57 protein-coding genes (2 of these 57 running past the window's edge) are annotated in these 57671 nt (G+C 44.9%); 35 read left to right on the top strand and 22 right to left on the bottom strand.

Going from position 1 to position 57671, the window contains the following annotated elements:
* The 3 genes from R7Q48_RS13810 to tsaA form a co-directional block, all read right to left on the bottom strand.
* Positions 1-229, bottom strand: partial view of a tellurite resistance TerB family protein gene (locus R7Q48_RS13810; protein WP_017820764.1) — the start only. Its footprint begins 440 nt before the window's first position; 229 of the gene's 669 nt are visible here — the first part of the coding sequence; the start codon lies at positions 227-229; its stop codon lies off the left edge, out of view.
* Between the two features lie 179 nt (positions 230-408).
* On the bottom strand, positions 409-2124 hold the full coding sequence (locus tag R7Q48_RS13815) for a proline--tRNA ligase (RefSeq protein WP_017820763.1): 1716 nt from the start codon (positions 2122-2124) through the stop codon (positions 409-411).
* Between the two features lie 111 nt (positions 2125-2235).
* Positions 2236-2931 (bottom strand): tRNA (N6-threonylcarbamoyladenosine(37)-N6)-methyltransferase TrmO, encoded by a 696-nt coding sequence (gene tsaA / locus R7Q48_RS13820; protein ID WP_005380294.1) that lies wholly within the window; start codon positions 2929-2931, stop codon positions 2236-2238.
* 123 nt (positions 2932-3054) lie between these two features.
* Here tsaA and R7Q48_RS13825 point away from each other — a divergent pair, with 123 nt between their 5' ends.
* The 3 genes from R7Q48_RS13825 (at position 3055) to R7Q48_RS13835 (ending at position 5260) form a co-directional block, all read left to right on the top strand.
* The gene (locus tag R7Q48_RS13825; RefSeq protein WP_005380295.1) at positions 3055-3315 is read left to right on the top strand and encodes a type B 50S ribosomal protein L31; all 261 of its coding nucleotides are present in this window, start codon (positions 3055-3057) and stop codon (positions 3313-3315) included.
* 3 nt (positions 3316-3318) lie between these two features.
* The gene (gene ykgO / locus R7Q48_RS13830; protein WP_005380299.1) at positions 3319-3444 is read left to right on the top strand and encodes a type B 50S ribosomal protein L36; all 126 of its coding nucleotides are present in this window, start codon (positions 3319-3321) and stop codon (positions 3442-3444) included.
* Positions 3445-3673: 229 nt separating this feature from the next.
* The gene (locus tag R7Q48_RS13835) at positions 3674-5260 is read left to right on the top strand and encodes an AbgT family transporter (protein ID WP_005380301.1); all 1587 of its coding nucleotides are present in this window, start codon (positions 3674-3676) and stop codon (positions 5258-5260) included.
* A 106-nt stretch (positions 5261-5366) separates the two neighbouring features.
* Here R7Q48_RS13835 and R7Q48_RS13840 read toward each other — a convergent pair whose 3' ends face one another.
* The 8 genes from R7Q48_RS13840 to R7Q48_RS13875 form a co-directional block, all read right to left on the bottom strand.
* On the bottom strand, positions 5367-6440 hold the full coding sequence (locus R7Q48_RS13840; protein WP_167415394.1) for a hypothetical protein: 1074 nt from the start codon (positions 6438-6440) through the stop codon (positions 5367-5369).
* A complete protein-coding gene (locus R7Q48_RS13845) occupies positions 6437-7549 on the bottom strand; it encodes an ATP-grasp domain-containing protein (RefSeq protein WP_262607094.1) in 1113 nt (370 codons plus the stop codon). Before R7Q48_RS13845 ends, R7Q48_RS13840 begins: the two co-directional genes overlap by 4 nt.
* The gene (locus R7Q48_RS13850) at positions 7537-8805 is read right to left on the bottom strand and encodes a F390 synthetase-related protein (protein WP_395230381.1); all 1269 of its coding nucleotides are present in this window, start codon (positions 8803-8805) and stop codon (positions 7537-7539) included. The genes R7Q48_RS13845 and R7Q48_RS13850 overlap by 13 nt, the downstream gene beginning before the upstream one ends.
* Positions 8793-9656, bottom strand: a complete 864-nt coding sequence (locus R7Q48_RS13855) for an MBL fold metallo-hydrolase (protein WP_053349822.1) — start codon at positions 9654-9656, stop codon at positions 8793-8795. The genes R7Q48_RS13850 and R7Q48_RS13855 overlap by 13 nt, the downstream gene beginning before the upstream one ends.
* Positions 9625-10611 (bottom strand): NAD(P)-dependent oxidoreductase, encoded by a 987-nt coding sequence (locus R7Q48_RS13860; RefSeq protein WP_318132334.1) that lies wholly within the window; start codon positions 10609-10611, stop codon positions 9625-9627. The genes R7Q48_RS13855 and R7Q48_RS13860 overlap by 32 nt, the downstream gene beginning before the upstream one ends.
* Entirely contained in the window at positions 10608-11597 is a 990-nt protein-coding gene (locus R7Q48_RS13865) for a ketoacyl-ACP synthase III (RefSeq protein WP_318132335.1), read from the bottom strand. The genes R7Q48_RS13860 and R7Q48_RS13865 overlap by 4 nt, the downstream gene beginning before the upstream one ends.
* Before the next feature lie 194 nt (positions 11598-11791).
* Positions 11792-12241 (bottom strand): YaiI/YqxD family protein, encoded by a 450-nt coding sequence (locus R7Q48_RS13870; RefSeq protein WP_005380310.1) that lies wholly within the window; start codon positions 12239-12241, stop codon positions 11792-11794.
* Complete coding sequence (locus tag R7Q48_RS13875) at positions 12238-12531, bottom strand: hypothetical protein (RefSeq protein WP_005391777.1); 294 nt, start codon at positions 12529-12531, stop codon at positions 12238-12240. Before R7Q48_RS13875 ends, R7Q48_RS13870 begins: the two co-directional genes overlap by 4 nt.
* A gap of 932 nt (positions 12532-13463) precedes the next feature.
* Between R7Q48_RS13875 and R7Q48_RS13880 the strand changes: the two genes are divergently transcribed.
* The gene (locus tag R7Q48_RS13880) at positions 13464-13949 is read left to right on the top strand and encodes a GNAT family N-acetyltransferase (protein WP_025768243.1); all 486 of its coding nucleotides are present in this window, start codon (positions 13464-13466) and stop codon (positions 13947-13949) included.
* Here R7Q48_RS13880 and R7Q48_RS13885 read toward each other — a convergent pair.
* Complete coding sequence (locus R7Q48_RS13885; RefSeq protein WP_005380315.1) at positions 13909-14208, bottom strand: DUF3301 domain-containing protein; 300 nt, start codon at positions 14206-14208, stop codon at positions 13909-13911. The two genes, R7Q48_RS13880 and R7Q48_RS13885, sit on opposite strands and share 41 nt — an antisense overlap.
* Before the next feature lie 13 nt (positions 14209-14221).
* Positions 14222-15259 (bottom strand): DUF3549 family protein, encoded by a 1038-nt coding sequence (locus R7Q48_RS13890; protein WP_033905517.1) that lies wholly within the window; start codon positions 15257-15259, stop codon positions 14222-14224.
* Positions 15260-15335: 76 nt separating this feature from the next.
* Between R7Q48_RS13890 and R7Q48_RS13895 the strand changes: the two genes are divergently transcribed.
* Together R7Q48_RS13895 and truC are read left to right on the top strand one after the other, a co-directional pair.
* The gene (locus tag R7Q48_RS13895) at positions 15336-15650 is read left to right on the top strand and encodes a YqcC family protein (RefSeq protein ID WP_213871633.1); all 315 of its coding nucleotides are present in this window, start codon (positions 15336-15338) and stop codon (positions 15648-15650) included.
* A gap of 4 nt (positions 15651-15654) precedes the next feature.
* Positions 15655-16437 (top strand): tRNA pseudouridine(65) synthase TruC, encoded by a 783-nt coding sequence (truC, locus tag R7Q48_RS13900; RefSeq protein ID WP_017820755.1) that lies wholly within the window; start codon positions 15655-15657, stop codon positions 16435-16437.
* Positions 16438-16504: 67 nt separating this feature from the next.
* Here truC and R7Q48_RS13905 read toward each other — a convergent pair whose 3' ends face one another.
* From R7Q48_RS13905 to map, 3 genes are all read right to left on the bottom strand, one after another.
* Positions 16505-16888 carry a DUF3461 family protein gene (locus tag R7Q48_RS13905; protein ID WP_005380322.1) on the bottom strand — a complete coding sequence of 128 codons (384 nt, stop codon included), beginning with the start codon at positions 16886-16888 and terminating at the stop codon, positions 16505-16507.
* A gap of 142 nt (positions 16889-17030) precedes the next feature.
* Positions 17031-19655 (bottom strand): bifunctional uridylyltransferase/uridylyl-removing protein GlnD, encoded by a 2625-nt coding sequence (gene glnD, locus R7Q48_RS13910; RefSeq protein WP_017636037.1) that lies wholly within the window; start codon positions 19653-19655, stop codon positions 17031-17033.
* A gap of 108 nt (positions 19656-19763) precedes the next feature.
* The gene (gene map, locus R7Q48_RS13915; protein WP_005380326.1) at positions 19764-20642 is read right to left on the bottom strand and encodes a type I methionyl aminopeptidase; all 879 of its coding nucleotides are present in this window, start codon (positions 20640-20642) and stop codon (positions 19764-19766) included.
* Positions 20643-21026: 384 nt separating this feature from the next.
* Here map and rpsB point away from each other — a divergent pair, with 384 nt between their 5' ends.
* The 21 genes from rpsB to R7Q48_RS14020 all read left to right on the top strand — a co-directional run bounded on the left by rpsB (position 21027) and on the right by R7Q48_RS14020 (position 43853).
* Positions 21027-21755, top strand: coding sequence for a 30S ribosomal protein S2 (gene rpsB / locus R7Q48_RS13920; RefSeq protein ID WP_005380327.1), 729 nt, complete (start codon positions 21027-21029; stop codon positions 21753-21755).
* Between the two features lie 132 nt (positions 21756-21887).
* Entirely contained in the window at positions 21888-22733 is an 846-nt protein-coding gene (tsf, locus tag R7Q48_RS13925) for a translation elongation factor Ts (RefSeq protein WP_005380328.1), read from the top strand.
* A 147-nt stretch (positions 22734-22880) separates the two neighbouring features.
* Positions 22881-23606: a UMP kinase gene (pyrH, locus tag R7Q48_RS13930; protein WP_005380329.1), complete on the top strand. Its 726-nt coding sequence runs from the start codon at positions 22881-22883 to the stop codon at positions 23604-23606.
* Positions 23607-23706: 100 nt separating this feature from the next.
* Positions 23707-24264: a ribosome recycling factor gene (gene frr / locus R7Q48_RS13935; protein ID WP_005380330.1), complete on the top strand. Its 558-nt coding sequence runs from the start codon at positions 23707-23709 to the stop codon at positions 24262-24264.
* Between the two features lie 96 nt (positions 24265-24360).
* Positions 24361-25116, top strand: a complete 756-nt coding sequence (locus R7Q48_RS13940) for an isoprenyl transferase (protein WP_005380331.1) — start codon at positions 24361-24363, stop codon at positions 25114-25116.
* Between the two features lie 12 nt (positions 25117-25128).
* Positions 25129-25971: a phosphatidate cytidylyltransferase gene (locus tag R7Q48_RS13945; RefSeq protein ID WP_053306719.1), complete on the top strand. Its 843-nt coding sequence runs from the start codon at positions 25129-25131 to the stop codon at positions 25969-25971.
* Between the two features lie 50 nt (positions 25972-26021).
* A complete protein-coding gene (ispC, locus tag R7Q48_RS13950) occupies positions 26022-27227 on the top strand; it encodes a 1-deoxy-D-xylulose-5-phosphate reductoisomerase (RefSeq protein WP_054574847.1) in 1206 nt (401 codons plus the stop codon).
* Positions 27227-28585: a sigma E protease regulator RseP gene (gene rseP / locus R7Q48_RS13955; RefSeq protein WP_005380334.1), complete on the top strand. Its 1359-nt coding sequence runs from the start codon at positions 27227-27229 to the stop codon at positions 28583-28585. The genes ispC and rseP overlap by 1 nt, the downstream gene beginning before the upstream one ends.
* A 44-nt stretch (positions 28586-28629) precedes the next feature.
* Positions 28630-31044: an outer membrane protein assembly factor BamA gene (bamA, locus tag R7Q48_RS13960; RefSeq protein WP_005391802.1), complete on the top strand. Its 2415-nt coding sequence runs from the start codon at positions 28630-28632 to the stop codon at positions 31042-31044.
* A gap of 13 nt (positions 31045-31057) precedes the next feature.
* Entirely contained in the window at positions 31058-31567 is a 510-nt protein-coding gene (locus R7Q48_RS13965; protein ID WP_005391804.1) for an OmpH family outer membrane protein, read from the top strand.
* 6 nt (positions 31568-31573) lie between these two features.
* On the top strand, positions 31574-32605 hold the full coding sequence (gene lpxD, locus R7Q48_RS13970; protein ID WP_005380347.1) for a UDP-3-O-(3-hydroxymyristoyl)glucosamine N-acyltransferase: 1032 nt from the start codon (positions 31574-31576) through the stop codon (positions 32603-32605).
* Between the two features lie 232 nt (positions 32606-32837).
* A complete protein-coding gene (gene fabZ / locus R7Q48_RS13975; protein WP_005380349.1) occupies positions 32838-33290 on the top strand; it encodes a 3-hydroxyacyl-ACP dehydratase FabZ in 453 nt (150 codons plus the stop codon).
* A 1-nt stretch (position 33291) separates the two neighbouring features.
* Positions 33292-34080 carry an acyl-ACP--UDP-N-acetylglucosamine O-acyltransferase gene (lpxA, locus tag R7Q48_RS13980; RefSeq protein ID WP_005380357.1) on the top strand — a complete coding sequence of 263 codons (789 nt, stop codon included), beginning with the start codon at positions 33292-33294 and terminating at the stop codon, positions 34078-34080.
* A 119-nt stretch (positions 34081-34199) separates the two neighbouring features.
* Positions 34200-35339 (top strand): lipid-A-disaccharide synthase, encoded by a 1140-nt coding sequence (gene lpxB / locus R7Q48_RS13985; RefSeq protein ID WP_017636041.1) that lies wholly within the window; start codon positions 34200-34202, stop codon positions 35337-35339.
* Positions 35340-35348: 9 nt separating this feature from the next.
* Positions 35349-35984, top strand: coding sequence for a ribonuclease HII (rnhB, locus tag R7Q48_RS13990; protein WP_167415389.1), 636 nt, complete (start codon positions 35349-35351; stop codon positions 35982-35984).
* 81 nt (positions 35985-36065) lie between these two features.
* On the top strand, positions 36066-39545 hold the full coding sequence (gene dnaE, locus R7Q48_RS13995) for a DNA polymerase III subunit alpha (protein WP_005385364.1): 3480 nt from the start codon (positions 36066-36068) through the stop codon (positions 39543-39545).
* Between the two features lie 46 nt (positions 39546-39591).
* Positions 39592-40551: an acetyl-CoA carboxylase carboxyl transferase subunit alpha gene (gene accA / locus R7Q48_RS14000; protein ID WP_005380365.1), complete on the top strand. Its 960-nt coding sequence runs from the start codon at positions 39592-39594 to the stop codon at positions 40549-40551.
* Between the two features lie 106 nt (positions 40552-40657).
* Positions 40658-41968, top strand: coding sequence for a tRNA lysidine(34) synthetase TilS (tilS, locus tag R7Q48_RS14005; protein WP_213874844.1), 1311 nt, complete (start codon positions 40658-40660; stop codon positions 41966-41968).
* Positions 41969-42038: 70 nt separating this feature from the next.
* On the top strand, positions 42039-42353 hold the full coding sequence (locus R7Q48_RS14010; protein ID WP_017636043.1) for a c-type cytochrome: 315 nt from the start codon (positions 42039-42041) through the stop codon (positions 42351-42353).
* A 175-nt stretch (positions 42354-42528) separates the two neighbouring features.
* Positions 42529-42867, top strand: a complete 339-nt coding sequence (glnB, locus tag R7Q48_RS14015; protein ID WP_005380372.1) for a nitrogen regulatory protein P-II — start codon at positions 42529-42531, stop codon at positions 42865-42867.
* Between the two features lie 140 nt (positions 42868-43007).
* The gene (locus R7Q48_RS14020; RefSeq protein ID WP_256903038.1) at positions 43008-43853 is read left to right on the top strand and encodes an endonuclease/exonuclease/phosphatase family protein; all 846 of its coding nucleotides are present in this window, start codon (positions 43008-43010) and stop codon (positions 43851-43853) included.
* 1 nt (position 43854) lies between these two features.
* On the opposite strand, the gene R7Q48_RS14025 is transcribed toward R7Q48_RS14020, so the two are convergent.
* The 3 genes from R7Q48_RS14025 to gloB form a co-directional block, all read right to left on the bottom strand.
* Positions 43855-44541, bottom strand: a complete 687-nt coding sequence (locus R7Q48_RS14025; RefSeq protein WP_054576284.1) for a YIP1 family protein — start codon at positions 44539-44541, stop codon at positions 43855-43857.
* Complete coding sequence (locus R7Q48_RS14030) at positions 44538-46121, bottom strand: LysM peptidoglycan-binding domain-containing protein (protein ID WP_213874843.1); 1584 nt, start codon at positions 46119-46121, stop codon at positions 44538-44540. The genes R7Q48_RS14025 and R7Q48_RS14030 overlap by 4 nt, the downstream gene beginning before the upstream one ends.
* Before the next feature lie 254 nt (positions 46122-46375).
* The gene (gene gloB / locus R7Q48_RS14035; RefSeq protein WP_213960699.1) at positions 46376-47134 is read right to left on the bottom strand and encodes a hydroxyacylglutathione hydrolase; all 759 of its coding nucleotides are present in this window, start codon (positions 47132-47134) and stop codon (positions 46376-46378) included.
* 37 nt (positions 47135-47171) lie between these two features.
* Here gloB and R7Q48_RS14040 point away from each other — a divergent pair, with 37 nt between their 5' ends.
* Complete coding sequence (locus R7Q48_RS14040) at positions 47172-47918, top strand: class I SAM-dependent methyltransferase (RefSeq protein ID WP_017636046.1); 747 nt, start codon at positions 47172-47174, stop codon at positions 47916-47918.
* Here the strand turns inward: R7Q48_RS14040 and rnhA are convergent.
* Complete coding sequence (gene rnhA / locus R7Q48_RS14045) at positions 47915-48379, bottom strand: ribonuclease HI (protein WP_005380384.1); 465 nt, start codon at positions 48377-48379, stop codon at positions 47915-47917. The genes R7Q48_RS14040 and rnhA overlap by 4 nt on opposite strands.
* A gap of 59 nt (positions 48380-48438) precedes the next feature.
* Between rnhA and dnaQ the strand changes: the two genes are divergently transcribed.
* The 5 genes from dnaQ (at position 48439) to R7Q48_RS14070 (ending at position 52119) form a co-directional block, all read left to right on the top strand.
* Positions 48439-49161 (top strand): DNA polymerase III subunit epsilon, encoded by a 723-nt coding sequence (dnaQ, locus tag R7Q48_RS14050; protein ID WP_005380385.1) that lies wholly within the window; start codon positions 48439-48441, stop codon positions 49159-49161.
* Positions 49162-49169: 8 nt separating this feature from the next.
* Complete coding sequence (locus R7Q48_RS14055; RefSeq protein WP_031779044.1) at positions 49170-50420, top strand: TIGR03503 family protein; 1251 nt, start codon at positions 49170-49172, stop codon at positions 50418-50420.
* Between the two features lie 202 nt (positions 50421-50622).
* A complete protein-coding gene (locus R7Q48_RS14060; RefSeq protein WP_053304069.1) occupies positions 50623-51180 on the top strand; it encodes a nucleotidyltransferase domain-containing protein in 558 nt (185 codons plus the stop codon).
* Between the two features lie 51 nt (positions 51181-51231).
* On the top strand, positions 51232-51624 hold the full coding sequence (locus tag R7Q48_RS14065) for a DUF1353 domain-containing protein (protein WP_033905503.1): 393 nt from the start codon (positions 51232-51234) through the stop codon (positions 51622-51624).
* Between the two features lie 84 nt (positions 51625-51708).
* Positions 51709-52119 (top strand): GNAT family N-acetyltransferase, encoded by a 411-nt coding sequence (locus R7Q48_RS14070; protein WP_033905502.1) that lies wholly within the window; start codon positions 51709-51711, stop codon positions 52117-52119.
* A gap of 73 nt (positions 52120-52192) precedes the next feature.
* Here R7Q48_RS14070 and R7Q48_RS14075 read toward each other — a convergent pair whose 3' ends face one another.
* Both R7Q48_RS14075 and fadE read right to left on the bottom strand, forming a co-directional pair.
* Complete coding sequence (locus tag R7Q48_RS14075; protein WP_005380390.1) at positions 52193-53968, bottom strand: SulP family inorganic anion transporter; 1776 nt, start codon at positions 53966-53968, stop codon at positions 52193-52195.
* A 206-nt stretch (positions 53969-54174) separates the two neighbouring features.
* Positions 54175-56619, bottom strand: coding sequence for an acyl-CoA dehydrogenase FadE (gene fadE, locus R7Q48_RS14080; protein WP_005385392.1), 2445 nt, complete (start codon positions 56617-56619; stop codon positions 54175-54177).
* Between the two features lie 376 nt (positions 56620-56995).
* On the opposite strand from fadE, the gene lpcA reads away from it, so the two are divergent.
* Together lpcA and R7Q48_RS14090 are read left to right on the top strand one after the other, a co-directional pair.
* Entirely contained in the window at positions 56996-57571 is a 576-nt protein-coding gene (gene lpcA, locus R7Q48_RS14085) for a D-sedoheptulose 7-phosphate isomerase (protein WP_005380392.1), read from the top strand.
* 50 nt (positions 57572-57621) lie between these two features.
* Positions 57622-57671, top strand: partial view of a class II glutamine amidotransferase gene (locus R7Q48_RS14090; protein WP_005380394.1) — the 5' end (the start) only. It continues 796 nt past the right edge of the window; only the first 50 of its 846 coding nucleotides appear in the window; it begins with the start codon at positions 57622-57624; its stop codon lies off the right edge, out of view.

Genomic DNA, 57671 nt, shown 5'->3' on the forward strand with positions numbered 1-57671 from the left:
CACCGACTTTTAATGCGCTTGACCCTACTTTTTTAGTCATTTTTTTACTTTTCTTTGAGCCCATCAGCATACCTATGAGGCCTCCGCCTACAGCACCTGCTCCTAGCGTTTTTAGGCTACTTGAATTTGATGAGGATTTGATGTTGTTGGTTTGTTTGCCCAATGCATCTGCACCTTGCTTAAGTAAGTCTGATTTGAGTGCTTGGTTTAGAAGACTTTTTAAATCCATAACTGACCTCCTTTAGATGATGAAATCAGTTTAATAGCAAGAAGCTGAACCAAAGATTAACAAAGTGAATAGTTCGAAAAAGGTGGAGGGAGGATGTTGAGCTGTAATAAAAAAGGGCTGACCGAAGCCAACCCTTTTTAACTATTTGAAACTACTTCAAATGCGAACTCGTCGAGTGCTTACTTTAGTTGAGCTTTTACGTGCTCAACAATGTCAGTCATTGCGACTGCTGTTTTCTCACCAGTAGCACGGTTCTTGTATTCGAAGTTGCCTTCTTTCATTGAGCGGTCACCGATAATAATTGTATGCGGTACACCAATAAGCTCCATGTCAGAGAACATTACGCCTGGGCGTTCTTTACGGTCGTCAAATAGCACTTCGATGCCCATTGCCGTTAGCTCAGCGTACAATTTCTCAGCGGCTTCTTTCACTTCTTCTGACTTGTGCATGTTCATTGGAACGATCGCTACCTGGAATGGTGCGATTGCATCTGGCCAGATGATGCCGTATTTGTCGTGGTTTTGTTCAATAGCAGCCGCTACTACGCGAGTGATACCGATACCGTAACAACCCATTTCTAGGATGACGTTCTTACCATCAGGACCCAGTACACCACAGTTCATCGCTGCGGAGTAAGCGTTACCTAGTTGGAAGATATGGCCAACTTCGATACCACGCTTAAGCTGGATAATGCCCTTGCCACATGGGCTTGGGTCACCTTCCACAACGTTACGTAGGTCTTCAACTTGACCAAGCTCTACATCACGACCCCAGTTAATACCGAAGTAGTGTTTGCCATCGATGTTCGCGCCCGCACCGAAGTCGCTCATTACCGCAACGCTGCGGTCAACAATGAACGGCAGTTTAAGGCCAACAGGGCCTAGTGAACCAGGGCCTGCACCGATAAGCTCACGAATTTCTTCTTCAGATGCCATTTCCAATGGAGCTGCAACCTGAGGAAGGTTTTCTGCTTTCACTTCGTTCAGTTCATGATCACCACGAATAATAAGCGCGATGATTGGCGTATCAACTTCGTCAGATGCTTTCACAAACAGTGTTTTCACTGTTTTTTCAATTGGTAGTTCGAACTGCTCAACCAATTCAGCGATTGTTTTCGCGTTTGGCGTATCAACCAACGTCATTTCTTGTGTTGGTGCCGCAGCCTCAGAGGCTGGAGCTAGTGCTTCTGCTTTTTCAATGTTTGCCGCGTAATCTGACTCGCTAGAAAATGCGATGATATCTTCGCCGCTTTCAGCCAGTACGTGGAACTCTTGAGAGCCGCTACCACCGATAGCACCGCTATCTGCAAGTACAGGACGGTAATCCAGACCCATGCGATCGAATGCTTTACAGTAAGCATCGTGCATTGCGTCGTATGACTTTTGTAGTCCGTCTTTATCAATGTCAAAGCTGTACGCATCCATCATTGAGAATTCACGTGAACGCATTACGCCAAAACGTGGGCGTCGTTCGTCACGAAATTTAGTTTGGATTTGGTACAGGTTTAGCGGAAGCTGTTTGTAAGAGCTCACTTCATTGCGAACAAGGCTAGTGATCACTTCTTCAGCGGTTGGGCTAAGTACAAACGGACGAACATGACGGTCAGTAAAGCGAAGTAGCTCAGGGCCCATCTTTTCGCTGCGGCCTGTCTCTTCCCATAGTTCAAACGGCTGAACAACGGGCATCAAAGTTTCGACTGCGCCTGCATTGTCGATTTCTTGACGAACGATGTTTTCGACTTTACGCAGTACACGTAGACCAGTAGGTAGCCAGGTGTATAAACCTGAAGCCAGCTTACGGATCATACCTGCACGTAGCATGAGCTGGTGGCTCACTACTTCTGCGTCGTTTGGAGTCTCCTTCAGAGTAGAAAGAAGATAATTACTGGTACGCATTAAATTTATCCGTTTATTTAAGTTAGATACTCAAGCTTGAATAAGCAGGAGTATGGGAGTTCCCGAAAGGGAAATTTGTTAGCCGTCTATAATATCAGCCAATTGCGTTTGTCAAAAGCTTTCAATAGCGGTAACCGTTATTAAGTTGCTTGTTGCTGTGAACTTTACGTTCAAGTCGAACAAATTTACCGCATATTCTTTGTCGTCCGGCTTGTTTTTCTTATATGCAGGGCGAGGATCTTGTGCCAGAACTTGTTCAATGACTGATCTTACATAGTCAGTATCGGATCGATTTTCTATCGTTGCTAATGCTTGAGCAGAAAAGGTGACTTGTGACTTTTCTGGCTCTTGGTCTGCGTATCCGCCTTGTGCTTCCGAAATAGAATCCGAATAGGGGATATAAGGCTTAATATCCACAATCGGTGTCCCATCCACGAGATCTACACTGCCTAAATCAAGATAGATTTGATCGCCTTGCTTAGTGACTCCTTTCACTTCAACGGCTGACATTCCGATTCCGTTTGGACGGAAAGTCGAGCGCGAGGCAAAGACACCAATTCGTTCATTGCCGCCTAATCGTGGCGGACGTACAGTTGGTTTCCAACCAGCTTCCAGGTTCTGATCAAATAGAAACAACAACCAAACGTGAGAGAACTGTTCTAGCCCACGCACTGCTTCAGGGCTATTTGCTGCACCTAACAGTTTTACGCGTGCTTTAGCCTCTGGTACTAAGCGTGGTTGGCGCGGAACTGCAAACTTTTCTTTGTACGGTGTCTCAATGACGCCGATGGGTTCGATGGAATACATGGTGGACATCTTTAAGAATTCATTGAGATGAAAAGTATCACAAATTTCTCTTGCTTTTATTGTTGATAATGATTATTAATTAAAATGTTATAACATAACAATTTAATTGAAAGGAAAAGTATTATGAAACCAGGAATCCACCCTGAATATCGTCCTGTGGTGTTCCACGACACCAGTGTAGATAAGTACTTTGTCGTTGGTTCTACATTGAAAACGGAGAGAACCATCGAATGGAAAGATGGCAAAACTTACCCTTACTTTACGTTAGATGTGTCGTCAGCTTCTCACCCGTATTACACCGGTAAACAGCGCGTTGTACAAACCGAAGGTCGAATTGCGAACTTCAACCGTCGTTTTGGTCAATTTAAGAGCGAAAAGGAATAAATCATGAAGGTAGTAAAATCATTAAAAAGTGCAAAAAGTCGTCATCCGGATTGTCAGATTGTAAAACGGAGAGGGCGTCTTTATGTCATTTGTAAAACGAACCCGAGATTCAAAGCTGTGCAAAAGTAATCAGCCAGCATATATCTAACTTATGGTTTTGTTTAATTGATAATGTTGAGTTAATTATCTTACATGGATGAAATATCTACATTTTTATTCAATGTTGGTTATAAATGCCTCTGTTCGTCACAGTTTGTAACATTTAGGGCTTTTATTTGACCTTCTACTCAAGTACCCTTCGCACGCTTTTTGACATTTTTGTCACATTTGCATAGGAATAAAAACAAGGAGGGAACAGATGAGTTCATCTGATTCAATTAAACAAAACTCGCCTAAGAAGCCGCTGTTTACGCGCTTTTTGGATACTGTCGAATATTTGGGGAACTTATTACCCCACCCGATCACACTATTTGCCATTTTCTGTTTAGCCATTCTGGTGATGTCGGGTATTGCAGGATACTTCGAAGTTTCCGTAGTTGATCCTCGTCCTGAGGGTGCAAAAGGTCGTGCCGCGGATGGCATGATTCATGTCGTTAGCTTGCTTAACGCTGATGGCCTTGAACTAATCGTTACCAATCTAGTGAAAAACTTTGTCGGCTTTGCACCTTTGGGTACGGTATTGGTTGCGATGTTGGGTGTTGCTATTGCTGAATACTCAGGCTTGCTATCTGCAGCAATGCGTGGCTTAGTCATGGGTGCATCTCAACGCATGGTAACAGTGACGGTCGTTTTCGCGGGTATCATTTCAAATACGGCATCAGAGCTTGGCTATGTGGTACTTATTCCACTGGCTGCAATGCTGTTCCATTCTTTAGGTCGTCATCCACTTGCCGGTCTTGCTGCGGCGTTCGCTGGTGTATCTGGTGGTTACTCAGCAAACCTACTTATTGGTACGGTTGACCCGCTGTTGTCAGGCATTACTGAAACGGCGGCGCAAATGATTGACCCAACTTACACTGTTGGTCCAGAAGTTAACTGGTACTTCATGTTTGTGTCGACATTCTTCATTGCAATCACAGGTGCGTTTGTTACTGAAAAAATTGTTGAGCCAAAGCTTGGCAAATACAGTGAAGAAGAAGCATCAGAAGATTTGTCGAACGACAAAATGGGTGGCTTAACAGACATTGAGAAGAAAGGCCTAAAACTAGCAGGTGTTGCTGTACTGGTTGTTTCAGCGCTGCTTGCTTGGACGGTTGTTCCAGAAGACGGCATTCTACGTTCTGATGCAGGTACAATTGCAGGTTCACCATTCCTGAAAAGTATCGTGGCATTCATCTTTGTGTTCTTTGCTATTCCAGGCTTTGTGTTTGGTAAAGTTGTTGGCACGATGAAGACGGATCGCGATGTAATTGATGCAATGGCGAAATCTATGTCTTCTATGGGCATGTACATTGTATTAGTTTTCTTTGCGGCTCAGTTCGTTGCTTTCTTTAAATGGACTAACTTCGGTCAGGTATTCGCGGTTGCTGGCGCTAGCTTCCTGCAAGAAATTGGCTTAACTGGTCCAATGTTGTTCTTTGCCTTCATCCTGATGTGTGGCTTTATCAACCTAATGATTGGTTCGGCATCGGCACAGTGGGCAGTAACGGCTCCGATTTTTGTTCCTATGTTGATGCTTGTTGGTTATGCACCGGAAACGATTCAGGCTGCTTACCGAATTGGTGACTCGACGACAAACATCATTACTCCAATGATGAGCTACTTTGGTTTGATTCTTGCCGTAGCGACTCGTTACATGAAGAACTTAGGTATCGGTACGCTGATCGCGACCATGCTACCTTACTCAATCTGCTTCATTGTAGGTTGGAGTGTGCTGTTCTACCTATGGGTATTCGTATTTGGTTTACCAGTAGGCCCTGGCGCAGCAACATACTACACACCGTAGAAAACGGTTACCTCACACAGCTCCATTATAAAAAGCCTGCGAACGTCGCAGGCTTTTTTATCGATTGAGACTGTGTACGCAGGCTTACCTGATTATAGATGTCGGTTTATAGCTGAAAACGTATCAACAAAGGGCGATAAAAGTGCTGAGTGAGCCAGCACAAGCTTTTCCAAATTATGCGTTTGTACCAAGGTAAGTGCGCAATATAAACATAGCTAAATTCAATTTCTGGCCGGGCTTTTCTGTTGCGTTTAAAAGCCGGAGCGCCTGAGCTCATATTAAAGCGACGCTGGTATATCATTGCATGGCGGATGGTATAGGCCGATATTCGACGATACAATGCGAGGCGTTGTGGCTTATTGGTATCGTAGCCAAAAACTGGGCAAGTCATATCATAATCAATTTCTACAATGCCTAACGTAGCCAGCATCTCTTCTTGATAAAACAGTCCCACTAACTGTACTAATTTGTTCTGGCTCGCCTGTTTTAAATATTGGGTTGAAAACTGGATGTTATTGAGGCTGTATTTATCAAGGTAAAGCATGTCATATAACTCTTTGGCACGCTGAAACTCTTCATCAGTGGTCAGTGGCCTAAACTGCCAATCTTTATCATTAAGCAGTTTGAAGTCTTTCGTTAAATCTCGGTTGAAGCTGAACGCTTGCCAATCATCAAGTAAATACACTTGTCGTGTTACCAAGCTTTGCCATTTTGGCTGCTTCAATCGCTGAATTAAGTGTGAATGCTGACGCTGGTTGAGGGAGCGAAGCACCAAGGGAAAGGTGGGGTATTGATCGAGTGCGACGCGACGCAGTTCATCGAGATTTAAGGCTGCCCATTGTTCGCTATACATATTGGTGGACAAGCACTGATTGTTGAGCGTTTGGACTTGATCCAATCCAGCCAATGATAAGATTGGTTTAGTCATATTAATAAGTAACTTACATACCCATCGAACAGCCACATTTTTTACTTTGTGAAGCTCTTCTTCGGCGTAGCCACTAAGCAGTGTCATAGGGGAGACTGCATAACAGTTGTTTGGTATTTTTGGTGTTACGGAGTAAGGAATGGCAACATCATCGATATAGTAGCAACCAAAGCTTGCTGTGCATTCATCAATAGGATTTGACTGCATAAGAGTGATAAAGGTTTGATGCCATTCTTGAGAGGAAAGTGTCATGAGTTCAATGCCTCTCCATTCCACTCAATATCAACGGTAGAAGCGTCGCTCCACTTCGTCTTGTTCTGCCTAGCTAACCGGAGTAATTCAAACATACTCCGGATTTGGCTCCCGACCGGTAAGTTATGCTGTTGCATCACATTCACTCCAGACCACCAATCTTGCCAAGTTCGAGCCTTGAACAGGGATAACCCACCTTCAGCGATGAGTGTTATTGGCCCTAAATGATGCAGTCGCTGTTTGGAAGGGGCAGTAAATGCCATATTAGGGAGCAGTTGACTGCATCTAGACGAGAGTAGGTGCAAACCACTGGTGGCTCTTGGGTTACATTCAATCACGTAGAGTTCATCTTGTGATTTGATGAAGTCAAACGACACTTGCCCATGATAAGTATGACGTTTACCAAAAGCTGCGATAAATGTATCTAGTCGTTTGCATGAGATCGGCTGAAAAGCACTGGCGGCCGAGCCGTTTACACAGTATTTCGGCACATAAGCTTGGTGTGCTTTAAGGTCACCATGTTCAAAAATGGCATAGTTACACACCGGAGTCCCATGGATTTTTTGTTGCTGAACCCAAGGGTAAAGGGGCGATATCGTGGCGGCAGAAATAGACTGAGTCGTCACATCTCTTATGACTTGCCCGCCAAACCGAGAGTAAACGGGCTTTAGAACGGTTCTCTTATTAATTTCAATCTCACTTTTATCAGCGACCAAACGAGTTTTTGGAAGTGTGATTTCTGGCAAACCTTGAAGCTGTTCAAAGACGGTCAACTTGTTGTGCAGGGCATTGAGTAGTCCTACATTGGGCAGAAAAAAATCTACTTCTGGGCATTGTTTGGCAACATGAGCCAAGTAATACACTTCTTCACAAGTGGGTATCACTATATCAATACGCATCTGAGTAATGATTTTTAGGATCTGCTGTTGATAGGTGGGAAACGCAAATCGAGGTGAAGCGGTGGGTATATAAGACTCGATACCTCGCAAAAACGATCCCAGAGGCTTTTTTAGCGAATCGGTGAGAATTACTTCATGCCCATGATGCATACACATGGTTGCCCACTCTAGTGCAACTGGTGCTCGGGCTCCGGTGATTAAGACCCGCATATGTTCACCACACGTCGTTGTTTATTCATTGGCGTCCAAATAGGCGCAGGGCGGTAACTAAATCTGACAGGATCAAGCCGCAATTGGTCAAACAACTTTATCAAGGCTTGGTGTATAACCCGATGGTGGTGAACATCCGCTTCAATTTGAATGGCTTGTGACCCTGTTTGGGTGATTCGGTAATCCACGCGACCTTTGGCAGATAGTGTTATAGCGCGGTAGATGAGATCTGGTAACACCGTAACTGGGACGTGGTTTGCGTTTAGCGTGAGGCGATCACCACATCGTCCGGCAATCGTGCCAAGAGGTTCAAATACGCCATTATCCTGTTTATTCTCAATAATATCGTCGAGCTGATAACGAATAATGGGCTGAGTTTTACGACGAAAATCGGTGATAATTGGGCTGTAATGAGTACGTTCGGTATTCAGCCAATGTTTTTCGATGTAAATAACATCCTGATTCCAGCGCATTTGTCCATGCTGATCAGTACATGCAAGAAAACCTTCGGTACATTGATAGACTTCATGGAGTTCGCTGTCGAACCGTTGAGAAATAAAGTGACGGTCACTCTCAGTTAGGACTTCTGCACCAGAAATGATCCGCTGTGGTTGAATTTCGGGTTGACCAAATTGACCGCTGAACTGGGCGCAGAGCTGAAGAGCTTGCGCACTACCAACCAAAAGCGTGGGTTGGAACTCATCCAACTCTTTTATCCATTCTTGGTAAGGTTTAGTTAAATCCGCATAAAAGAATGTGACAGGGCCTTTCGCGACGGATTTATACAGTGGGCTGTTGGCGCGCAAGGCTAGCGCAATTCGGTGCTTTTGCCATAGGTTGGGCAACAGGCGAGCCAATATATTGCCAGCCCACAGTTGCGTTTCCTGTTTGTCAGCAAGAAACAACCCGCGCATGCCTGATGTGCCCGAAGAAAGCCCAACAGTAACATCGCCAACTTTCGAAGCGGCGAAGTTGCGTGACTGTTCTGCTTCGAGTGCTTGTTGCATTAGCTGTTCAGCATCTAAGCCTTTCGTATTCAACTCCGAGAGGTTCTCCATCATGGTTTGCTTATTCATGATAGGGAAATCACTAAGTACTGCACCTTGAAGTGAGCGGTAATACGGTGAATGACAGCATACCCAATCTAGGTGTTGCGTTAAATGTCGTTGCTGCCAAGCTTCGACTTGTTCCCTTGAACCGAAAGGGCGGTAGCGGGTTCGCCAGAATTCTGAGATAAGCGTTATCACTTCATCCACCCTTCTTTGATTAGCTGCTGGATAGTTTCCTGACAATGTGAAGGCACGAAGCGAACAAAGTGGTGGGTTTGTTGGTAGCAACTTCTCAACTCGGAGAGGGTGTTTTTATAGGCCTTTGTGTCATCGCAAAGCATGTTAGCCAGCCAATGCTGATCGATATTTTCACTCAAGCTCTCAATTAACCAACATGCATCGGCGAGTAAGAACATCCAATCTCGTTCTCTCTTAACTAATAGGCCCACTTGACCCGCAGCATGGCCTGGCAAGCTAACCATATAAATGAATCCGTCGTCGAACATGTCTTTACAGAGCAAATTAACACCTTGGCACTGAGGAAGAATTTGGCTGATTGGTACAGAAAAGTCACTATGAATGAATAAGTTAGATTCAAGTTGTGGAGGAAGTAGAGCTTTTAGGTATCCTTTTCTTACGCCTCCAATTCGACCACTTTTAGTAATTGCATCCACCCCTTTTTGTTGGCAATGCAATTGAGAGTGGGAAAACTCAGACACGGCAGCAATGTGATCAGCATGGAAGTGGGAGAGTACTAAGTGTTCAATATCATGAGGTTTGAGACTTTCTTTTGCTAACTGCGCAACAATTCCGTGTTCTTTTTTATAGCGACAAGGTGTTGTCCAAGCATAAAAACGTTCAGGGAAGGGGCGAGTCGCGCTAAAAAAATGCTCGTGATATCCCGTGTCAAACAGGATGTTGCCTTGTGTTGGGTGCTGAATTAACGCAACGGCTGCCGGAAATGCTCTAGGCTTGATACCAGAACCTGGTTTGACAACAAAGCCTGGGTGTACGCAGTGTCCAGCCTCAAAGATTTTTATTTTTAGACCAGTTTGCATACTGCTGTATTCCTTCTTGAATTGAAAAAAGCGGTTGGTAATTCAGTGTTTGTTTCGCCTTGCTGATATCCAGAGTTTGATGATAGTTAAATAATCCTGCGCTGTATGAGGTGAGCCTTGGTTCTGGCTGATGTGGTAAGTGCCTTCGTATTTGCTCACTGAGCTTTAATAATGGTGATACCACACCGTATGGTAATGATTGTAACGTTACTTTTAGGTTTAACCCCTCACATAAAGCTTGCAGAACAGTCTCAATTGGCATTGGTTCGTTGTTGGAAATGTTGAACACATCACCATGCTGAAGTTGGCCTGCCTGAGTGCAAGCGAGCATCGCTGCATGGGCAACGTTGTCGACATAGGTCAGATCAACCACAGGATTTCTACCCGATGGCAGAAGCAGAGTGTTGTTTTTTATCGCCTTAAGCACTCTTGGGATAATCGCGCGATCATTGGGTCCAAAAATGCCACGCGGTCTTAAAATGATCGCTTTGCTTTGGCCTTTTACGGCTTCAATTTCCGATAGGTATTTTGTGTGTGCATAATCATTACACCAGTATGAAGCTATGGCGTCGGTTTCTCGAATATTCCAACGGTCTTGATGGTCAAAGTAGACGCTGGTGGAGGAAATATGGATAAAACGCGAGATTTGATAGGTATTAGCCGCATTGACGAGGTTTTTGGTGGCATCTACATTGGCTTGATAAAACGCCTGCCACTTTCCCCATGGGCTTGAGAGAGCGGCACAATGGATGATTGCATCCATACCTTGGCATACCGCATGAACTGCTGAGTGGTCTCTTAAATCGACTATATGTGGGATAACATCGAATTGCTCGGCGAGTTGTTTAGAGATGACTGTATTTCGTGCTGTAAAATGCAGTTCATGCTGCTGGTGAAACATTCTCAGAATTGCGCTACCCAACATCCCGCTGCCACCAGTGACCAATATCTTCATAGTTTTAGCACTCCCATCCCTAGTGACAACCCTGCGGCGGTGCCAGCTAATAACACATGTTTTCCTGCGGTTTCTGGCTGATTACGCAGCCAGTGTAAGTTAATTGGGAGTGAGGCGGCGACTTGGTTTCCCAAAGTCGAAAAGTGATTAACGGTTTTCTCTGTTGGTAGCCCGGTGAGTGAAGGCAGTTTTTTTAATCCATGCGCGCTGGCTTGATGAGGAAGAAAATAATCAATATCGCCGAGTGTTACCGGAGAGGCGTCAAACCCTTTTTTTAGAAACGCTGGTAAGGCTTTACGCACATGTTTAAAGAGTGCTTTGCCCTCCATCTCAAACTGGCAACTTTTTAAATAGGCTTGATGCTCGGAGGTATGCGGATTGATATGACTACCTCCGCCCTTAATTTGACAAAATGAATACCCGGTATGATGCGTTTCAAAGTGACTGGTGAGCAATCCATCATCGTTGCGTTCTTCGAGCAAAAATGCGGCGGCACCGTCTGCGAATAGCGTTGCAACTTCTGGTTTGAGCGTAAAATTTCGATTCAGTGTGATGCCAGTGGCGAGTTCGCTGGTGACAATAAGAATCCGACGGTATCGTTTTGCTAAGAATAGACTCTGAGCAAGATCAAGCGCAGAGAGAAAGGATAAACAGGTGCTGTTCAAATCAAAGCTTTCTAGCCATGTTGGAGCGTCTAACGCGGCGAGAACCGCTGAGGCGTCGTAGGGTAGAGACTGGTGGTGTGTGCCGCTAGCGTAGATAAGAAGATCAACGGAGCTTAAGGTATGTGTGTTTCCTAAACACTGCTCTATTGCCTGCACTGCCATGTAAATAGCGGTCTCTTTTGTATTGGCTACATGACGATATTCAACGTCGAATTTATTTCGGCAGGTCCCTGGCGCTAATTTTAGGAAGCGATCCATCTCTCGAGCAGACCATTGATTCGTTGGCAGGTAGCTTCCACTGGAAACGATGTTAAAGCCCATTATTCTCTATACACTTATTAAAAACGTCGTTCAAAATAAACCACGTTGCATATTGAAGCTATGGCGAGCAAGATGAAAAATAAACAGAACAAAACAAATGGGAGTAAGAGCACGCTTTGGGTGCAATGCTGAGAATGAATTTTCAGGAATGAGCCAGGCTTTTATTTGCTGGCTCAATTTGAATAGAGTGAAGGTTACTTCTTAAATTTCGCCAAAATACGATCCAAATGGTTTGCAAATTCGCGTCGATCGGTTTGAGAAAGCGCGGCGGGCCCACCTGTCTGAATTCCGCTTGAACGCATGGTTTCCATAAAGTCGCGGATATTTAGGCGAGCTTTGATGGTGTCTTTTGTATAGAGCTCGCCACGAGAACTGAGGGCTTGAGCGCCTTTAGAGATAACCTCATCTGCAAGCGGAATATCTGACGTGATCACCAAATCGTTGGCTTCCACACGCTTGACGATTTCGTTGTCTGCGATGTCAAATCCCGCAGGGACTTGCAGCGAGTGGATGTTGTCTCTTTTCGGCACAGGGACAACGTGGTTAGCGACAAACGTACATTCAATCCCCGTACGCTCGGCGGCACGCACAATGGTTTCGCGAATAACTTTCGGACACGCGTCTGCATCTACCCATAACTTCATGATGATTTCTCACTGAGTTTCGCTTCTAACTCTTCAATACGAATGGCTAGCATTTTTACGGTGCGCTCTAGGGCTTCAAGACGATCATTATCGGTGTGGTGCTGCGCTGCGATTTCAACCTTGGGTACGCGTTGAGCACTCTTCCAACTTTTTATTGCGGTGATTAACGCTGGCATTGGAACTGGCGTTTTCAATCGTGCTTTCACTAACGCTACGGTTGGCTCTTTTCCTTGTTGTTGCAACTGTTCCATTGCCGCTTCTAATTCTTTAGTAACGTCTTGAGTTAACATTTTTAATCCTTAACAACGATATATCTATCATCATACGTTGAGTGCGCTGATTTGGCGAATGGCATTTTGGAGAGTGTAGTGTGAGAGATCTCTTACATAGGTTGTGAGAGAAAACGATTTCGTAAGCGGAAAAAGAGAAGATAAGGAGCTTAAGTTTATGATAAATAATGATTTAACAACTTGTTAACCAATGTGAGGGCCAAATATTTATCTTGGATAGATTGTCTATTTTTGGAAAAGGCGTAAATTGAGAGTTGTCAGCAGGAAGCAGACATGGAACAGGAAAGCACCAAGGATTTGGTTATCGTCAGGAAGACGATTTGGTTGGTCAGGATGATTAATCAAGCATGGAGCGTAGGACATTGTAAGGATACGATCATCAATAGGATGTTGATGACTAAGGATAGACAATGGACCCCTCTAGGATTGAGGTTATGGACAGCATCAGGAAGATGCAAGGGACACCGCTCAAGGAACAAGTGACGTGTGCTAACGAGGAATGTTAGCAGTCAGGATGATAAGGACACCGCTAGGACGGCGACGTAAGGAATAAGCTGACGGAATCAGCCACTATTATGGATGATGCATGGAGCACTTTTAGTAGCCGGACTGCTGCGAGTAAGACCATGACCCCGATACTTATGTGTCGGGGTCTTTCTTATATAAAAACGATATCCAGTGCTCTCATTGAATTAAGCATCTCGATGTTACTTGGGGATATCAATATCACAAAATATATAAATTCCTAATAACACTTAATAAAAAACAACTCAGATCAATATCCTTTCCAACCAGTTGGTTTAACTTTCGGCTTCTCTACAAGGTGTTATGCCCGCAATCATTGAGCATGTTCAGCTCATCGAGTTTGTGATCTGCGGATAGATTAAGTTTGTTGTAATCAAGGAACAGATGTGGCCATAGTAACCAGAAGAATGCTTCTTCTACCCTACAATGAGTCGTTGCAACTAGAATTCGTCATGCTGAATTGCTGTGCGAAAAACCGTGCTGAATTGAATGGTCCGTATACAGTTGCGTCTGCCAAACAGATGTTTGAGAAAATACTGGATGATGAGAACATTTATAGTATGGCAGTGCTAGAGAGCACCAGTCGTGACTATATGGGGCACGTGTTCATTGCTAATCTCGATTCCGAACCTGAATTAGGGTTTATTTTTGATAAATCATATTGGGGTAAAGGGTTAGCAACAGAAGCACTAAAAGCATTTTTCCCCAAAGCGTGCCGTGAGTTGGGCTTGAATAAGGTGAAAGCTAACGTGAATAGTAATCATCAGGCTTCTATGGCGGTACTGAAAAAGCTGGGATTTGTTAAAACAAAAGAAAGTAAGGATGTATATGGTCCTTACTTTGAAATGGAATTTACAAGCGATGCGGTGGTAGGTGAAAGTTCTGCGGCCTGAAACCGACCATGGTTAACTCTCCTTGGTAGCAATCGTCACCAAGAGATGAAAACTCAAATTGATACACCGTATGCCAACGCCAGACTCCGTCTGGCGTTTTTAGTTTATGGGCACCAAAGGCGATGCTGATTAATTGGAGATCCAATTGCTCACATTTACGCGTGATGGCCGCTTTTGCGAGTTCGGCTTGGCGACGCTGTTGCCAAAACAGGTAACAGAAAAAGCAGAGCCCTAAAATTGCTAAAAGATCACCAATCATTCCTGAACCTTTCTTAGCTTTTTGTTGCTTGTTGTAAGCTTACTAGCGCATTTGCTAGTTCCTCTGATGGGTTTGAATGCAGCAAAGGCAATAACACCATTCTTAACTCTGGCAGCATCACTAAATCGGCAAATAACTGATTAAATAGGGCTTGATTACCGGTTTGAGCTAAACGCAGCAAAAACTGTTCTGCTACCTTTTCATTGGCGAGTAAGTGCCAAGCGCGACCCGCAACACCAATCAAAACCTCCTGATGGCTTAAACGAGGGCTATGCAATATCGCATCTAATACTGGAGAGGCGACTTCTGTTGGTGCACCAGCAAGGGCTCGGATAAGTGCTGAAAGTAGGAAGAGATCAGGTTCGCTACTTGCGATTTCTTGCTGTGCCTTTTCCGCGATACGTTCTGCTAAACGCTCTTGAAGCTCTACATGCTCAAGCGCACCTAATAGGGCATAAAGTGGCTCATTTGGTAGGTGGTTCAACGCTTTGCGTATCATTACCCCGTTTTGCTCTTTGTCCAGGCGAGCGGCTATGTCTGTGATACCTTGCAGACCTACAGTTTGCCAATTATCCCAGCCTAAACCTCCAGAAAAGTAATGCTGGGTATGCTCGTAATATTGGCTGGTAGGAAGATTGAGGTTTGCGCGGACCTGGCTATGAAACACGGCCATTTTATCTTCGGAAGGTTTGAAAGTGTATGGGTTGTTAGACAGCTTTTGCTGTTGCTCTTCAGTGATATCATCATTGAGGCGTGTTCCCATAGCCTCCACTACGTATTTAATGAAATTGCCGATATCCGCTTGCTTTAACAAACCGCGCTCGTCCAATTCAAACTTTAGAAACCAAATCCAAGGTTGCTTTTGTTCATTCCAGTACGCGATGGCAAGGTGTGCTTTACGTTGCATTGGAAATGGGTAAGGTGCTTGACCTTTTTCTACATCGGTAAACTCTTTCTTAGCGATGGTTTTGATACGGCGACCAAGATCGAAGATTTGATAATCACAGTGGCTGTTGTTCAACAGTTGAGTGAGGGTTTGAATGTTTTCCATTAAATACGACGTCCTAACGTTCTTTTCACAAGAAATGGTATCATTCTCGGCTAATTCAAGGTTCGAGATAGAATTAATGGTAACAAATACTCAATTGGTCGACTTACTTCACCAACTTGAAGCGCAGCTTAGAGAGCATAACTTATGGCAATATACTATGCCTTCAGAGCAAGCCTTACAAAGTACGGAGCCATTTGCGATTGATACATTGCACCCTCATGAGTGGTTGCAGTGGATCTTTATAGCCAGAATGCACGCACTAGTGAAAAATAACCAACCATTGCCAAGAGGGTTTTCTCTCGAGCCCTATTTTTCAGAAGCGTGGAAGCAGGAACCGCAGTTCGCCGAGCTGCTTGTTACAATCCGAACCATTGACGAACTGTGTAAGTAAACGAATGCTAGAACAAGAAATAGCGCGATCTTCAGAACCAGTTGAGCTGGAGATCGTTTATCAGGATGAATATTTTGTAGCGGTCAACAAGCCTGCCGGCATGTTAGTGCATCGCAGTTGGTTAGATAAACACGAAACTCAATTTGTCATGCAAACTTTGCGCGACCAAATTGGTCAGCATGTGTTCCCATTGCATCGTCTGGATCGTCCAACATCTGGTGTGCTCGTGTTTGCTTTGTCGAGTGAAGTCGCATCACAAGTCATGCCGATGTTTGCTGAACATAAAATGGAAAAGACATACCACGCGATAGTACGCGGTTGGATTGAGGAAGAGGGCGTCTTGGATTACGCACTCAAAGTGGAGTTAGACAAGATTGCTGATAAGTTCGCTTCACAAGAAAAAGAAGCGCAAGAAGCGGTGACGGAATATAAGCCGTTGGCTAAAGTGGAGGTTCCCTATTCGACGGGTAAATTTCCTACAACGCGTTATTGCTTAGTTGAGATGAAACCTAAAACGGGGCGTAAGCACCAACTTCGTCGTCATATGGCACATCTACGCCATCCGATCGTGGGTGATACAACGCACGGGGATGGAAAGCACAACAAGCTGTATCGCACAGAGTTTGATTCTCATCGTTTGCTACTGCATGCTTCAGAGTTACGGTTTGTCCATCCATTTACCGATCAAGAGATTGTCATGACGGCCAATCTTGATGAAACTTGGCAGCAATTGTTTACTCGATTTGAGTGGGATGAACCGATAATCGGCGCAGTTAGATCTAGATAATGATTGGGTACAAATAAAAAGGGTTAGCATCAATGCTAACCCTTTTTAATATTTAAGACTTAACGTTTTACTTTAGTTTTTCAAGATCCGCTTCGATCTCTGCGATCTTGCTCGAAACGACTTTTTCTAAATGACGAAGGTCTGAAAGAATTTTCTCTTTTACATCAACCTCAGGTTGTTTCGTTGGCTTAGTGATTTTATTCAGTTCATCAATGACTAATGTGAGGTTACGGTTGATTTCCGTTACTTCTTTATATTTGTGACTGCCACTGTCCACAAGAACATTTTTGATTTGGCGCGGGTATTTGAATTTAACGCTTTTAGCGAACAGTTCGCCTTTTTGCTTGTGGAAATAGATCTTGAGTACGTCTTTGTGTGCTTCTTGGCGTAGGGAATAACGTTCAATCTGCTTAGGGTCGTGAATACCCAAACCAGTGAGGTGGGGATACATAGGCTACCTCTATTACATCGAATTGATATTGATATAACTGTAGCAGCCTATGTATGAGCTAGATAGCTGATATTTAGCCAAAATGCTTAACTTGTGGGCAAGATCGCTCTCGCCCTGAACCGAAAAGATTGGCAAATTTGATCTAAGCTGCGACCTCATCAGATAACTTTTCGATCAATCTCTCTCTTAGCTCATCCTGTTGTTCTTCACTTAATCTTCCCCCTGCATCACTGGTTAAAATAAACAAGTCTTCTGCTCGCTCACCAATGGTGGTGATTTTTGCACCATGAAGGTTGATATTTAAATCAGCAAACGTACGGCCTACTTTGGCCAACAGCCCTGGTGTGTCTAGCGCGACAAACTCCATTAAAGTGTGTTTTTTACCTTTGGTTGGTAAGAAGTCGACTTTGGTTTTCACGTTAAAGTGCTGAAGTTTGTTCGGAGTACGGCGCGTTTTAATCTTGGTTGGTCGGCCTGCCTCCAGTACATGAGTGAGGTGTTTAATCACCGCGGCGTGACGAGACTCATCGATCGCTTCGCCATGTTGATCGAGTACCATAAAGGTATCAATCACGTGCCCATCTTTGCTGGTCATGATTTGCGCGTCGTGTACATTAAAATTACGCCTATCTAACTCCGCCACGACTGTCGCAAATAAAGCAGGCTGGTCTTTCGTATATACAAACACCTCAGTGCCGCCACGAGTGGCTTTTTTACTGATTAATACCAAAGGCTTAGTCGGATCTTCCATGCGAAGTAAGTGTTCGCAGTGCCACGCGATTTGCGTATGGGTATGACGAAGGAAGTAGTCAGCTTTGAAGCGTTGCCACAATACTTCAATTTCGCGCGCGGCAAACCCCTCTTTGCGCAGCATTGCGGAGGCCATTTGTTGATTGTGGCGAATTCTCTCACGCACATCGACAGGATTCTCTAGGCCTCTGCGTAAAGCACGTTGCGTGGAGTAATACAGCTCCGCAAGTAAAGTTCGTTTCCACGCATTCCAAAGTTCTGGGTTGGTTGCACAAATATCTGCAACTGTCAGGCATACAAGATAATCGAGAGATTCTTCGTCTCTGACTTTTTTGGCAAATTCGGTAATGACATCGGGATCATAAATGTCTCGGCGCTGTGCGGTGACAGACATTAATAGATGATGTCTTACCAACCAAGCGACAAGTTTCGCTTCGGGCTTCGATAAACCATGCTCAATGCAGAAGTCGTACGCTTCTCCTTCACCGATAATTGAGTGATCGCCGCCACGACCTTTCCCGATATCGTGGAAAATAGCGGCAATAATCAGCAGCTCTTTCTTTTGCATCCGTGGGTAGACGTCACAGCAAATAGGGTGCTTCGCATGATTTTCTGGGTCACTAAAAGTGTTGATGTGTTTAAGTAAGCGAATACTGTGTTCATCAACTGTGTAGGCATGGAATAAGTCAAACTGCATTTGACCAACAATCTGACTCCATTGCGGTAAATAGGCCGCCATAACCCCTAATCGGTGCATTAGGCTGAATGCTTTGTGCAGAGCATTAGGGTGACGACATAACGCCATGAACTTTTCACGCGCAGCAGGAATGGTGTGCAAAAACTTGTTGAGCCGACGGCGAGCGGTGCGAAGTTGACGCAGCGTTGGTGGGCTCACCCCTTCAATAGTTGAGTCGTTAGCAATATGTAAGAACATATCCAGAATAGTTTCTGGGCGAGCTTGGAACAATGCGGGTTTCCGCGCTTCAATTAAAGAACCGCGACGTTGAAAGTCCGTATCGAGAATCTCGGCACTTTCTGTCGCCCCACCATTAATGATCGCTTGGTCAAAGAGTTTGAGTAGCATTTTATTGAGCTCTGCCACACGACGAAGCGTGCGGTAGAACTCTTTCATCATCATTTCTACGCCTCGGTTGCCTTCTCCGACGTAGCCTAGGTTTTCCGCAACTTGTGCTTGATGAGCAAAGGTCAAGCGGTTGTCATAGCGGCGAAGCTCCATGTGCAGAGCGAAACGTACTCGCCAAAGGAAGTCCTGACATTCAACCAATTCTCGGTATTCTGCGTCAGTTAAAAATCCGTATCGGCTCATTTCCAACAATGAAGTCGCACCAAAGTGACGTCGAGCGACCCAGCTTAATGTATGAATATCGCGTAGCCCGCCAGGGGTTGATTTAATGTCCGGTTCTAAGTTGTAGGTCGTGTCGTGGTAACGCGCATGGCGTTCGCGCTGCTCTTGAATTTTAGCGCGGTAAAACGTCTCACTTGGCCAGAAGGAGTCTGATAACACGACTTTCTTCAGTGCCTGAAAGGTGTCCTCGCTTCCACACAGCAGTCGCGCTTCTTGCAGGTTTGTCGCGACCGTTAGATCGGCTTTACCAATTTCAGCACATTCAGTAACGGTGCGAACAGCGTGTCCGACCTCGAGTTTTAAATCCCACAACAGCGTAATGAATTCGCTGATTTTTGCTTCTAACGCGGTTGGCAGTTTATTGTTCGACAGAATCAAAATATCGATATCGGAGAGCGGATGCAGCTCGCCTCGTCCGTAGCCACCAACGGCAACTAGGGAAATGTTGTAAATATCCTTGAAACCAAAATGTTGCCACAAACGATTGAGAAGCAGATCCATATATTCAGCTCTGGCTAAAACCAAGCTTGTTACCGGATGATGATTGAGAAACTCTTGGTTTTGATTAGAGCTAAACTTCTCTAATTCTTGTTTGAGTTCACCGATATTGATTTGTTCATCGGAAAAGGTAAGAGGGGACTGAAGTGTCATATTTGCCATCCGTGCAAGCTAATCTAATAACAATCTAACAAATTTGCGGCAGATAAAAAATATCCCCGCCGAAGCAGGGATATAGTAAACAACGAGTGGTCGTCAGCTTTACGCGTTTTTCATTAGGCGAGGAATCGTATCGTCGCTACGAAGCGTTAGTACTTCACAACCTTCTTTTGTTACTACAATGGTATGTTCCCATTGCGCAGAGTTCTTGCCGTCGCCCGTGTAAACAGTCCAGTCATCTTGTGCATCAACAGAGCAACCAAATTTACCAGCGTTAATCATCGGCTCAATAGTAAAGCACATGCCTTCTTTTAATACGCGGCGGTCTTTGTTCTTGTAATGAACCACTTGTGGTTCTTCATGGAACTCATCGCCGATACCGTGACCACAGAAGTCTTTCACAATAGAAAACTTGTTGCGAGGATTGTTCTTGTTGTTCTCTTTGATGTACTTCTCGATAGCTGTACCGATGTCACCAACCGTTGAACCTGGCTTAACGGTACGCATACCAACATACAGTGCTTCTTGAGCTACCATGCACAGACGTTTGTTTGCAGGCGAAACATCACCGACTAGGAACATCTTAGAAGTGTCACCATGGTACCCCTGAGGACGCACGCTCAGATCGGCATTCTCATCATTTGGAACGATTACGGTAATATCAACGTTTAAGATGTCGCCATCTTTTAGTACCGCCGGCTTCATTTGGCCGTTGCTACCGATTTCGTCTTTTTCCGCTGGAATACCGTGGCATACGATATGGTTGATTGAAGTACAGATCGACTTAGGGAAACCATGGTAATCAAGCGGAGCAGAGTATGCGCCTTTTTCTAGAGCGTACTCATGACAGATTTTGTTTAACTCTTCTGTCGTCACACCAACTTTGATGTGTGGTTCGATCATTTCTAGAATCTCTGCGGCTAGCTTGCCCGCAATGCGCATGCGTTCTATTTCTTCAGCAGTTTTAATCTTGATTGACATTGGCTTTCTCTACTTATTCCTAAGCACGTAAACGTGCGAATGGCCGCATTCTATCAGACATCGGGGCGTTAACCCAAGTTAGATAGGAATATGCATCATTCTTAATTCGATCATATGTTTAAAGTTTTGCTTATAAATAGGAGAAAGTGGCTCGGTGAAGAAATAATTTTTACTAGCCACAGTGAGCTAAAATATGGTATAAAGCGCGCCGGAATAGAGGACTGTTCTCTTCGTTTAGCAAAGTTAAGCGGCGAAGCAAGCTTCATCCGAATAACCTTTTATCTTTAAATCACACACATTCCGTCACATATTCCGGGGTGCTGAGCAGAAGCTTGGTCGGAGTTATGGGGAATGTGGAGGCCTAACCCCATAGAGGATTTTAAAATGGCAACTGTATCAATGCGCGATATGCTAAAAGCTGGTGTTCACTTCGGTCACCAGACTCGTTACTGGAACCCAAAAATGAAGCCATTCATCTTTGGCGCTCGTAACAAAGTTCATATCATCAACCTAGAAAAAACTGTACCAATGTTCAACGACGCTCTAGCTGAACTAGCTAAAGTTGGCGAGAAGAAAGGTAAGGTTCTATTCGTAGGTACTAAGCGCGCTGCATCTGAAGCTGTTAAAGAAGCTGCAATCGCAAGCAACCAGTTTTACGTAAACAACCGCTGGTTAGGCGGTATGCTTACAAACTACAAAACAGTTCGTCAGTCTATCAAGCGTCTAAAAGAACTAGAGACTCAATCTCAAGACGGTACTTTTGACAAACTAACTAAGAAAGAAGCTCTAATGCGTACTCGCGAAATGGAGAAGCTAGAGAAATCTCTTGGTGGTATCAAAGACATGGGCGGCCTACCAGACGCTCTATTCGTAATCGACGCTGATCACGAACACATTGCAATTAAAGAAGCTAACAACCTAGGTATTCCAGTATACGCTGTGGTAGATACTAACTCTAACCCAGACGGCGTTGACTACGTAATCCCAGGTAACGACGACGCGATCCGCGCTGTACAGCTATACCTGAACGCTGCTGCTTCAGCAGTATCTGAAGGTCGTAACAAAGACGTAGCTGCAGTTGCTGAAAAAGACGGTTTCGTAGAAGCTGAATAATAGCGGCTCTGTGTCACACTTGGTCTATGTGAAACCTTTGTGTAGCATAAACTAAGTTATAGTTAGCAATGGGGGCCGACAATGTTAGGCCCCTGTTTTTTACCTTATTTCGAATCAAACGAGGAAGACAGAATGGCAACTGTAACTGCTGCTCTAGTTAAAGAACTTCGCGAGCGTACTGGCGCTGGCATGATGGAATGTAAGAAAGCGCTTGTAGAAGCAAACGCTGACATCGAACTAGCAATTGAAAACATGCGTAAATCTGGCGCAGCGAAAGCAGCTAAGAAAGCTGGTAACGTTGCAGCTGAAGGCGCAATCATCATCAAAGAAGAAAACGGCGTTGCTGTTCTTCTTGAAGTTAACTGCCAAACTGACTTCGTTGCTAAAGACGGTAACTTCACTGCATTCGCAGAAGAAGTTGCAGCTGCAGCTCTAGCTTCAAAAGCTTCTGTTGAAGAACTACAAGCACAATTCGAAGACGCACGTGTAGCTCTAGTAGCTAAAATCGGTGAAAACATCACTATCCGTCGCGTAGAATACGTTCAAGGCACTGCAATCGCTTCTTACCGTCACGGTGAGAAAATCGGTGTTGTTGTTGCTGGTGAAGGCGACGCAGAAACTCTTAAGCACGTTGCAATGCACGTTGCTGCTTCTAAGCCAGAGTTCGTTAACCCAGAAGACGTACCAGCTGACGTAGTAGAAAAAGAGAAAGCGGTTCAAGTTGAAATCGCAATGAACGAAGGCAAGCCTGCTGAAATCGCTGAGAAGATGGTTGTTGGCCGCATGAAGAAATTCACTGGCGAGATCTCTCTAACAGGTCAAGCTTTCATCATGGAGCCTAAGAAAACTGTAGGCGAAATGCTGAAAGAAAAAGGCGCTTCAGTTTCTACGTTCGTTCGCCTAGAAGTAGGTGAAGGTATCGAGAAGAAAGAAGAAATGAGCTTCGCTGAAGAAGTTGCAGCAGCTCAAAAAGGTTAATCCTTAGAGACTGTATAAAGATTAGACCGTAGCCAAGGCTGCGGTCTTTTTATGAGCAGTGAACGATTAGCCGTGATGAATAGCCATAACTGAAGTTGTGTCTATTCATGACTGTTAATCAACAACTCTCTTTGGAAGGTAAACTCCATGACTACGAACCCTAAACCAGCGTATCAACGTATTCTATTAAAACTGAGTGGTGAAGCTCTTCAAGGTGAAGACGGTTTTGGTATTGATCCTGCGGTCCTTGATCGTATGGCACAAGAAGTTAAAGAACTGGTTGAACTGGGTGTTCAGGTTGGTGTAGTTATCGGTGGCGGTAACTTGTTCCGTGGTGCAGGCCTAGCTGAAGCTGGTATGAACCGCGTAGTTGGTGACCACATGGGTATGCTTGCTACAGTAATGAATGGCCTAGCGATGCGTGATGCTCTTCACCGTGCATACGTAAATGCGCGCGTTATGTCTGCAATCCCTCTAAAAGGCGTATGTGACGACTATAATTGGGCTGATGCGATCCGTGAGCTTCGCCAAGGCCGAGTTGTCATCTTCTCTGCTGGTACTGGTAACCCGTTCTTTACAACGGATTCTGCTGCTTGTTTACGTGGTATCGAAATTGAAGCGGATGTCGTACTAAAAGCGACGAAAGTTGATGGTGTATTTACTGCTGACCCTGTAGCAAACCCAGACGCAGAGCTGTATGATAAGCTATCTTATGCAGAAGTTCTGGATAAAGAGCTGAAAGTTATGGACTTGGCGGCGTTTACGCTAGCTCGTGACCACAAAATGCCAATCCGCGTATTTAATATGAACAAGCCAGGCGCACTACGTCGCGTGGTTATGGGCGAAGCAGAAGGCACGCTCATCAACGAATAAGCTTGGCTTAAGGTGCCACTCCAAAGCGTTAGGGTGGTGCTTGCTTTGCTCAACCGTTTTAGGCTTTCTTCAGGAAAGATGACATTTTTAAGGTGAAACTGTGATTAACGAAATCAAAAAAGACGCGCAAGAGCGCATGGATAAAAGCGTTGAAGCGCTTAAGAACAACCTTTCTAAAATTCGTACAGGTCGTGCACACCCAAGCCTACTATCTGGTATTTCTGTAGAATACTACGGTGCAGCAACACCTCTAAACCAAGTAGCAAACGTTATTGCTGAAGATGCACGTACACTTGCAATCACGGTTTTTGATAAAGAGCTGACGCCGAAAGTAGAAAAAGCGATCATGACGTCTGACCTTGGTCTAAACCCTATGTCAGCTGGCACTATCATCCGCGTTCCACTTCCACCGCTAACGGAAGAACGTCGTAAAGACCTAGTTAAGATCGTCCGTGGTGAAGCTGAAGGTGGTCGTGTTGCTGTTCGTAACATCCGTCGTGACGCAAACAACGATCTTAAAGCGCTTCTAAAAGATAAAGAAATCTCTGAAGATGAAGACCGTAAAGCACAAGACGAAATTCAAAAGCTAACTGACGTTGCAGTTAAGAAGATCGATGAAGTTCTTGCTGCAAAAGAAAAAGAGTTGATGGAAGTTTAATACTCCCACACACATCACTGTTGGAAAACGCTGTGCTCACAGCTCAGCGTTTTTTTATGTTAGTCTATCCAACTGATGGAACTCAATTAACTCCCTATGCAAAATTCTCAAGCCTTCTCTGATTCCCTTCCTAAGCATATTGCCATCATTATGGACGGTAATGGCCGTTGGGCTAAGTCCAAAGGAAAACCTCGCGTATTTGGTCATAAAAAAGGCGTTAGTGCCGTTCGTAAGACCGTGGCTGCTGCTTCAAAACTAGGCATTAGAGCCATGACGCTGTTTGCTTTTAGTAGTGAAAACTGGCGTCGTCCGGAGGAAGAAGTGGGTCTTTTGATGGAACTGTTTATCACGGTCCTGTCTAGTGAAGTAAAAAAACTACACAAAAATAACTTACGGTTGCGCGTGATCGGTGATACCAGTCGATTTAGTGAGCGTCTACAAAAGAAAATTGTAGAAGCAGAAAACCTAACGGCAGATAACACGGGTATGGTGATCAACATTGCAGCCAACTATGGCGGTAAATGGGACATCACAGAAGCTGCTAAAACGTTAGCGCTAAAAGCACGTAACGGTGAAATTCGTGTAGAGGATATCAATGAGCAGCTAATCACTGAGCATTTGACCATGGCAGACCTACCGGAAGTGGATCTTTTAATTCGCACCAGTGGAGAGTGCCGCATCAGCAACTTTATGTTGTGGCAAATGGCTTATGCAGAAATGTACTTTACACCAGAGTACTGGCCAGAATTCGATGAAGACAGTTTGGTAGAAGCTGTAACTTGGTTTATCAACCGAGAACGTCGTTTTGGCTGTACAGGTGAACAAATAAAGGCATTGATGGCAGCTCAATAAGGACTAGTTAGTTTGAAACAGAGAATAATAACAGCGCTAATTTTAGCTCCCCTGGTTATTTTAGGCATTTTTAAATTACCGCTAATGGGCTTTATTGCCGCTTTAACTGCAATAACGCTATTAGGTTTTTGGGAGTGGACTCAGTTTACAGGAAGCAACTCTCGCATTGTTGCCCTTGTGCCGGCAATCATTATTACCGGACTTAGTTTTCTATACATCTCGCCTGATGCATATAGCCTCAATCACTTAACGACACCTCATTATGTCGTCTTGGGTATTGGTTTTGTTTGGTGGATTATTGCTAGCTTAATGGCGATTACTTACCCCAAAACGACGAAATCTTGGCAAAGTAATTTTGTTTTACGTCATGTATTTGGTTTTCTGACATTAATCCCATTCCTTTGGAGTGTGATTATTCTCAGAGCGTATGACATCACTGTAGATCCATACCACGGCGCAAAGCTTGTGTTGTACGTTTGTTTCTTGGTATGGGCTGCAGATAGCGGCGCCTACTTTGCAGGCAAAAGCTTAGGCAAACGTAAGATGGCTCCTCATGTAAGCCCCAATAAAACTATTGAAGGGCTAATTGGTGGCATTATCACGGCATTAATCGTAGCGTGGGCATTTGCTGATTGGTTCGACATCCAGTTCACTAGCCCTGTCCATATGGTGCTGATTACGCTAGTGACTGTCGTTATTTCAGTGCTTGGTGATCTGGTTGAAAGTATGTTCAAACGTGTCTCAGGCATTAAAGACAGCAGTAACATTATCCCAGGGCACGGTGGTGTGCTAGATCGTATCGACAGCCTAACCGCAGCATTCCCAGTTTTTGCTCTTCTTTACTACGTATTCTAATTTATCAGGAGCGGCGTCGTCGCTCCTGAGCTTTCTAACGGTCTTACAACATGCAAAAGTTAACGATTCTTGGTGCTACTGGATCAATTGGTGCAAGCACGCTTAAAGTGGTCGAACAAAACCCAGATCTGTTTTCTGTCGTTGCCTTAGCGGCAAGCACTAACGTTGAAAAGATGATCGGTCTATGTCGTCAGTGGCAACCTAAATATGCGGTCATGGCAGATAAAGCTGCGGCATCTCAACTTCAAGCTGAGCTACACTCGGTTTCACCAAGTACCGAAGTGCTAGGTGGTGTTGATGCGCTATGCCATATTGCTTCGCTGGACGAGGTCGACAGTGTAATGGCTGCTATTGTAGGAGCAGCCGGCTTATTGCCTACTATGGCTGCCGTGAAAGCAGGTAAGCGAGTCTTGTTGGCAAATAAAGAAGCACTTGTAATGTCAGGCCAGCTTTTTATTGATGCTGTAGAAGAATTTGGCGCAGAGCTACTTCCCGTCGACAGTGAACACAACGCCATTTTCCAATGTTTACCACAGCAAGTACAAACCAATCTAGGTCGTTGCAATTTACAAGAACATGGCATTTCTCATATTTTGTTGACTGGATCTGGTGGTCCTTTCCGTTACACTGACATCGCAGAACTGGAGCAGGTGACACCCGCGCAGGCGATTGCTCATCCAAACTGGTCGATGGGGCCAAAAATTTCTGTTGATTCTGCCACGATGATGAATAAAGGCCTTGAGTATATCGAAGCTAAGTGGCTATTTAATGCTGCTCGCGAACAACTGAAGGTGGTTATTCATCCTCAATCGGTAATTCATTCTATGGTTCAGTATCGTGATGGTTCGGTCTTGGCACAAATGGGAGAAGCGGATATGGCGACGCCAATTGCGCTCACCATGTCATACCCGTCAAGAGTGGAAGCTGGGGTTAAGCCGCTAGACTTCACGAAAGTTGGTGAGCTGACGTTTTTGCAGCCTGATTTTGCTCGTTACCCATGTTTAAAACTCGCAATTGATGCCTGTTATGAAGGTCAACACGCAACAACAGCATTGAATGCAGCTAATGAAGTCGCTGTTGATGCATTTTTAAATAACAGACTAGGTTTTACCGATATTGCTCGCATCAATGAGTCTGTGTTGAATAAAATCAACGCAAGCTGCAAAGCTGAGAATGCGAATAGCTTGGAAAGCTTGCTCGAGCTAGATAGAATGGCACGAACTATTGCCCTAGAAACCATACGCGAGCGTAGCTGATGACTGGTATATTGTGGAATCTCATTTCTTTTATCGTCGCACTGGGCATTCTTGTTGCCGTGCACGAATTTGGGCATTTTTGGGTTGCTCGCCGTTGCGGCGTTAAAGTTGAAAAGTTTTCAATCGGTTTCGGCAAGTCTATTTGGAGTAAAGTAGGCAAAGACGGAACGGAGTACAGCATCTCAATGATCCCTCTCGGCGGCTATGTGAAAATGGTTGATAGCCGTGTCGATGAGGTGCCAGAACATGAGAAGCACCTAGCGTTTGATAAGAAGCCGTTATGGAAGCGAACCTCTATTGTTGCGGCTGGCCCCATCTTTAATTTTCTTTTCGCAATTTTTGCCTATTGGCTGGTATTTCTAATTGGTATCCCTGCTGTTAAGCCTGTAATTGGTGAAGTTACGCCCAATTCGATTGTTGCGGAAGCTGGAATTGAATCTGGAATGGAACTTAAATCGATATCTGGTATCAAAACTCCGGATTGGGAATCAGTAAATATGGGATTGATTTCTCATATTGGCGATGATTTGATGACGGTAACACTAACGTCAGCGAATGAAGTTGGTTCAGAAGTAACGAAAACGCTCGATTTACGTGAGTGGAAGTTCGACCCAGAAACTCAGTCAGCGATGCAGTCGTTAGGTTTTGCTCCGTATACACCGGAGGTGTATCGAGTTATCGAGCAGGTCTCGCAAGGTGGAGCGGCGGAAAAAGCCGGTGTGCTTCCAGGTGATGAGGTTGTCGCAATTGGTCAACAACGCGTAACCGAATGGAAGCAAGTGGTTGAAGCGGTTCGTTCTAATCCTGATACACCGCTTGAATTGACGGTGTTACGTCAGGGTTATGAGCAAACATTGACGCTGACGCCCGGTAGCCGTGAGCTAGCTAACAAAGAAGTCGTTGGTTTTGCAGGTATTGCACCTAAAGTCGCAGAATGGCCAGAAAGTTATCGCTTCGATCTTCAGTTTGGTGTATTCGAGTCAATAGGTAAAGCAGTAGACAAAACTGGCCAAGTCATTGGTTTGACAATCAGCATGCTTAAGAAGCTGATTGTTGGAGACGTTGGTCTGAATAATCTGAGTGGACCAATATCAATAGCCAAAGGCGCAGGCGCGACAGCAGATTATGGTTTGGTCTACTTTTTAGGTTTTCTGGCTCTAATTAGTGTTAACCTAGGTATTATTAATCTCGTTCCTTTACCAATGTTGGATGGCGGTCATTTGTTGTTTTTTGCAATTGAAGCAGTCATTCGACGTCCTGTTCCTGAGAAAGTGCAGGAAATGGGCTTTAGAATTGGTGGTGCGATCATCTTCTCGCTCATGGCGTTAGCGCTATTTAATGATTTTACTCGTCTGTGATAGTTCAGAGACAAAAGCAGTAGCAAGGAATAATTAGAACAAGTATGGCGATTAAGCGAATTCTATTTGCAAGTTTACTGGCGACCAGTGTATCTGCAAATGGAGCAGAGAACTTCGTAGTTCAAGATATTGAAATCGATGGATTGCAGCGTGTAGCACTGGGTGCTGCATTGTTGAAAATGCCTGTACGTGTCGGTGATACCATTGGCCAAGGCGATGTTGCAGAAATTATCCGCGCCCTGTATGCATCTGGTAACTTTGAAGATGTGAAAGTGTTGCGTGACGGTGGTGTTCTGATGGTTCAAGTCAAAGAGCGTCCTACCATTGCAAGCATCTCTTTTTCAGGTAACAAAGCAATCAAGGACGAGCAGCTACAAGAAAACCTGAACGCGTCTGGCGTTCGTGAAGGTGAAGCGCTTGACCGCACCACGCTAAGCAACATTGAAAAAGGCTTAGAAGACTTTTACTACAGCGTAGGTAAATACAACGCAACAGTAAAAGCGGTGGTGACTCCACTACCACGTAATCGTTCTGATCTTAAGTTTGTCTTTACTGAAGGTGTGTCGGCAAAAATTCAGCAAATCAACTTTATCGGTAATGAAGTGTTCAGTGATGAAGAACTGCTTTCGCGCTTTAACTTAAATGTTGATGTGCCGTGGTGGAATTTCCTTTCTGATGAAAAGTATCAAAAGCAAGTTCTTGCAGGTGATATTGAAGCACTCAAATCATTCTACCTGGATCGTGGTTACTTAAAATTTAACGTTGATTCGACACAAGTTGCAATCTCTCCTGACAAGAAAGGGGTATACATTACTCTTGGTCTAGAAGAGGGCGAGGTTTACACCGTTAAGGACGTGAAGTTCCGTGGTGATTTGATTGGTGAGGAAGCGACGTTCGAAAGACTTGTGCCATTTGAAGACAATGAGACATACAACGGCTCGTTGGTGACTTCAATGGAAGAAGGAATTAAGCGTGTGCTTGGTGAGTCCGGTTATGCTTATCCTCAAGTGAATACCATTCCAGAGTTTGACGACGAGAATCAAGAAGTTTCTTTGGTCGTTAACGTAGACCCGGGTAACCGAATTTATGTTCGTGATATTCGCTTCACGGGTAATAACTCAACCAAAGATGAAGTCCTTCGTCGTGAAATGCGTCAGATGGAAGGCAGTTGGTTGAACTCGAAATCGATTGAAACGGGTAAAACTCGTCTAAACCGTTTGGGCTACTTTGAAAATGTTGAAGTACAGACGGTTCGAGTTCCTGGTAGTGATGATCAAGTTGACCTAGTTTACTCTGTCAAAGAAGCGAACTCTGGTAGCGTTAACTTCGGTGTTGGCTACGGTACAGAATCGGGTGTGAGCTTCCAGGTTGGCCTGCAACAAGATAACTTTATTGGTAGCGGTAACCGTGTTGGTATCAATGCGATGATGAATGACTACCAGAAAAACATCAGTCTAGATTACCGTGATCCGTACTGGAACTTAGACGGTGTAAGCTTAGGTGGTAAGGTTTTCTATAACGAATTTGAAGCGAAAGAAGCCAATATCGTTGACTATACCAACGAAAGCTATGGCGCGAGCTTAACGTGGGGCTTCCCATTCGATGAGTTGAACCGTTTTGAATTCGGTGTCGGTTATACGCACAACAAGATCGGTAACTTATCGCCTTACTTGCAGGTAGAGCAGTTCTTACGAGCACAAGCAGACAACATTGATTCTAGTGGAGCGTTGAACACAAACGACTTCGACTTCAATATCTCTTGGACACGTAATAACTTAAACCGTGGCTATTTCCCTACGGCAGGTAACCATCAGCGTGCATTCTATAAAATGACCGTACCTGGCTCTGACGTTCAATACTTCAAAATGCAGTACGATGTTCGCCAGTATGTGCCATTGACTAAAAAGCACGAGTTTACCCTCTTGTTCCGTGGCCGCTTAGGTTACGGTAATGGTTACGGTCAAACGGATGGTAACGATAACTTGTTCCCATTCTACGAAAACTACTACGCAGGTGGCTTTACATCGCTTCGTGGCTTTGGCTCAAACTCTGTTGGTCCTAAAGCAGTTTACCGTGATACATCTGGTTCAAACAATGGCGCAGATACAGCAACAGATGACTCTGTTGGTGGTAACGCCGTAGCGCTAGCAAGTGTTGAGTTGATTGTCCCAACACCATTTGCATCAGAAGAAGTACAAAACCAAATTCGTACCAGTATCTTCTTTGATATGGCAAGTGTTTGGGATACGGAGTTTGACTACCGCGATTCAGGTGCGGAATATGGTGACCGTTACTACTACGATTACTCAGATCCAACCAACTACCGTTCTTCTTACGGTGCGGCGTTGCAGTGGATGTCTCCAATGGGGCCACTAGTATTCTCACTAGCGAAACCAATTAAGAAATTTGATGGCGATGATGAAGAGTTCTTCACATTCACTATCGGTAGAACTTTCTAAAGAGGAAAATATTTTGAATAAAATGATCAAAGCGGCTGGGATTGGCCTTCTTGTACTGAGCTCTTCAATGTTTGCAAATGCGGCAGAAGCTGCACAGAAAATTGCTTACGTAAATACAGCTCAAGTTTTTCAAGCTCTTCCTCAACGTGAAGTTGTACTACAAAAAATGCAGAAAGACTTCAAAAGCAAAGCTGATGAACTGAAGTCAATCCAAGCACAAGCTAAAACAAAGATTGAGAAGCTACAACGTGACGGCGAGCTTTTGGGTCAAGACGAAGTTGAAAAGCTACGTATCGATATCGCGAAGCTAGACAGCGAGTACAAAGTGAAAGCACAAGCACTTGAAAAAGCAAGTGCGCGTCGTGAAGCTGAAGAAAAAGCGAAGCTTTTCAAAACGATTCAAGATGCAGTTAAGAAAGTCGCAGACAAAAATGGTTACGATCTTGTGATTGATATCTCTGCTTTGCAGTACGGCAAGCCAGAATACAATATCTCTGAAGACGTAATTAAAGCTCTAAAATAAGAAGTTATGAAGACATTAACATTAGCCGAATTGGCGACAATTACCGGGGGTGAGCTGTTTGGTGACGAGTCTCTCGTTGTAAGCCGTGTTGCTCCAATGGATAAAGCACAAGAAGGTGACGTAACCTTCTTGTCTAACCCAAAATACGCAAAACACCTTTCTGAGTGCCAAGCTACCGTTGTTATGGTAAAGGCTGAGCATAAAGATCAATGCGTTGGAAATGCGCTAGTGGTTTCAGACCCTTATGTCGCATTTGCTCGTGTGGTCCAAGCGATGGATACCACACCAAAACCGGCAGACGATATTGCACCAAGTGCTGTGATTGCCGCTGACGTTAAGATGGGTGAGAACGTTACAATCGGCGCTAACGCTGTGATTGAAACGGGCGTGGAACTCGGCGACAACGTAAGTGTTGGTGCTGGTTGTTTTATCGGTAAGAACGCCAAGCTAGGGAATAACACCAAGCTTTGGGCTAATGTCACTATCTACCATGAAGTGTCATTGGGTGATGACTGTCTCGTTCAATCGGGTACCGTCATTGGCTCTGATGGCTTCGGTTACGCGAATGACAAAGGCGAGTGGATTAAAATTCCTCAGCTTGGTTCAGTGCGTATCGGTAACCGCGTTGAGATTGGTGCTTGTACTACGATTGACCGCGGTGCACTCGAAGATACTATCATTGAAGACAATGTCATTCTGGATAACCAACTTCAAATCGCGCACAACGTGCAGATCGGATATGGTACCGTGATGCCTGGTGGTACTATTGTCGCGGGCAGTACAAAAATTGGTAAGTACTGCCAGATTGGCGGCGCGTCTGTTCTGAATGGCCATATCACTATCGCAGATGGTGTGGCGATTACAGGTATGGGCATGGTAATGCGCAGTATCGAAGAAAAAGGCCTTTACTCATCAGGTATTCCACTACAAACGAACAGAGAGTGGCGTAAAACTGCAACTCGAGTTCACCGTATTGATGAGATGAATAAGCGCCTGAAAGCGGTTGAAAAACAGCTGGAACAGAAAGAAGAAATTTAGAACAAGTTATCTTTCGCTCTGTATTTAACGTGAAAGCTAACAGGCTCTAGTTCCATATTCTGTACGAAGACTCGCGAAATGCGGGTCTTTTTCTTCTATAATGACGCGCTCTAAGTAGATTTAACTCCAAGATGGTGCGTATTTTGCTAGTATATTGCAAAGCGATTCGGCTTTACGACCTGTTGCCACGTTTGCCATCTTGGCGGCAAAAAATTGATATAGGAAGACGACTTTGACTACTGAAAAGAAAACGATGAACATCTCTGAAATTCAAGAGCTACTACCTCATCGCTACCCATTCTTATTGATCGACCGAGTGATAGACTTCCAAGAAGAGAAGTACCTTCACGCGATTAAAAACGTGTCGGTTAACGAACCTCAGTTCACAGGTCACTTTCCTCAACTACCAGTATTCCCAGGTGTTTTGATTTTAGAAGCAATGGCTCAGGCAACAGGCTTACTTGCATTTAAATCATTTGGTGCACCAACAGAAAATGAACTGTACTACTTTGCAAGCGTAGACGGCGCGAAATTCCGTAAACCAGTGGTTCCGGGCGACCAATTGGTTATTGAGGTAGAATTTCTGAAAGAACGTCGCGGCATTGCTGCATTTAGCGGTGTAGCAAAAGTTGACGGCGAAGTGGTATGTTCTGCAGAACTGAAGTGTGCTCGTCGAGAGTTTTAATATGATTCATGAAACCGCTAAAATCCACCCGGCAGCGGTGGTAGAAGAGGGCGCCAAAATTGGTGCTAACGTAACAGTAGGTCCTTTTACGTACATCACCTCTACGGTTGAAATTGGTGAAGGCACAGAAGTGATGTCTCACGTTGTGATCAAAGGTCACACAACTATTGGCAAAGATAACCGTATTTTCCCACATGCTGTCATTGGTGAAGAAAACCAAGACAAAAAATACGGTGGTGAAGACACAACTGTGGTTATCGGTGATCGTAACGTCATTCGTGAAGCGGTCCAAGTTCACCGCGGCACAGTGCAAGACAAAGCAACCACGATCATTGGTGATGACAACTTATTGTGTGTGAATGCACACGTTGCGCATGATGTTGTTATTGGTAACCACACTCATATCGGTAATAACTCGATTCTTGGTGGTCACGTTACTGTTGATGATTATGCCGGTGTGATGGCACTGTCTGCGATTCATCCGTTTTGTACAGTGGGCGCTTACGCGTACATTGGCGGCTGTTCAGCAGTAGTGCAAGATGTCCCAGCTTACGTACTCGCGCAAGGTAACCACGCCACACCTTTCGGCTTGAACCTTGTTGGCTTGAAGCGTAATGGCTTTGAGAAACCAGAGATTCGTGCGCTACAAAAAGCGTATAAAGAAATCTACCGTTCAGGTAAGACGCTAGAAGAAGTGAAGCCTATTCTAGCTGAAATGGCTCAAGAGTGGCCAGCAGTGAAGCGTTTCTCAGATATTCTGGAAACGACGGAACGTGGCATTATTCGTTAATTGGCGAATGAACCAATAAATAAAAAGATCGTGACCGAATTTGAGGTTACGATCTTTTTGTGTTTTATGGATAAGGCAAACCGTTATCCATAGCGCACAGGAAAAATAGCGAAGTAGATATGGAAAGACCATTACGTATTGGCATCATTGCCGGAGAATTGTCTGGCGATACGCTAGGTGAAGGCTTTATCAAAGCAGTAAAGCAGCAATATCCAGACGCAGAGTTCGTAGGCATTGGCGGTCCGAAAATGATAGCCCAAGGTTGCGAGTCTCTGTTTGATATGGAAGAGCTTGCGGTGATGGGATTAGTCGAGGTTTTAGGCCGCTTACCGAGACTTCTTAAAGTGAAAGCTGAGCTCGTTCAGTATTTTACTCAGAATCCGCCTGATGTTTTCATCGGGATCGATGCTCCTGACTTCAACTTACGCTTGGAGCTTGACCTCAAGCAAGCGGGCATTAAAACCGTTCATTACGTGAGTCCGTCTGTTTGGGCTTGGCGTCAGAAGCGCATCTTTAAAATAGAAGCGGCAACGAACTTGGTACTAGCATTTCTTCCGTTTGAGAAAGCGTTCTACGACAAATTTAATGTACCTTGCGAGTTCATTGGTCATACCTTGGCTGATGCCATCCCACTAGAATCAGAACAAGCGCCTGCACGTGAGTTGCTTGGTTTAGAACAAGATAAAAAGTGGCTTGCTGTCCTGCCAGGCAGTCGTGGTAGCGAGTTAAAAATGCTCTCAGAGCCATTTATTGAAACCTGCAAGTTACTCCATAAAAAATTTCCAGAACTGGGGTTTGTTGTCGCGCTTGTTAATCAAAAACGCCGTGAGCAGTTTGAACAAGCATGGAAAGAGCTAGCGCCAGAGTTGGACTTCAAGTTAGTTGATGACACCGCACGCAACGTCATCACCGCATCCGATGCCGTGATGTTGGCCTCCGGTACCGTAGCGTTGGAGTGTATGCTTCTCAAGCGTCCAATGGTGGTGGGTTATCGTGTGAATGCATTTACTGCTTTTTTAGCTAAACGTCTATTGAAAACGAAGTATGTGTCATTGCCGAATATCTTGGCGGATGATGAGCTCGTCAAAGAATATCTACAAGATGAGTGCACACCAGACAATTTGTTTACTGAGGTTTCTCGCTTATTGGAAAGCGACAATAAACCGATGTTAGATAAGTTTACGGAAATGCATCATTGGATTCGTAAAGATGCGGACCAACAAGCCGCAAACGCGGTTCTAAAACTGATTGAGAAATAGAGATTTATCATGGCTGTTAAACCAAAAGTGACCAAAACCAAAGTTGAACTCCCTCCGTTTGAATATCCGCAAGGTTATCAGCTTGTGGCCGGAGTCGACGAGGTAGGACGTGGCCCTTTGGTAGGAGACGTCGTCACCGCTGCGGTTATCCTTGATCCTAACAATCCTATTGAAGGGTTGAACGATTCGAAAAAATTGACCGAAAAGAAACGCATGGCGCTGCTTCCTGAAATCAAAGAAAAAGCATTGGCGTGGGCGGTCGGGCGTTGTTCTCCTGAAGAAATCGATCAACTGAATATTTTGCAGGCGACTATGGTTGCGATGCAGCGTGCAGTGGCGGGGTTACAGGTTCAACCTGATTTGGTGTTGATTGATGGTAACCGTTGTCCGGAGCTGCCAATGGATGCTCAAGCTGTAGTAAAAGGCGATCTACGTGTTGCCGAAATCAGTGCGGCTTCCATTATTGCCAAAGTCGTGCGTGACCAAGAGATGGAAGAGTTGGATAAACTTCATCCACAATTTGGCTTCGCGAAGCACAAAGGTTACCCAACTAAAGTGCACTTTGAAGCGATTGAGCAACACGGAGTGATCAGTGAACACCGCAAGAGTTTCAAGCCAGTAAAAAAAGCGTTAGGCATAGAATAATCAAACGATCTAATTGGTGTTATAAACCCAACCTCTTTAGGTTAGAATCCCCAACAAAATAGAGTTACACGGTACCTGTTAATGTCAGATCCCAAATTCATCCACCTGCGTGTTCATAGTGACTTCTCGATGGTGGATGGCCTCAACAAAGTTCCGCCAATTGTAAAGAAAGTTGCTGAGCTCGGTATGCCCGCAATGGCGTTGACCGACTTTACCAACCTATGTGGTTTGGTGAAGTTTTACGGTACGGCGCATGGCAGTGGTGTTAAACCGATCATTGGTGCTGACTTTAAAATGCAGTCGGACGAGTTTGGTGAAGAGCTGACACAAGTGACTTTGCTTGCGGCGGATAATGTAGGTTATAAGAACCTGACGTTATTGATATCAAAAGCGTACTTACGTGGACATGTTCAACACCACCCAGTGATTGACAAAGCCTGGTTGGCTGAAATGTCTGAAGGCCTGATTGTATTATCCGGCGGTAAAAGCGGAGAAATTGGTCGCGGCCTTTTGAAAGGCAACCGTCAAATAGTGCAAGGGTGTGTTGATTTCTATAAACAGCATTTTCCAGATCGCTTTTATCTTGAGCTACTTCGTACCGGTCGTCCAGATGAAGAAACTTATCTTCACTTTGCGGTTGAATTGGCAGAGCAGCAAGACTTGCCAGTAGTGGCGACCAATGAAGTTGTATTCCTGAGTCCAGACCTATTTGATGCTCATGAAATACGCGTAGCGATTCACGATGGTTACACATTAGAAGATCCGCGTAGGCCAAAAAACTACAGTCCGCAGCAATATCTTCGTACAGAAGAAGAAATGTGCGAGCTGTTTGCTGATATTCCTGAAGCGTTAGAAAACAGTGTCGAGATAGCGAAGCGTTGTAACGTGACTGTGCGCTTAGGGGAGTACTTCCTACCAGCTTTCCCAACCGAAGGGATGAAAGAGACTGAGTTCCTAGTCATGAAATCCCGAGAGGGGTTGGAAGAGCGTTTAGAGTTCCTATTTCCAGATGAGGAAGAGAGAAAACGTCGCCGCCCTGAATATGATGAACGTCTTCAGATAGAGCTAGATGTTATCAACCAAATGGGATTTCCTGGTTACTTCTTGATCGTAATGGAGTTCATCCAGTGGTCAAAAGATAATGGAATTCCTGTCGGTCCTGGACGCGGTTCCGGTGCTGGTTCTTTGGTGGCTTACGCACTAAAAATCACCGATCTGGATCCACTAGAATATGACTTGCTGTTCGAACGTTTCTTGAACCCAGAACGTGTTTCGATGCCCGATTTCGACGTCGATTTCTGTATGGATAAACGTGACCAGGTTATTGACCACGTTGCGGAAATGTACGGTCGCGACGCGGTATCTCAGATCATCACGTTTGGTACCATGGCGGCAAAAGCGGTAATCCGTGACGTTGGCCGCGTATTGGGCCACCCATTTGGTTTTGTTGATCGTATTTCAAAGCTGATCCCGCCCGATCCAGGCATGACGCTAGATAAAGCGTTTAAAGCTGAACCTGCACTACCTGAATTGTATGAGGCCGATGAGGAAGTTAAAGAACTCATCGACATGTGTCATATTTTGGAAGGCTGTACGCGAAACGCCGGTAAACACGCTGGTGGTGTTGTAATTTCACCTACAACAATTACCGATTTTGCGCCAATTTATGCAGACGCTGAAGGTCACTTTCCGGTTACTCAATTTGATAAAAACGATGTTGAGACCGCTGGCCTAGTTAAGTTTGACTTCTTGGGTTTACGTACCTTAACCATTATTGACTGGGCGTTAGGACTGATTAACCCACGCCTAGAGCGAGAAGGGAAAGAACCGGTTCAAATTGAATCCATACCGTTAGAAGACCCTGCCTCTTTCCGTTTGTTGCAAAACTCTGAAACGACAGCAGTATTCCAGCTTGAATCTCGAGGCATGAAAGAGCTGATCAAACGACTTCAGCCAGACTGTTTCGAAGACATTATCGCATTGGTAGCACTCTTCCGTCCGGGTCCTTTGCAATCGGGCATGGTAGATAACTTTATCGACCGTAAACATGGTCGAGAAGCGATCTCTTATCCAGATGAAAAGTGGCAACACGAGTCGCTAAAAGAGACGCTTGATCCAACCTACGGCATCATCCTGTATCAAGAGCAGGTAATGCAGATTGCGCAGATCTTAGCAGGTTACACGCTAGGTGGTGCGGACATGCTTCGTCGTGCAATGGGTAAGAAAAAGCCAGAAGAGATGGCAAAACAACGTGCTATCTTTGAAGAAGGTGCGATAAAGAACGGTATCGATGGCGAGTTGGCGATGAAAATCTTCGACTTGGTAGAGAAGTTCGCCGGTTATGGTTTTAACAAATCGCACTCTGCTGCTTATGCATTGGTTTCTTATCAAACTCTTTGGCTGAAAACACATTATCCTGCCGAATTTATGGCTGCGGTAATGACAGCCGATATGGATAACACGGAAAAAGTCGTTGGCTTGGTCGATGAGTGTTTCCGTATGAAGCTTACCGTGCTGCCACCAGACATCAACTCTGGCCTATATCGCTTTAATGTTGATGAAAATGGCGCAATTGTTTACGGTATTGGTGCGATAAAAGGGGTTGGTGAGGGGCCTATCGATGCGATTCTTGAGGCGAGAAATAAAGGTGGTCACTTTAAAGACCTATTTGATTTCTGTGCTCGAGTTGATCTAAAACGTGTCAATAAACGAGTGATAGAGAAGCTGATTTACGCGGGCGCGTTGGATCGACTAGGCCCACACCGCGCGGCGATGATGGCGTCACTCAATGATGCGGTAAAAGCAGCAAGTCAACATCACCAAGCTGAGGCGTTTGGTCAAACGGATATGTTTGGTGTGCTAACGGATGCACCTGAAGAAGTAGAGCATAAGTATACGCAGGTTCCGCCTTGGCCAGAAAAAGTGTGGTTAGAGGGCGAGCGTGATACCCTAGGCCTATATTTGACAGGGCACCCAATTAACGCCTACGTAAAGGAACTAAACAAATACACCAGTTGTCGACTAAAAGACGCAACGCCCACTCGCCGCGATCAATCTGTCACGGTAGCCGGCCTGGTTATTGCCGCTCGTGTAATGACGACCAAGCGTGGTACACGAATTGGTATTATGACACTGGATGACCGAAGTGGTCGTATGGAAGTGATGTTGTTCTCAGATGCGCTGGATCGATACGCTGAACTTCTCGAAAAAGACAGAATTTTGGTCGTTTCTGGACAGGTCAGCTTTGATGACTTCAACGGTGGCCTTAAAATGTCGGCGCGTGAAGTTATGGATCTTGGCAGTGCGCGCGAGAAATACGCTCGTGGTTTGTCGGTATCGATAGATGCAAATCAGATCAATGATCAGTTTTTTGAGCAGTTCAGCCGTATTTTAGAACCGCACAAAGCCGGAACCGTACCCGTCAATGTATACTACCAGCGTGCCGACGCCAGAGCGCGGTTAACATTGGGCACCGAGTGGCGAGTAACGCCAAGTGATACATTACTCGACGATTTAAAACAGTTACTTGGCAAAAGCCAGGTAGAACTCGAATTTAACTAAAAATTCAGCGCAATATGTTAGACGCTGAGTAAACAAGGATTCATAGATGAGCCTAAACTTTCTTGAATTTGAAAAGCCAATTGCAGAACTAGAAGCGAAAATTGAAGCATTACGTGATGTCTCTCGTCACGGTGGTGATTCTGCGATTGACCTGGATAAAGAAATCGAACAGCTTGAGAAGAAAAGCTTAGAGCTGAAGAAAAAAACCTTCAGCGACCTAGGCGCATGGGAAACAGCTCAACTGGCTCGTCACCCACTACGTCCTTACACGCTGGATTACATCCAACACGCTTTTGAGGAGTTTGATGAATTAGCGGGTGACCGCGCGTTTGCAGACGACAAAGCGATTGTGGGTGGCATGGCTCGCCTTGAAGGCCGCCCTGTGATGATCATTGGTCACCAAAAAGGTCGTGAAACCAAAGAGAAAGTGAAACGTAACTTTGGTATGCCAAAACCAGAAGGTTACCGTAAAGCGCTACGTTTGATGGAAATGGCAGAGCGTTTCAACATGCCGATCATCACATTTATCGACACGGCTGGCGCGTATCCAGGTGTGGGCGCAGAAGAGCGTGGTCAATCTGAAGCTATCGCGAAAAACCTAAAAGTGATGTCTGGTCTTAAAGTGCCAGTAATCTGTAACGTTGTTGGTGAAGGCGGTTCTGGTGGTGCACTAGCAATCGGTGTAGGCGACTATGTGAACATGCTTCAGTACTCTACGTACTCAGTAATTTCTCCTGAGGGTTGTGCTTCAATCTTATGGCGTGATTCAGACAAAGCGCCACAAGCGGCAGAGGCAATGGGTCTAACTGCTCCGCGTCTTAAAGAGCTTGAACTGATCGACGAAATCATTGAAGAGCCACTAGGCGGCGCTCATCGCGATCATGTTCAAATGGCAGCGAATATGAAAGCGACACTACTTCGTCAGCTAGAAGATCTAGAACAATTGGATGAAGAGACGCTACGTGAGCGTCGTTACCAGCGTCTAATGAGCTACGGTTACTGTTAATTTCGGTGATTGCTATTAAGCGTTAGCTGATATCTCAAGTGATAACAGTTAAAATAGAAAGGGTTGGATGAGAGTCCAGCCCTTTTTTGTACCTATCGGATCGTTTATGGAATCGCTTTACCTGCATTTTGCTCAAGTTCTCGGCCGCTACTATCAATCAGGCACTAAGGTTGTCTTGGCGTTTAGCGGAGGAGTGGATTCACGTCTTTTACTCGAATTACTCAGTCGCTACCAACAAGCGCACTCTGTAGAGTGTCACGCTGTGTATGTGCACCATGGTTTAAGCTCGAATGCCGATAATTGGGCCGATAAATGCTTACTTTGGGCACAACAAGTGGGGATATCGTGCTCGATCGAGCGAGTGAGCTTAGACATCAGCAATGGTGAAAGTATTGAACTTCTTGCTCGTGAAGCTCGCTACCAAGCCTTAACTAAGTACATTCAAGAAGGCGATATACTGTTGACTGGTCAACATGCCGACGATCAAATAGAGACTTTTCTCCTTGCGCTTAAGCGCGGTAGCGGGCCAAAAGGGTTATCTTCGATGGCGGAGAGTATGCCGTTTTCTTGCGGATCTCTAGTTCGACCATTGCTTACTATCAAGCGGAAGACCATCGAAGACGCCGCTACTAAATTAGGCTTGGAGTGGGTGGAAGACGAAAGCAATCAAGATACCCGTTATGATCGTAACTTTCTTCGTCATTGTGTTGTTCCTGAATTGTCTGGTCGTTGGCCGAGTATCCATCAAGCGGTTCAGCGCAGTGCAAGCTTATGTGCTCAACAAGAAGCGCTATTGGATGAACTATTGAGCGCGGTGTTTGAACGCGCTTTACAAACGGATCTAAGTTTGAGTATTGAAGAACTGGCTAAGCACAGTGAATTAGCACGTGCGCGCTTAATTCGTATGTGGCTAGCTAAGCTTAATACTAGTATGCCGACTCAGGTACAACTCAATCTTATCTGGAATGAAGTGGCATTAGCTCAGCAAGATGCCAACCCCAAACTACAACTTAAACAAGGTGAAGTGCGCCGTTTTCGAAATCGTCTCTATTGGGTAAAGGAAACGGCTGATGTCACTAAGTGGCAAAGTACGATTCAAGTTGATGCGACTTTGTCGCTGCCTGAGGGACTCGGGGAGCTGACCTTAACGACGAGTTCTAGTAACGCAACGATTGCGCTACCGAGTCAGCCAGAATTGCTTCGCGTGACCTTCAATCCGGAAGGCTTATCAGCGCATCCAACCACGCGTAATCATAGTCGAAAACTGAAGAAGTTATTCCAAGAATACAATGTGCCAAGCTGGCTGCGTCGTCAAATTCCGATTTTAATGTACCAAGACCGAGTCGTTGCTGTGGCAGATCTGTTCGTTGATCAGGCGTTTAATGGTCAAGATTGTGAACTTATTTGGCGCAGGTAATGAAAATTCATGCCACAATGTCGATTATAAAATATAAAAATCCTTAAATAATAATTGATTAGGTGAAGCAATGAAGAAAACAATCATGGGTGCAATGGTGGCGTTAACCATGTTCAGTGGGCAGGCTCTAGCTGCGGGAGATGCTGCAGCAGGTCAAGCAAAGTCGGGAGTATGCGCGGCGTGTCATGGCGCTGATGGTATTGCTGTCATTCCGGGTTACCCAAATCTGAAAGGGCAAAATGAGCAATATATTATCAGTTCAATTAAAGCTTATAAAAACAAAGAGCGAACAGGTGGGCTTGCTGCTGTGATGCAAGCTCAAGCTTCATTGTTGTCTGATGAAGATATCGCTAACCTAGCGGCTTACTACGCAAGTTTGAAGTAAAAAAAGCTTGGACGATTGGGCATTGAGCAGTCCTCATTGGGTTTTATCAACTCACGATATTCGCTATGTTAATTTGCTCAGCCTGGATTTTCGCTGGTGGATCAGAGACAAACATTGAATGTTGCGAAACGCTAAACGATAATAAGCGCAATCGATTGAAGCTTAAGGGATGAACATGAAAAAAATTGAAGCGATTATCAAGCCATTTAAACTGGATGATGTTCGAGAAGCGCTAGCTGAAGTTGGCATTACAGGGATGACTGTCTCTGAAGTGAAAGGTTTTGGTCGCCAAAAAGGTCACACCGAGCTTTACCGTGGTGCAGAGTACATGGTGGACTTTCTACCTAAAGTGAAGCTCGAAATCGTTGTAACAGAAGATGTGGCTGATAAATGCGTAGAGACAATCATTGAAACCGCGCAAACTGGTAAGATTGGTGATGGTAAAATATTCGTCACTGATATTGAGCGTGTGGTTCGTATTCGTACTGGTGAAGAAGACGAAGACGCGATCTAAGGTTTCTTGTCACCTGTTTCGTATTTATTATGCTAAAAGGGAGCCAAGTGGCTCCTTTTTTGTTGTTTGCTTATTAGTGAAATCATTTAACCCGAGATTGGTTGTTCTAGATTTCGGGTGCCTACATTCAGGTTTGTCGTATGTTTAAGCGTTTTTTTCTGGCGTTAGCTTTTCTCGTAATGGCGGTATTGGTTGGCTTCCAGGTTATTTTCACCGTACCAGATCAGCCGCAAATTATTACTCAAACAGGTACCGAGCTGACAAAAGATATTAGGTGCATCGAATTTAGCGATTCAAAAGCTCTCGATCATGACGGCAAAATCAATGTGCTTGTCTGGAATATCTACAAACAGAACCGGGCTAACTGGCAACGTGCACTCGATGAGTTTTCTGCTGATAAGCAGTTACTGTTATTGCAAGAAGCCAGCATGACACCATCATTTAAACAGTGGTTGGTGGATGGTCGCTGGGTTAGTAATCAAGTGAGTGCTTTTAAGGCGCTGGGTAGCGGTGCCGGTGTAATTAGTATTGCTCAAGGGCAACCAGAAAAAGCCTGCGCTTACACCTCTAAAGAGCCGTGGCTTCGCTTACCTAAGTCTGCATTATATAGCCAGTATCACTTGAGTAATGGCGAGAAACTCGCAGTGGTGAATGTACATGCGATTAACTTCACCGTAGGTACAAAAGAGTATGTATCGCAGTTAACGGCGCTTGAAATGCTTTTAAAGCATCATGTGGGGCCAATTCTATTTGCTGGAGACTTCAATAGCTGGAGTGAATCTCGCGTTAATGCGATGAGGCAGGCCTTAAAGGCTGCGGACTTACAAGAGGTGACGTTCTTGCCGGATCATCGAGTCCAATTTATAACAGGGTTACCACTGGACCATGTGTTTTACCGAGGTCTGACGCTTAAGTACGCAAAAGCGCCGCAGAGCGACGCTTCCGATCATAACCCATTGTTATTGTCATTTACGTTAAATGACTAGCTTAGGTTACCACAATATAAAGTGCCCAAATAACGTAGAAGAATACCCATGGCAGGCTTGCAATCACCAAAGCTTGGCCACGTTCAAACTCCGTCCACGTCAGTACAACGCCGTAGCCGAGCACAATGTACCAAGGCAGAAGCAAAGGTAACGAGCTAGCGAAATGAGACCATTCGTTAGTAAGAGGCAGCTTTAATAGACCATTGAGGCTATTTAAATCGGCAGCGTAAGTCATTACCTGACCATGTTTGAGTAGCAAGCTCGCGTAGCTTGCTACATCGCCCAATACTGCTGGGAATAAGATAGCACACGATGCGGCAAACCATTTCCAGTAACCGTATTGTTGTTTGCTTGCCTTTGTTGCAAGAAAGAACCAAAGCGCGAGCAATAGTAAGGTGGCAAAGCGGTTGAATACATCATTGATGATCGCGCTTGCCATTAGCGTGTTTGGTTCTAATAGCTCAATCTGCTTCGGGTCGATTTGCTGAAATTGCGCAGAAAGTTGGTCACTGAGCCACGTGAAATCGACATTCGAAAAGTAAGCACCCCAGAATAAAAACGGACTAAGCATCAGGAAGATGAACGGTTGCCATCCCCATCCACCGCGTTGATAAAGCGCAAGAAAACAAGATGTTGGAGAACGAAAAATGTCCAACAGCATCACAAGTGGATTGCTTGATGGGTTCATACACTTACCTTCGTTACGTCAACGTACAACTTAAGCTTTTGACCTGGTTGTAAGTATTTTTTCTTGTGTAGCGAGTTCCATTTCACGATGTCGTTCGTTTTTACTTTGAACTTGCTTGCAATGCCGCTAATGGTGTCGCCAGAGCGAACGTTGTAGAAAACGGTACGGATCACAGAACCTTTGTCTGAGTCCTTCCAAATCACTAGCTTTTGACCTACACGCAATGGATCTTTAGGGCCCATACCATTCCATTTAGCTAACGATTTGTACGACACTTTATTGTTACGTGCGATTGACCACAAACTTTCTCCAGACTGAACGACATGGGTGAGCTTGAGTTGACCACGAGCACGAGATTGAGTCTTGTTTAATCGGTTTTGGGCCGTTAATGCATATTTTGCATCGTCTTTTGTTGATGTCGGAATCAATAGGTATTGACCAATACGAATGTTGTTGTTCGATAGGCCGTTGGCACGTCGAATGACTTTCGCGGTTGTGCCGTATTTATTAGCTAGCACGCTTAAAGAGTCACCAGATTTCACCTTGTAGCGAGCGACCTTCATCCCTTTACCGCGATTTTTCTCCACCTTGGTGAGAAAAGTCTCTTTTTTCTCTACGGGAATCAAAAGTTGGTGCGGCCCCTCAGGTGCTGTCGACCACTGGTTGTATGCAGGGTTGTAACTCTGCAACTCTTTTACGCTAATGCCGGCATAATCTGCGGCAATAGCCAGATCTAACTGCTCTTCTGGATCAACAAGCGTTAGAACAGGCTTGTTTGGAATTGCAGGAATATTAAGTCCGTACTTGTCTTGGTTTGCGATAACGTCAGCCAAGGCCAATAGCTTAGGAACGTAACTACTGGTCTCTTTTGGTAAGTCTAATGAGAAGAAATCGATAGGTTTACCGAGCTTTTTATTCTTACGAATTGCGCTAGAAACACGGCCACCACCGCTGTTATAAGCGGCGATTGCATGTTCCCAGTTACCATCAAAACGCTCGTTTAGTTGTACTAGGTAGTCCAGCGCTGCATCCGTTGCTGCTGCCACATCTCTGCGACCGTCATACCAGTAGTTTTGCTCTAATCCCATCATTTTTCCGGTGCCTGGGACAAATTGCCACAACCCAGCCGCGCTACCATGTGAGTAGGCAAAGGCATCGAATGAACTTTCCACTACAGGAAGTAAAGCAAGCTCCATTGGGAGTCCGCGCTCTTCGATACGTTTTGTGATCATGTATAGAAAAGGGGTAGCACGCTTAGATACCGTGTAAAGGTGATTTGGGTGCTTTAAATACCACGTACGGTAGTAGTCCACTTTCTTGTGGTTTGGGATATCCATGTCCAGCTGCATGGCGATACGTTGCCACACATCTTCTTGTTCTTGGGGGGAGAGAACTTTAGGCGCGTCGTTAGCGGATTTTTTTGCTAGTGACGATTTATTGCCCGGTTGAGCTTTTACTGCATTTTGCTTTGCAGTCTGCTCAGATTTATTGGTTTCTGGTGTAGAAGACGTTGAATCTGACTGAGTCAATTGACAGCCAGATAATAACAACGCCAACGCCCAAGTATACTTCAAACGCATGGATTCAGCCTATTTAGGGCCTGTTTATCTTCACCTGCCTGTCGCGCAACGTAATGTGCGTGGCAGTCGCAAGATAATAGACATCTTTTAAACACTAACTAATTTATAGAGGCAAAGAGCTTCTAATTATGCAATGGGGAGAAATTCAAATAGATTTATATCAACCCCAAACGTAAGAGAAGCGCCAGTGGCGCTTCTCGAAAAATCAGTCCCTGATAATACTGGGGTCTTGCAAACTTACAAGCAGAAAATGGTTAAAATTCGTTCTTCCACTCGCGTAAAGCAGTAAAAACCGAGCATGGATCGCTATTTTTAATGCGACTAGCAACAGATTGAACCACGTCAGGGTTCGAGGTTCGCAAGAACGGATTAATCCACTTTTCTTTGCGTATTGTTGTTGGAAGTGTCGGAATGTTGAGTGCTCGCAGTCGGTTTACATCGTCGCGATATTGGCGAAGTTGCTCATTGTCAGGTTCAACCGCTAGAGCAAACGCCACGTTACTCGCGGTGTATTCATGCGCGCAGAAGACTTGAGTTTCTTCTGGTAGAGACGTTAGTTTGCTCAGTGATTCAAACATTTGCTCAGGCGTACCTTCAAAAACACGACCGCAGCCAGCAGAAAAGAGCACATCACCGCAAAACAGTTTTCCGTCCCCAACGTAACCGATATGGCCCAAAGTATGACCGGGTAACCCAAGTACTAAGAAAATCTCACCAAACAACTCTAGCTTGTCGCCTTCTTCCATTGGTGTCGTTAGGGTTGGAATTGGTTCTGATTTTGGGCCCACAACGGCGACGTTAGGAAATGCACGCACTAAGTCTGGAACGCCACCAATGTGATCGTTGTGGTGGTGCGTAATTAAAATCGCTTCTAAAGTTAATTCGTTAGCCTGCAGAAATTCTAATACTGGCTTCGCATCGCCCGGATCAACGACTGCGCAGCGCTTATCGCTATTTTGTATCAGCCAGATGTAATTATCATTAAATGCGGGTATGCTTTTGATCTCTAACACGATTCGTTCTCCGTCACCCATTTTAGTCAGGTGGTTAATGAAACCAGCACTCAGCAACAAAACTATACCACACCCGTCGACTTGGTCAGCAATGAACAACGGTCCGTGGGTGCTTGAGTCAATCCAGACCCGACTTGATGAATGGTGCCCGAAACTCTTCGGCTACCATATGCTCAAACTGGGCGGGTTGAGCTGTGAGCTAACCAGCTGTAATTGTAACATTCAACACCAAGTCAACGTAGATATCCAGAACCCGTTGCATAATGTGATTGCGGATGGTTACGAATTACCCTTTTTGGAAAAAAGCTTTGATGTTGTGATACTCGCTCATCAGCTCGACTATGCAAGCGATCCACACCGTTTGTTGCGTGAAGTCGATAGAGTGATGATGGATGATGGCTATGTAATTATTACTGGATTCAACCCATTAAGCTTGACTGGATTAGCGAGTTTGCTTCCATGGCGTAAACATAATTTGCCTTGGAGTGGACGAATGTTTACGTCGAACCGCATCAAAGATTGGTTAGGGTTACTTAATTATCAAGTGATTCATTGTGATCGTTATGCGCTGTTTCCGATGAAACGTTACCGTACGATGTGGACATGGTTGGAAAATAGTCTTGGTGATTGGGCATCACCCGCTGGGAGTTTGTATTACATAGTCGCGCGGAAACGGACATACCCTCTCAAGCCTATCAAACCGCATTGGCGCTTGAAGAAAAAGCTCACACCACTTGGGGTGATGAATCGAGAGGGTAACACTATGAGGAAAGAATCTCGCTAAGAGGGTTGGTAACCTGTATCTTCCTCAGTTGGGTTTTCTGCAGCAGTCCGGGCTAGCTCATCACACATTTCGTTCTCACGATGGCCCGCGTGGCCTTTTACCCAATGCCATTCAACTTGATGGCGTGCGGTTTCTTTGTCTAGAGCTTGCCATAAATCGGCATTCTTCACGGGTTTTTTATCCGCTGTTTTCCAACCACGCTTCTTCCAGTTATGGATCCACTGAGTAATACCTTGGCGCACATATTGGCTGTCAGTCGTTAAAGTGACTTTACAAGGTTGTTTTAACGTCTGTAGCGCGACGACAGCCGCCAACATTTCCATGCGGTTGTTGGTAGTTAACGTATAGCCTTTGGAAAGTGTCTTTTCTACGTCTTTGTAACGCAATACTATGCCGTAACCACCTGGTCCTGGGTTACCTAAACAAGAACCGTCAGTGAAAATCTCAACGTGTTTGGTCATATTTTTTGGTACTATTAGCCGAAACATTTAATAAAGCATAGTCTGACATACATAACCTTATGAATACCAGCAGCAATTCTGAATATAACCGCATTGTCGTTCTCGATACCGAAACCACAGGTATGAACCGCGAGGGTGGTCCTCACTACATGGGACACCGCATTATTGAAATCGGTGCCGTGGAGATCATCAACCGTAAGCTGACTGGTCGTCACTTCCACGTTTATTTAAAACCCGATCGTGAAATCCAACCAGAAGCGGTGGAAGTTCACGGTATTACGGATGAATTCTTGGTTGATAAACCGGAATACGCGAGCGTGCACCAAGAGTTTCTTGAGTTTATTAAAGGCGCAGAACTTGTTGCCCACAACGCGCCCTTCGATACCGGCTTTATGGATTACGAGTTTGGCATGCTCGATCCTAACATCGGCAAAACGGACGACTACTGCAAGGTGACCGATACCCTTGCTATGGCGAAGAAAATCTTCCCTGGTAAGCGAAACAACCTTGATATCTTATGTGAACGTTACGGTATTGATAACTCGCACCGTACACTCCACGGAGCTTTGCTCGATGCGGAGATTCTAGCCGACGTTTACCTCTTTATGACGGGTGGTCAAACGAGTCTAGAATTTAACGCGAATAAACAAGAGGGTGGGGTAGAAACCATTCGTCGTATTGAAGGAAGAAAAGCGCTAAAGGTTTTGCGCGCAAGTGCCGATGAACTAGAAGCTCACCAAAAAAGATTAGAGTTGGTGAACGACTGTATTTGGCATCAATAGGAGAAGCTATGTTGAGGGCTTTGTTGGTCGCGTTTTTAGCGATATGGAGTAGTCTCTCGAGTGCTGCGAGTGAATCTACAATGTCTTTGTTAGACAATCGCTTTCGAGTTGATCCAACCATCGAGCAGATCACGTTTTTGGTTTATCGTGAGCAAAGTTCTCAGCCAGTTGTTTTAGTCCGTCCTGACGGTAAAAAATACTATGCTTGGGGCTCTTACGACAATGTACGTTGGTATCAAGAAGCCTCACTCGATATTATTTCCGTTGATAACCCGATGCCAGGTCCATGGCAGGCTGTGGGGAAAGTTACGCCTAAAAATAACATCCGCTTAATTTCTCACCTAAAGCTCAGTACGGATCTGTTCCCAAACCGATTATATAATGGGGAAGCGCTTAAGTTTACAGCTCGTCTGACCTCCGACGGCAAACCTCTTGTATTGCGCGACTTCCTTGATCGCGTGAATCTGCGCGTGACATTTACCAAGTTTGTCGAAAATGAAGATGAGCTGATCAAAGAAGCTCGTCCAGTGCCGATGGTTGTGGGTGAGTTTTCTGATGACGGCCGCGGCTTGGATGAAAAAGCAGGGGATGGTGTGTTTACGGTTCAGCTCCCAATAGACGTTGAGCCTGGTAAGTACCGCGCGCGCATCACGTCTGGCAATGGCGTATTCTTACGAGCGCAAGAACAAGTCATCTTGGTTTATCCGAACCCAATCTCTCGTACTTTTATTCAGGCTCGTAATTCCGATAAGCCACACCAATTAGTGGTGAGTGGCGAGCAAGGTATGATTGCACCAGGCTCTATAGCAGTCACAGTGAAAAAGGACGCACCCGATGGTTTCATTAGTTACAGTCAAGGACAGGTCTCTAAAGATGGAATGAGAGTTACGTTGAACCTCAATAACGATGCTGAGCTTGGTAAGTACGCATGGCGCGGCGAGATCTTTGCCACTGATTTTGCAACTCAGCGCTCGTTGGTGTTTCCTATCCCAGAGCAAACCTTCAGTGTTGTTGATGAAGTTGATCTAGAAGCTGCTCGAATTGCAAAAGAAGCTGAATTAGCCGAACAGCGCCGTATTGAAATGGAAAAGCAAATTATCGCTGAGCGAGAGGCTGAGCGTAAGCGCAGCATGATTATTATCGCGGTGGGTAATTTGATAATGCTGCTGATTGTGATCATTGCATGGATAGTCTGGCGCAAAATTAAAGCGAAGCGCGATGCCATGCCAGAGATGCAATTAGAAGTACCAAAGAAATAGTAGTAACACATAAAGCGAGAAACGGAGCCAATCGGCTCCGTTTTTTCAGTTTAAGTTTGAGACAGAGTTTGATGCTTCTCATGGTCATTAATCATTTTATTTTAAAGTAACACCATGATTTAACGTTGATTAATCATAATAAAGCTCGCATGATACTCTTTACGTTTCGACTTGATTTTAGTGCGTATCGACGGAGTGAGTTATGACAATTGGAGAGTTAGGACTAGAACATTTACCACGACAAAAGGCCTTGGTTGAGTCAGCTTATGATGCCTTTTGTTCTGAAAAAGACGTTGTTGCCGCGGTATTGCTTGGCTCCTTGTCATCAGGACAAGGTGACCGTATTTCGGACGCTGATGTTGTTGTATTTACTCAAAACAACTTCCATAAAGCCTCAGAGCCTTGCTTTACCCAGTTTGAAGCTAATAAAGATATTTTTTATCGCCTTGAGGGAGAGCACAACGAAAATGCGTGTTTCAAAAAATACATTTTTAATGACCTAACCAGTGCAGAGATTCATTGTTTAGATCTCTGTGAGCCCTTCAAACTTTCTAAGCCATTTAAGACTTTATTTGATAAAGCTGATGTGATTGGGGGCATGGTTACTGATGAACCTGCGCCAAAGCATGAAGATTTCCCAGTTTATACCAGTGGTGATCAAGGCCTGATCTGGGAACTCTTTGATTGTATTAAGTGGTTGAGCAGAGATAACCATGAGCTTGCTAAGTCCTATTTGAAAAAACTCTCTGAGAAACTCTAATTTGAGAGTCATCTCCGTTCCTCCCACTGAAGTTAGCTAGGCGGTTAGGTTATGAAATACAAAAAGCGTCAGAAGTATAAATACACTCTCCATTCTGAAGAAAAGATTGAGACTCAAATTTCAGTGAGTAACGCGTATGACAGCCCTTTTCTTAGTTTGTCCAAACAAGGCGTGTTAACGATTAAAAAGGGCTATGCATGGGATGGAGCGAGTGGGCCAGCGTTAGACACAAAAAACATTATGAAAGCTTCTTTAGTGCATGATGCTCTTTACCAACTCATGAGGGAAGAGGTGTTGCCACAAAGTGCTCGAAAGCATGCGGATACGTTGTTGAGAGAAACATGTTTAGAAAAAGGAATGTCTAGCTTCAGAGCAACTTATATCTATTATGGCGTCAGAGTTGTCGGTGGCTTCTTTTCTAGACCTGATACTTTGTGTGCTTAATGGGAACATCTTTCCAACGTTTAACTGTTTATTTATACAGTTTAGTTATGTAAGCTCCAAGGTGATACAAAGGAGTAGTACATAATGACAATAAGATATGAAGAGCATGTGCCAAGCCCGAAAGAATACTATGATATGCGTGTCAAAGCCGGGCTATCACCCAAATCGTTGAAAGCTGCTGAAATTGGTCTACCCAATTCGTTATATGGCGTATCTGTTCGGGATGAAGGAAAGCTCATTGCAATGGGTCGGGTTGTTGGTGACGGGGCGTGTAACTTCGAAATTGTCGACGTTGCCGTTGATTCTGATTATCAAGGCAACGGTTTAGGTAGAAAAGTCATGGAATACATCGACGGTTATCTTTCATCTGTTGCACTTGAAGGCTCTTACGTTTCTATGATTGCTGATGAACCGGTCTTTTACGAAAAGCTTGGTTATAGGCTGGTGGCTCCTAAAAGCCAAGGGATGACAAAAAAGTTTAAGCCAAAGGCGTAACACGTATTCAGCTGTGAAGATAAGCACTAGAAAACAGGAGTTTAATTTCCTGTTTTCTATATTAAATTTGTATTTAAGCCACTTCTGGAATTGGTTTGGGTGGCTGCTCTAAATCAGGCTCTTTTTGAACAGTAGGAATTTGTCCCTCACCCACAGCACTGATGTAACAGCCACTAAGTTTAATGGCAAGGTACATATCAGCTCGCAGTAAGATGCCTCCTTCACTGGTGCTGATACCAGTAAGCTCACACCATTGACGAAGACGTCGTTTCCTTCCTGCGAGGATTAAGCGTACACCTCTCTTTTTCAAAGTATTGTGAATATCTGCCAGTGTTGCCATCACACTGAGATCCAAGTGAGTAAAGCTCGATACGGCGTCGATGACAACGCAACTTGCGTCTTTGTGATGCTCTGCCTGCTCTAACACTCTACGTTTAAAGTAAGGAGCATTGAAGTAAGTTAGCGGTGAGTTAAAGCGGTAAATCACCATTCCAGGAATAGGCGAAGCTTTTCCTGAGTCGTCGATGGTCCGAATGGTACCTTTTTCATCCAAGCCAAGTAGCTGATCACTCGGTCGCATGACAATCCGTAAAAATTGAAACAGCCCTAGCAATACCGCCAAAGTGATCCCCGGTATTACACCCACGATCAACACAGAAATAAAAGTAATGATGGCCAGATAAAATGCATCTTTGTCACGAGATTTTAATTTCCAAATTGCTTTAAGATCGAGCAGCGATAGGGACGCAATGATCAATACAACACCAAGTGAAGCGATAGGGATGAACTGCAAAGGCTCGTAAATAAATACCGCAATAATGGCAATGGTGATTGCGGCGACAATCGAAACTAATTGAGATTTACCGCCATTTGCATCATTGACGGCTGTGCGTGAGTCAGCGCCGCTTATCGCGAAACCTTGCGAAAACGCTGAGGCAATGTTGGCAAAACCCAACGCCTGAAACTCTTTATTAGCATCAATATCATAACCGTTTTTAGCAGCGAAACTGCGGGCAGTGAGCATCATGCTAACAAAACTGACAATCGCAAGGTTGAGAGCCGGGACCACTAGTTCACGAACTTCACCTAGCTCAAACTCCGGTGTTTGAAACTGAGGGAAGCCACCTTGAGTGAGTCCGACAACCGATACGCCCATCTCTTGTAAATGGAAAAACCAAACTGACGCAGTAGTTACGAGGATCGCCAGCATGGCAGCAGGCCAAGTTGGTCGGTAGCGTTTGGTGAGCAAATAAACGACAACTGTCACGATACTCAGAGTTACAGTAGGCCAATGAAGATCGGTTAATCGTTGTGGAGCTTCCCATAAACGTTCCAGTAAATAACGTTGCTCGTATTTCAAACCGACTACTTTCGCAAACTGACCAACGATAATTGTGAGAGCAACACCGTTGAGTAGACCCAAAAGAATCGGACGAGAAAGGAAATCTGCAAACACTCCTAGCTTGAAACGACTTGCCAGTACACACCAAATTCCCGTCATCGCTGTCATGGTCATAACCAACTGCCAATGTTTTGTGGGGTCACCTGCGGCAAGTGGTGTCACAACAGCAGCAATCACTGCACAGGTTGCTGCATCGGGTCCGACAATGAGTTGTCGAGATGTGCCCATCATGGCGTAAACCAACATTGGCAGTACACACGAATACAGACCGACAATTGCGGATACACCAGTTAACTGTGCATAAGCTATGGCAACTGGCAGTGCAACCGCGACAACAGAAAAGGCGGCTCTGAAGTCGTTAACAAACCATTCTTTTTGATAATGCTTAAGCTGAACAAGCCCTGGGAACCACTGTGCGAGTAATATTTTAGCCAACGGATTTACCATATATGTGAGTGAGTTACTTAAAGTATACACCGCTTAGTTGGAACGTCTGTGAGTTAGTTATCACTGGAAATCGGGGGAAAGATTGGAGTGCGTGGCTTTTATTGCGATTGCGCAGGGGCTTCGTGGTGTGAGGTGTTATGAACGCTATTCTGGAAGCAATAAAAAACGGGAGCTGATACTCCCGTTTGTGGTCTCAGATTCTAGAGTTATGCGACGCTATCCATCTGAGGGTATAGCGGCTTTGCGGCAAGCAGTTCCGGCTCAAAATCGTCAACGTTGATTGTATCTAGACGATGCTGTTCCGCTTCTCTGAGTAGATCGGCTTCTTCTTGCGTGATAAAGCCTTGCTCTAGCCCTTCCTGAGCAATCATATCCAAACGTAAGAATGGGCGACGCTTACCTTGCGCTTTACATACTTTGTCAAACACAGGCTCAGCTTGAAGAATGACTGATAGTGCAAGCTCAATCTTACCTGCTGCGTTGTGCTCGGTTGGTTCAAGGTATTGACCGCGACCAATGCGTGAGCGCGTTGCACTTGGTGTTTGTAGAATGCGCGCCACTTTACTGTCTAGTTTATCGCTTGGTGCTTTGCGTACGCGACCAAATGGCATGATTAATACGCGTAGCGCACGGCCAATTACTTTGTTCGGGAAGTTTGCTAAGAATTCATCTACTGCCACTTCCGCTTGTTTCAAACTGTCTTGTAGACCCCAGTGTACTAATGGTAAATCTTCGACTGGACGGCCATCTTGCTCAAAACGTTTCAACGTCGCAGAGCTCAAATATAGCTGGCTTAGAATGTCACCAAGACGTGCTGATAGACGCTCTTTACGCTTCAAAGAGCCACCTAGCACTGCCATTGAGATATCCGATAGCAGAGCAAGGTTTGCACTGTAACGGTTCAATTGTTGGTAGTAACGCTTGGTTGCATCTTTGGTTGGTGATGAAGAGCCCAGACCGTCGCTCAAACCAAACCAGATACTGCGCACTAGGTTACTCATTGTAAAGCTCACGTGACCAGCAAGCGCTTTATCAAATTTCTCGACAGCATTACTTGCTTCAGAATACGCCGCGTTCATTTCTTCAAGAACGTACGGATGGCAACGGATTGCGCCTTGGCCAAAGATGATCATTGAGCGTGTTAGAATGTTAGCACCCTCAACCGTTACTGCGATTGGCGCACCTTGGTAACCACGAGCTAGGAAGTTAGAAGGTCCCATACAGATACCTTTACCGCCTACGATGTCCATTGCATCGATGATGCTTTGCTGGCCGCGGTGCGTACAGTGATACTTCACGATAGCTGAGATTACTGAAGGCTTTTCACCTAAGTCGATACCCGCAACGGTTAAGTTGCTTGCTGCATCCATCACGTAAGCATTACCACCCAAGCGTGCTAATGGTTCTTCAACCCCTTCCATATGGCCGATAGGCTGTTTGAACTGACGACGAATACGTGAGTAAGCACCTGTTGCCATTGCTGCAGTTTTGATGCCACCTGTTGAGTTTGAAGGTAGCGTGATACCACGTCCAACCGACAGACACTCAACCAGCATACGCCAACCTTGGCCCGCCATTTTTTCGCCACCGATAATGAAATCGATAGGAACAAAGATGTCTTTACCGCGCGTTGGACCATTTTGGAATGGCACATTGAGTGGGAAGTGTCGGTTACCAATCTCAACACCTTTGACATCAGTTGGGATAAGCGCACAAGTGATGCCAAGATCTTCTTTGTCACCAAGTAAACCTTCAGGGTCGCGAAGTTTAAATGCTAAGCCTAGTACCGTTGCGACTGGCGCTAGGGTGATGTAGCGCTTGTTCCAAGTCAGGCGCATACCCAGTACTTCTTTTCCTTCCCATTCGCCTTTACAGACCACACCGTAATCTGGAATAGATCCAGCGTCAGAACCCGCTTCTGGACTTGTTAGGGCGAAACAAGGGATTTCCTTACCTTCAGCTAGGCGCGGTAAGTAATGATTTTTCTGATCTTCAGTACCGTAGTGTTGCAGTAGTTCACCAGGACCCAAAGAGTTAGGAACACCAACGGTAGACGATAGAACGCCAGAAACACCCGTTAGTTTTTGTAGTACTAGTGATTGCGCGTATGCTGAGAACTCAAGACCACCGTACTTTTTCTTAATGATCATGGCGAAGAACTTATGATCTTTCAGGTATTGCCAAACTTCTGGCGGTAAGTCCGCGAGTTCATGGGTCACTTGGAAATCACTCACCATGGCGCACACTTCATTCACAGGGCCGTCTAAAAAGGCTTGTTCTTCCGCACTTAACTTAGGTGCTTGAATCGCGTGCAGCTTTTGCCACTCTGGTTTGCCTTTAAACAGTTCGGCTTCCCACCAGACGGTACCTGCGTCTAACGCTTCTTTTTCGGTTTGAGACATAGCTGGCAGCACTTTCTTGAAAAGCACTAACGCTTTGCGGCTAATTAAAGACTGACGTACGCCAGGAACCGCTAGCACAGCTGCGGCGAGAACGTAAATCGCCCAACCAATAACGCCGACAGTACCAGCTACTGTAAGAGCCAGCATGGCTGCGGTGAGTAAGCTAATAGATTTCACGAGAGACATGCGGTGGTAGAGCGTAATGCCTAGCACGATCGCCATCGTGATGATTGAGAGCAAGATGTCCATATGTATTTTCCTTTTCAGACTTTATAAGTTTTGTACGTCTGCATGTTAGGTAAGAGGTCTAACCAGTTGGTTTAAGTGTAATCAAAATATTAAGGAAATGTAAAACATAAGATTGGATAAAAAGTGATCTAAGTAGAGTTAAAATTCTAAAGTTGAGATTTGAGTGATGGTTTCATGAGCAAGTTGACAAGTTTATTACCATCACTAATCTAAATCTGTTGGTTCACTATCGACACTAATTCTCGTTTGTGGGTAAACTCAGAGTAATCAAACCCGAGTTCAGGTTTATGAAATGTCCGATACCAAATTGGTATCAGAACAATTTGCTCAGTGAGCCTAGAGCTGACTGAAGCCGAAATAATAAAGAGAACGTCTTATGTACCATGATCTGATTAGAAGTGAATTAAACGAAGCTGCTGAAGTGCTCAACAAATTTTTAAGCGATGACCATAACATTGCGCAAATCGAAGCAGCGGCGAAAATGATTGCTGACTCATTCAAACAAGATGGTAAAGTATTGTCGTGTGGTAACGGTGGTTCTCACTGTGATTCAATGCACTTTGCCGAAGAGCTAACAGGCCGTTACCGAGAAAATCGTCCTGGCTATGCTGGTATTGCTATTTCAGATCCAAGCCACCTTTCTTGTGTGAGTAATGACTTTGGTTATGACTTCGTGTTTTCACGCTATGTAGAAGCGGTTGGTCGAAAAGGTGACGTACTGTTTGGTCTGTCGACGTCAGGTAACTCAGGTAACATCCTGAAAGCGATTGAAGCAGCACAAGCGAAAGGCATGAAGACGATTGCGCTAACAGGTAAAGATGGCGGCAAAATGGCAGGCCTTGCAGATATTGAAATCCGCGTGCCACACTTTGGTTATGCAGACCGCATTCAGGAAATTCATATTAAGATTATTCATATCATCATTCAGTTGATCGAAAAAGAGATGGAATAATCGTTTACGGCCACCGTTTCGAGCTGTGTTGTTAGGGAGTTTTTTAAACCATGTGTGAATTGCTCGGTATGAGCGCTAATGTTCCAACGGATATTTGTTT

This window comes from Vibrio sp. 378 (assembly GCF_033339435.1).

Excerpts from the sequence above, each read along its gene's own strand:
- R7Q48_RS13870 (WP_005380310.1), bottom strand. The coding sequence starts at position 12,241 with ATGAAGTTATGGGTAGATGCAGACGCGTGTCCGAAAGTTATTCGCGAA.
- R7Q48_RS13885 (WP_005380315.1), bottom strand. The coding sequence starts at position 14,208 with ATGATTGGTGATCTTTTAGCAATTTTAGGGCTCTGCTTTTTCTGTTAC.
- glnD (WP_017636037.1), bottom strand. The coding sequence starts at position 19,655 with ATGACACTTCAGTCCCCTCTTACCTTTTCCGATGAACAAATCAATATC.
- rnhB (WP_167415389.1), top strand. The coding sequence starts at position 35,349 with ATGGCTGTTAAACCAAAAGTGACCAAAACCAAAGTTGAACTCCCTCCG.
- R7Q48_RS14040 (WP_017636046.1), top strand. The coding sequence starts at position 47,172 with ATGAAACCAGCACTCAGCAACAAAACTATACCACACCCGTCGACTTGG.
- tilS (WP_213874844.1), top strand. The coding sequence starts at position 40,658 with ATGGAATCGCTTTACCTGCATTTTGCTCAAGTTCTCGGCCGCTACTAT.
- glnB (WP_005380372.1), top strand. The coding sequence starts at position 42,529 with ATGAAAAAAATTGAAGCGATTATCAAGCCATTTAAACTGGATGATGTT.
- lpxD (WP_005380347.1), top strand. The coding sequence starts at position 31,574 with ATGAAGACATTAACATTAGCCGAATTGGCGACAATTACCGGGGGTGAG.
- R7Q48_RS14065 (WP_033905503.1), top strand. The coding sequence starts at position 51,232 with ATGAAATACAAAAAGCGTCAGAAGTATAAATACACTCTCCATTCTGAA.
- dnaQ (WP_005380385.1), top strand. The coding sequence starts at position 48,439 with ATGAATACCAGCAGCAATTCTGAATATAACCGCATTGTCGTTCTCGAT.
- rpsB (WP_005380327.1), top strand. The coding sequence starts at position 21,027 with ATGGCAACTGTATCAATGCGCGATATGCTAAAAGCTGGTGTTCACTTC.
- ispC (WP_054574847.1), top strand. The coding sequence starts at position 26,022 with ATGCAAAAGTTAACGATTCTTGGTGCTACTGGATCAATTGGTGCAAGC.
- rnhA (WP_005380384.1), bottom strand. The coding sequence starts at position 48,379 with ATGACCAAACACGTTGAGATTTTCACTGACGGTTCTTGTTTAGGTAAC.
- R7Q48_RS14075 (WP_005380390.1), bottom strand. The coding sequence starts at position 53,968 with ATGGTAAATCCGTTGGCTAAAATATTACTCGCACAGTGGTTCCCAGGG.
- lpcA (WP_005380392.1), top strand. The coding sequence starts at position 56,996 with ATGTACCATGATCTGATTAGAAGTGAATTAAACGAAGCTGCTGAAGTG.
- R7Q48_RS14030 (WP_213874843.1), bottom strand. The coding sequence starts at position 46,121 with ATGCGTTTGAAGTATACTTGGGCGTTGGCGTTGTTATTATCTGGCTGT.
- rseP (WP_005380334.1), top strand. The coding sequence starts at position 27,227 with ATGACTGGTATATTGTGGAATCTCATTTCTTTTATCGTCGCACTGGGC.
- lpxB (WP_017636041.1), top strand. The coding sequence starts at position 34,200 with ATGGAAAGACCATTACGTATTGGCATCATTGCCGGAGAATTGTCTGGC.
- R7Q48_RS14025 (WP_054576284.1), bottom strand. The coding sequence starts at position 44,541 with ATGAACCCATCAAGCAATCCACTTGTGATGCTGTTGGACATTTTTCGT.
- R7Q48_RS13835 (WP_005380301.1), top strand. The coding sequence starts at position 3,674 with ATGAGTTCATCTGATTCAATTAAACAAAACTCGCCTAAGAAGCCGCTG.
- tsf (WP_005380328.1), top strand. The coding sequence starts at position 21,888 with ATGGCAACTGTAACTGCTGCTCTAGTTAAAGAACTTCGCGAGCGTACT.
- truC (WP_017820755.1), top strand. The coding sequence starts at position 15,655 with ATGCTAGAACAAGAAATAGCGCGATCTTCAGAACCAGTTGAGCTGGAG.
- R7Q48_RS14055 (WP_031779044.1), top strand. The coding sequence starts at position 49,170 with ATGTTGAGGGCTTTGTTGGTCGCGTTTTTAGCGATATGGAGTAGTCTC.
- R7Q48_RS14070 (WP_033905502.1), top strand. The coding sequence starts at position 51,709 with ATGACAATAAGATATGAAGAGCATGTGCCAAGCCCGAAAGAATACTAT.
- R7Q48_RS13890 (WP_033905517.1), bottom strand. The coding sequence starts at position 15,259 with ATGGAAAACATTCAAACCCTCACTCAACTGTTGAACAACAGCCACTGT.
- R7Q48_RS13905 (WP_005380322.1), bottom strand. The coding sequence starts at position 16,888 with ATGTATCCCCACCTCACTGGTTTGGGTATTCACGACCCTAAGCAGATT.
- R7Q48_RS13825 (WP_005380295.1), top strand. The coding sequence starts at position 3,055 with ATGAAACCAGGAATCCACCCTGAATATCGTCCTGTGGTGTTCCACGAC.
- R7Q48_RS13840 (WP_167415394.1), bottom strand. The coding sequence starts at position 6,440 with ATGACACTTTCCTCTCAAGAATGGCATCAAACCTTTATCACTCTTATG.
- ykgO (WP_005380299.1), top strand. The coding sequence starts at position 3,319 with ATGAAGGTAGTAAAATCATTAAAAAGTGCAAAAAGTCGTCATCCGGAT.
- lpxA (WP_005380357.1), top strand. The coding sequence starts at position 33,292 with ATGATTCATGAAACCGCTAAAATCCACCCGGCAGCGGTGGTAGAAGAG.
- pyrH (WP_005380329.1), top strand. The coding sequence starts at position 22,881 with ATGACTACGAACCCTAAACCAGCGTATCAACGTATTCTATTAAAACTG.
- R7Q48_RS13895 (WP_213871633.1), top strand. The coding sequence starts at position 15,336 with ATGGTAACAAATACTCAATTGGTCGACTTACTTCACCAACTTGAAGCG.
- map (WP_005380326.1), bottom strand. The coding sequence starts at position 20,642 with ATGTCAATCAAGATTAAAACTGCTGAAGAAATAGAACGCATGCGCATT.
- fadE (WP_005385392.1), bottom strand. The coding sequence starts at position 56,619 with ATGGACATCTTGCTCTCAATCATCACGATGGCGATCGTGCTAGGCATT.
- R7Q48_RS13860 (WP_318132334.1), bottom strand. The coding sequence starts at position 10,611 with ATGAAGATATTGGTCACTGGTGGCAGCGGGATGTTGGGTAGCGCAATT.
- dnaE (WP_005385364.1), top strand. The coding sequence starts at position 36,066 with ATGTCAGATCCCAAATTCATCCACCTGCGTGTTCATAGTGACTTCTCG.
- accA (WP_005380365.1), top strand. The coding sequence starts at position 39,592 with ATGAGCCTAAACTTTCTTGAATTTGAAAAGCCAATTGCAGAACTAGAA.
- R7Q48_RS14020 (WP_256903038.1), top strand. The coding sequence starts at position 43,008 with ATGTTTAAGCGTTTTTTTCTGGCGTTAGCTTTTCTCGTAATGGCGGTA.
- R7Q48_RS13855 (WP_053349822.1), bottom strand. The coding sequence starts at position 9,656 with ATGCAAACTGGTCTAAAAATAAAAATCTTTGAGGCTGGACACTGCGTA.
- tsaA (WP_005380294.1), bottom strand. The coding sequence starts at position 2,931 with ATGTATTCCATCGAACCCATCGGCGTCATTGAGACACCGTACAAAGAA.
- R7Q48_RS13880 (WP_025768243.1), top strand. The coding sequence starts at position 13,464 with ATGCTTCTTCTACCCTACAATGAGTCGTTGCAACTAGAATTCGTCATG.
- R7Q48_RS13815 (WP_017820763.1), bottom strand. The coding sequence starts at position 2,124 with ATGCGTACCAGTAATTATCTTCTTTCTACTCTGAAGGAGACTCCAAAC.
- R7Q48_RS13875 (WP_005391777.1), bottom strand. The coding sequence starts at position 12,531 with ATGTTAACTCAAGACGTTACTAAAGAATTAGAAGCGGCAATGGAACAG.
- R7Q48_RS13865 (WP_318132335.1), bottom strand. The coding sequence starts at position 11,597 with ATGGGCTTTAACATCGTTTCCAGTGGAAGCTACCTGCCAACGAATCAA.
- R7Q48_RS14010 (WP_017636043.1), top strand. The coding sequence starts at position 42,039 with ATGAAGAAAACAATCATGGGTGCAATGGTGGCGTTAACCATGTTCAGT.
- bamA (WP_005391802.1), top strand. The coding sequence starts at position 28,630 with ATGGCGATTAAGCGAATTCTATTTGCAAGTTTACTGGCGACCAGTGTA.
- R7Q48_RS14060 (WP_053304069.1), top strand. The coding sequence starts at position 50,623 with ATGACAATTGGAGAGTTAGGACTAGAACATTTACCACGACAAAAGGCC.
- R7Q48_RS13940 (WP_005380331.1), top strand. The coding sequence starts at position 24,361 with ATGCAAAATTCTCAAGCCTTCTCTGATTCCCTTCCTAAGCATATTGCC.
- R7Q48_RS13845 (WP_262607094.1), bottom strand. The coding sequence starts at position 7,549 with ATGCGGGTCTTAATCACCGGAGCCCGAGCACCAGTTGCACTAGAGTGG.